General features: G+C 53.5%; 54 protein-coding genes (1 of these 54 only partly in view). 21 read left to right on the forward strand and 33 right to left on the reverse strand.

Annotated elements, in window-relative coordinates; all coding sequences use genetic code 11:
• From HNQ92_RS04640 to recG, 3 genes are all read right to left on the reverse strand, one after another.
• Positions 1-1,930 (reverse strand): tetratricopeptide repeat protein (locus HNQ92_RS04640; protein WP_184171557.1); only part of this gene is annotated, 1,930 nt, incomplete at its 3' end.
• Positions 1,927-3,090, reverse strand: coding sequence for an ATP-binding protein (locus HNQ92_RS04645; RefSeq protein WP_184171559.1), 1,164 nt, complete (start codon positions 3,088-3,090; stop codon positions 1,927-1,929). The genes HNQ92_RS04640 and HNQ92_RS04645, both read right to left, overlap by 4 nt.
• 145 nt (positions 3,091-3,235) lie before the next feature.
• Positions 3,236-5,338: an ATP-dependent DNA helicase RecG gene (gene recG, locus HNQ92_RS04650; RefSeq protein WP_184171561.1), complete on the reverse strand. Its 2,103-nt coding sequence runs from the start codon at positions 5,336-5,338 to the stop codon at positions 3,236-3,238.
• A gap of 147 nt (positions 5,339-5,485) precedes the next feature.
• Here recG and HNQ92_RS04655 point away from each other — a divergent pair, with 147 nt between their 5' ends.
• A complete protein-coding gene (locus tag HNQ92_RS04655; protein WP_184171563.1) occupies positions 5,486-5,995 on the forward strand; it encodes a DUF2911 domain-containing protein in 510 nt (169 codons plus the stop codon).
• A gap of 99 nt (positions 5,996-6,094) precedes the next feature.
• Here HNQ92_RS04655 and HNQ92_RS04660 read toward each other — a convergent pair whose 3' ends face one another.
• From HNQ92_RS04660 to HNQ92_RS04680, 5 genes are all read right to left on the reverse strand, one after another.
• Positions 6,095-6,562 (reverse strand): hypothetical protein, encoded by a 468-nt coding sequence (locus tag HNQ92_RS04660; protein WP_184171565.1) that lies wholly within the window; start codon positions 6,560-6,562, stop codon positions 6,095-6,097.
• A 48-nt stretch (positions 6,563-6,610) separates the two neighbouring features.
• The gene (locus HNQ92_RS04665; RefSeq protein ID WP_184171567.1) at positions 6,611-6,985 is read right to left on the reverse strand and encodes a diacylglycerol kinase family protein; all 375 of its coding nucleotides are present in this window, start codon (positions 6,983-6,985) and stop codon (positions 6,611-6,613) included.
• Between the two features lie 83 nt (positions 6,986-7,068).
• A complete protein-coding gene (locus HNQ92_RS04670) occupies positions 7,069-7,974 on the reverse strand; it encodes an SMP-30/gluconolactonase/LRE family protein (protein ID WP_184171569.1) in 906 nt (301 codons plus the stop codon).
• Between the two features lie 154 nt (positions 7,975-8,128).
• Positions 8,129-8,809, reverse strand: coding sequence for a thioredoxin family protein (locus tag HNQ92_RS04675; RefSeq protein ID WP_246439615.1), 681 nt, complete (start codon positions 8,807-8,809; stop codon positions 8,129-8,131).
• Positions 8,810-8,823: 14 nt separating this feature from the next.
• Positions 8,824-9,363, reverse strand: a complete 540-nt coding sequence (locus HNQ92_RS04680; RefSeq protein ID WP_184171571.1) for a TlpA disulfide reductase family protein — start codon at positions 9,361-9,363, stop codon at positions 8,824-8,826.
• 423 nt (positions 9,364-9,786) lie between these two features.
• On the opposite strand from HNQ92_RS04680, the gene rplU reads away from it, so the two are divergent.
• The 3 genes from rplU to HNQ92_RS04695 all read left to right on the forward strand — a co-directional run bounded on the left by rplU (position 9,787) and on the right by HNQ92_RS04695 (position 11,195).
• Positions 9,787-10,098 (forward strand): 50S ribosomal protein L21, encoded by a 312-nt coding sequence (rplU, locus tag HNQ92_RS04685; protein WP_184171573.1) that lies wholly within the window; start codon positions 9,787-9,789, stop codon positions 10,096-10,098.
• 60 nt (positions 10,099-10,158) lie between these two features.
• Entirely contained in the window at positions 10,159-10,440 is a 282-nt protein-coding gene (rpmA, locus tag HNQ92_RS04690) for a 50S ribosomal protein L27 (protein WP_184171574.1), read from the forward strand.
• Between the two features lie 158 nt (positions 10,441-10,598).
• On the forward strand, positions 10,599-11,195 hold the full coding sequence (locus HNQ92_RS04695; protein ID WP_184171576.1) for a NifU family protein: 597 nt from the start codon (positions 10,599-10,601) through the stop codon (positions 11,193-11,195).
• A 77-nt stretch (positions 11,196-11,272) separates the two neighbouring features.
• On the opposite strand, the gene HNQ92_RS04700 is transcribed toward HNQ92_RS04695, so the two are convergent.
• From HNQ92_RS04700 to rsfS, 3 genes are all read right to left on the reverse strand, one after another.
• Positions 11,273-13,675, reverse strand: a complete 2,403-nt coding sequence (locus HNQ92_RS04700) for a T9SS type B sorting domain-containing protein (protein ID WP_184171578.1) — start codon at positions 13,673-13,675, stop codon at positions 11,273-11,275.
• Between the two features lie 185 nt (positions 13,676-13,860).
• Entirely contained in the window at positions 13,861-15,930 is a 2,070-nt protein-coding gene (gene ftsH / locus HNQ92_RS04705; RefSeq protein WP_184171581.1) for an ATP-dependent zinc metalloprotease FtsH, read from the reverse strand.
• Between the two features lie 72 nt (positions 15,931-16,002).
• On the reverse strand, positions 16,003-16,386 hold the full coding sequence (gene rsfS / locus HNQ92_RS04710; protein WP_184171583.1) for a ribosome silencing factor: 384 nt from the start codon (positions 16,384-16,386) through the stop codon (positions 16,003-16,005).
• A gap of 105 nt (positions 16,387-16,491) precedes the next feature.
• On the opposite strand from rsfS, the gene HNQ92_RS04715 reads away from it, so the two are divergent.
• Positions 16,492-17,238, forward strand: coding sequence for a biotin--[acetyl-CoA-carboxylase] ligase (locus HNQ92_RS04715; RefSeq protein ID WP_221307368.1), 747 nt, complete (start codon positions 16,492-16,494; stop codon positions 17,236-17,238).
• Here the strand turns inward: HNQ92_RS04715 and HNQ92_RS04720 are convergent.
• The 3 genes from HNQ92_RS04720 to HNQ92_RS04730 all read right to left on the reverse strand — a co-directional run bounded on the left by HNQ92_RS04720 (position 17,235) and on the right by HNQ92_RS04730 (position 19,142).
• A complete protein-coding gene (locus tag HNQ92_RS04720) occupies positions 17,235-17,570 on the reverse strand; it encodes a transmembrane 220 family protein (protein ID WP_184171587.1) in 336 nt (111 codons plus the stop codon). The genes HNQ92_RS04715 and HNQ92_RS04720 overlap by 4 nt on opposite strands.
• A 146-nt stretch (positions 17,571-17,716) precedes the next feature.
• Positions 17,717-18,298: a T9SS type A sorting domain-containing protein gene (locus tag HNQ92_RS04725; protein WP_184171589.1), complete on the reverse strand. Its 582-nt coding sequence runs from the start codon at positions 18,296-18,298 to the stop codon at positions 17,717-17,719.
• Between the two features lie 133 nt (positions 18,299-18,431).
• The gene (locus HNQ92_RS04730) at positions 18,432-19,142 is read right to left on the reverse strand and encodes a tetratricopeptide repeat protein (protein WP_184171591.1); all 711 of its coding nucleotides are present in this window, start codon (positions 19,140-19,142) and stop codon (positions 18,432-18,434) included.
• A 284-nt stretch (positions 19,143-19,426) separates the two neighbouring features.
• Here HNQ92_RS04730 and fsa point away from each other — a divergent pair, with 284 nt between their 5' ends.
• On the forward strand, positions 19,427-20,083 hold the full coding sequence (gene fsa / locus HNQ92_RS04735) for a fructose-6-phosphate aldolase (RefSeq protein WP_184171593.1): 657 nt from the start codon (positions 19,427-19,429) through the stop codon (positions 20,081-20,083).
• 106 nt (positions 20,084-20,189) lie between these two features.
• The gene (locus HNQ92_RS04740; RefSeq protein WP_184171595.1) at positions 20,190-20,867 is read left to right on the forward strand and encodes a cell division ATP-binding protein FtsE; all 678 of its coding nucleotides are present in this window, start codon (positions 20,190-20,192) and stop codon (positions 20,865-20,867) included.
• 70 nt (positions 20,868-20,937) lie between these two features.
• On the opposite strand, the gene HNQ92_RS04745 is transcribed toward HNQ92_RS04740, so the two are convergent.
• The 5 genes from HNQ92_RS04745 to kdsB all read right to left on the reverse strand — a co-directional run bounded on the left by HNQ92_RS04745 (position 20,938) and on the right by kdsB (position 27,039).
• Complete coding sequence (locus tag HNQ92_RS04745; RefSeq protein WP_184171597.1) at positions 20,938-21,561, reverse strand: biliverdin-producing heme oxygenase; 624 nt, start codon at positions 21,559-21,561, stop codon at positions 20,938-20,940.
• 49 nt (positions 21,562-21,610) lie between these two features.
• The gene (locus HNQ92_RS04750; RefSeq protein WP_184171599.1) at positions 21,611-23,908 is read right to left on the reverse strand and encodes an ATP-binding protein; all 2,298 of its coding nucleotides are present in this window, start codon (positions 23,906-23,908) and stop codon (positions 21,611-21,613) included.
• 33 nt (positions 23,909-23,941) lie between these two features.
• The gene (locus tag HNQ92_RS04755; protein WP_184171601.1) at positions 23,942-24,406 is read right to left on the reverse strand and encodes a response regulator; all 465 of its coding nucleotides are present in this window, start codon (positions 24,404-24,406) and stop codon (positions 23,942-23,944) included.
• Between the two features lie 198 nt (positions 24,407-24,604).
• Positions 24,605-26,170, reverse strand: coding sequence for a T9SS response regulator signal transducer PorX (porX, locus tag HNQ92_RS04760; protein WP_184171603.1), 1,566 nt, complete (start codon positions 26,168-26,170; stop codon positions 24,605-24,607).
• Between the two features lie 131 nt (positions 26,171-26,301).
• Positions 26,302-27,039: a 3-deoxy-manno-octulosonate cytidylyltransferase gene (gene kdsB / locus HNQ92_RS04765; protein ID WP_184171605.1), complete on the reverse strand. Its 738-nt coding sequence runs from the start codon at positions 27,037-27,039 to the stop codon at positions 26,302-26,304.
• 83 nt (positions 27,040-27,122) lie between these two features.
• On the opposite strand from kdsB, the gene HNQ92_RS04770 reads away from it, so the two are divergent.
• The 7 genes from HNQ92_RS04770 to HNQ92_RS04800 all read left to right on the forward strand — a co-directional run bounded on the left by HNQ92_RS04770 (position 27,123) and on the right by HNQ92_RS04800 (position 33,313).
• Complete coding sequence (locus HNQ92_RS04770; RefSeq protein WP_184171607.1) at positions 27,123-27,929, forward strand: DUF4905 domain-containing protein; 807 nt, start codon at positions 27,123-27,125, stop codon at positions 27,927-27,929.
• Positions 27,929-28,885 (forward strand): LysM peptidoglycan-binding domain-containing protein, encoded by a 957-nt coding sequence (locus HNQ92_RS04775; protein WP_184171609.1) that lies wholly within the window; start codon positions 27,929-27,931, stop codon positions 28,883-28,885. The genes HNQ92_RS04770 and HNQ92_RS04775 overlap by 1 nt, the downstream gene beginning before the upstream one ends.
• A 30-nt stretch (positions 28,886-28,915) precedes the next feature.
• Positions 28,916-29,125: a hypothetical protein gene (locus HNQ92_RS04780; protein ID WP_184171611.1), complete on the forward strand. Its 210-nt coding sequence runs from the start codon at positions 28,916-28,918 to the stop codon at positions 29,123-29,125.
• On the forward strand, positions 29,112-29,903 hold the full coding sequence (locus HNQ92_RS04785) for a TIGR02757 family protein (RefSeq protein ID WP_184171613.1): 792 nt from the start codon (positions 29,112-29,114) through the stop codon (positions 29,901-29,903). Before HNQ92_RS04780 ends, HNQ92_RS04785 begins: the two co-directional genes overlap by 14 nt.
• 381 nt (positions 29,904-30,284) lie before the next feature.
• On the forward strand, positions 30,285-30,953 hold the full coding sequence (locus tag HNQ92_RS04790) for a 3-keto-disaccharide hydrolase (RefSeq protein ID WP_184171615.1): 669 nt from the start codon (positions 30,285-30,287) through the stop codon (positions 30,951-30,953).
• A gap of 203 nt (positions 30,954-31,156) precedes the next feature.
• On the forward strand, positions 31,157-32,389 hold the full coding sequence (locus HNQ92_RS04795; protein ID WP_184171617.1) for a Tm-1-like ATP-binding domain-containing protein: 1,233 nt from the start codon (positions 31,157-31,159) through the stop codon (positions 32,387-32,389).
• 54 nt (positions 32,390-32,443) lie between these two features.
• Complete coding sequence (locus HNQ92_RS04800) at positions 32,444-33,313, forward strand: phosphoenolpyruvate hydrolase family protein (RefSeq protein ID WP_184171620.1); 870 nt, start codon at positions 32,444-32,446, stop codon at positions 33,311-33,313.
• A 73-nt stretch (positions 33,314-33,386) separates the two neighbouring features.
• Here HNQ92_RS04800 and HNQ92_RS04805 read toward each other — a convergent pair whose 3' ends face one another.
• The 6 genes from HNQ92_RS04805 to HNQ92_RS04830 all read right to left on the reverse strand — a co-directional run bounded on the left by HNQ92_RS04805 (position 33,387) and on the right by HNQ92_RS04830 (position 36,968).
• A complete protein-coding gene (locus HNQ92_RS04805) occupies positions 33,387-33,662 on the reverse strand; it encodes a hypothetical protein (protein ID WP_184171622.1) in 276 nt (91 codons plus the stop codon).
• Positions 33,663-33,895: 233 nt separating this feature from the next.
• Positions 33,896-34,330, reverse strand: a complete 435-nt coding sequence (locus HNQ92_RS04810) for an EthD family reductase (protein WP_184171624.1) — start codon at positions 34,328-34,330, stop codon at positions 33,896-33,898.
• Between the two features lie 244 nt (positions 34,331-34,574).
• The gene (locus HNQ92_RS04815) at positions 34,575-35,222 is read right to left on the reverse strand and encodes a hypothetical protein (protein ID WP_184171626.1); all 648 of its coding nucleotides are present in this window, start codon (positions 35,220-35,222) and stop codon (positions 34,575-34,577) included.
• Between the two features lie 100 nt (positions 35,223-35,322).
• Positions 35,323-35,994, reverse strand: coding sequence for a hypothetical protein (locus tag HNQ92_RS04820; protein ID WP_184171628.1), 672 nt, complete (start codon positions 35,992-35,994; stop codon positions 35,323-35,325).
• A 315-nt stretch (positions 35,995-36,309) separates the two neighbouring features.
• On the reverse strand, positions 36,310-36,759 hold the full coding sequence (locus HNQ92_RS04825) for a PIN domain-containing protein (RefSeq protein ID WP_184171630.1): 450 nt from the start codon (positions 36,757-36,759) through the stop codon (positions 36,310-36,312).
• Entirely contained in the window at positions 36,759-36,968 is a 210-nt protein-coding gene (locus HNQ92_RS04830; RefSeq protein WP_184171632.1) for a UPF0175 family protein, read from the reverse strand. The genes HNQ92_RS04825 and HNQ92_RS04830 overlap by 1 nt, the downstream gene beginning before the upstream one ends.
• A gap of 346 nt (positions 36,969-37,314) precedes the next feature.
• Here HNQ92_RS04830 and HNQ92_RS04835 point away from each other — a divergent pair, with 346 nt between their 5' ends.
• On the forward strand, positions 37,315-38,685 hold the full coding sequence (locus HNQ92_RS04835) for a Gfo/Idh/MocA family protein (RefSeq protein ID WP_184171634.1): 1,371 nt from the start codon (positions 37,315-37,317) through the stop codon (positions 38,683-38,685).
• 43 nt (positions 38,686-38,728) lie between these two features.
• Here HNQ92_RS04835 and HNQ92_RS04840 read toward each other — a convergent pair whose 3' ends face one another.
• From HNQ92_RS04840 to HNQ92_RS04850, 3 genes are all read right to left on the reverse strand, one after another.
• Positions 38,729-39,598: an MORN repeat-containing protein gene (locus HNQ92_RS04840; protein WP_184171636.1), complete on the reverse strand. Its 870-nt coding sequence runs from the start codon at positions 39,596-39,598 to the stop codon at positions 38,729-38,731.
• A 17-nt stretch (positions 39,599-39,615) separates the two neighbouring features.
• A complete protein-coding gene (locus HNQ92_RS04845) occupies positions 39,616-40,470 on the reverse strand; it encodes a DUF2490 domain-containing protein (RefSeq protein WP_184171638.1) in 855 nt (284 codons plus the stop codon).
• A gap of 234 nt (positions 40,471-40,704) precedes the next feature.
• Positions 40,705-41,256, reverse strand: coding sequence for a DUF2911 domain-containing protein (locus HNQ92_RS04850; RefSeq protein WP_184171640.1), 552 nt, complete (start codon positions 41,254-41,256; stop codon positions 40,705-40,707).
• A 224-nt stretch (positions 41,257-41,480) separates the two neighbouring features.
• On the opposite strand from HNQ92_RS04850, the gene HNQ92_RS28590 reads away from it, so the two are divergent.
• From HNQ92_RS28590 to HNQ92_RS04870, 5 genes are all read left to right on the forward strand, one after another.
• Positions 41,481-41,783 carry a DUF5009 domain-containing protein gene (locus HNQ92_RS28590; RefSeq protein WP_246439617.1) on the forward strand — a complete coding sequence of 101 codons (303 nt, stop codon included), beginning with the start codon at positions 41,481-41,483 and terminating at the stop codon, positions 41,781-41,783.
• 35 nt (positions 41,784-41,818) lie between these two features.
• A complete protein-coding gene (locus HNQ92_RS04855) occupies positions 41,819-42,601 on the forward strand; it encodes an acyltransferase family protein (RefSeq protein ID WP_246439620.1) in 783 nt (260 codons plus the stop codon).
• A gap of 108 nt (positions 42,602-42,709) precedes the next feature.
• Complete coding sequence (locus tag HNQ92_RS04860) at positions 42,710-45,856, forward strand: YCF48-related protein (protein WP_184171642.1); 3,147 nt, start codon at positions 42,710-42,712, stop codon at positions 45,854-45,856.
• Positions 45,857-45,971: 115 nt separating this feature from the next.
• Positions 45,972-46,373, forward strand: a complete 402-nt coding sequence (locus HNQ92_RS04865; protein ID WP_184171644.1) for a nuclear transport factor 2 family protein — start codon at positions 45,972-45,974, stop codon at positions 46,371-46,373.
• Positions 46,374-46,406: 33 nt separating this feature from the next.
• The gene (locus HNQ92_RS04870; RefSeq protein WP_184171646.1) at positions 46,407-46,997 is read left to right on the forward strand and encodes a GNAT family N-acetyltransferase; all 591 of its coding nucleotides are present in this window, start codon (positions 46,407-46,409) and stop codon (positions 46,995-46,997) included.
• A gap of 23 nt (positions 46,998-47,020) precedes the next feature.
• On the opposite strand, the gene HNQ92_RS04875 is transcribed toward HNQ92_RS04870, so the two are convergent.
• The 5 genes from HNQ92_RS04875 to HNQ92_RS04895 all read right to left on the reverse strand — a co-directional run bounded on the left by HNQ92_RS04875 (position 47,021) and on the right by HNQ92_RS04895 (position 53,426).
• Entirely contained in the window at positions 47,021-47,758 is a 738-nt protein-coding gene (locus HNQ92_RS04875; RefSeq protein WP_184171648.1) for an acetolactate decarboxylase, read from the reverse strand.
• Between the two features lie 68 nt (positions 47,759-47,826).
• Complete coding sequence (locus HNQ92_RS04880; RefSeq protein ID WP_221307369.1) at positions 47,827-50,046, reverse strand: ATP-binding protein; 2,220 nt, start codon at positions 50,044-50,046, stop codon at positions 47,827-47,829.
• A gap of 435 nt (positions 50,047-50,481) precedes the next feature.
• Complete coding sequence (locus tag HNQ92_RS04885) at positions 50,482-51,780, reverse strand: DUF6600 domain-containing protein (RefSeq protein WP_184171650.1); 1,299 nt, start codon at positions 51,778-51,780, stop codon at positions 50,482-50,484.
• Positions 51,781-52,038: 258 nt separating this feature from the next.
• Positions 52,039-53,148 (reverse strand): zinc-binding metallopeptidase family protein, encoded by a 1,110-nt coding sequence (locus HNQ92_RS04890; RefSeq protein ID WP_184171652.1) that lies wholly within the window; start codon positions 53,146-53,148, stop codon positions 52,039-52,041.
• A gap of 71 nt (positions 53,149-53,219) precedes the next feature.
• Positions 53,220-53,426 (reverse strand): YwbE family protein, encoded by a 207-nt coding sequence (locus HNQ92_RS04895; protein WP_184171654.1) that lies wholly within the window; start codon positions 53,424-53,426, stop codon positions 53,220-53,222.
• 100 nt (positions 53,427-53,526) lie between these two features.
• Here HNQ92_RS04895 and HNQ92_RS04900 point away from each other — a divergent pair, with 100 nt between their 5' ends.
• On the forward strand, positions 53,527-55,978 hold the 5' portion of the coding sequence (locus HNQ92_RS04900) for a M1 family metallopeptidase (RefSeq protein ID WP_425504275.1). Its footprint extends 134 nt past the window's final position; the window shows 2,452 of its 2,586 coding nt (coding positions 1-2,452); the start codon lies at positions 53,527-53,529; its stop codon lies beyond the right edge, outside the window.

Genomic DNA, 55,978 nt, shown 5'->3' on the forward strand with positions numbered 1-55,978 from the left:
GGATAGCTTTGAGGTAGGCTGTTTCGGCGTCTTGATACCTTCTCAGGTGATCCTGATATAATGTACCTAGCCTATACCAGGAGTCGGGATCATTTTTGTCCAGTTGGATAGCTTTGAGGTAGGCTGTTTCGGCGTCTTGATACCTTCTCAGGTGATCCTGATATAATGTACCTAGCCTATACCAGGAGTCGGGATCATTTTCGTCTAGTTGGATAGCTTTGAGGTAGGCTGCTTCAGCCTCTTGGTATCTTGCTAGATCATCCTGATACAAAGTACCCAGCATATACCAGGGAGCTGCTCTTTCGTCCAGCTGGGTGGCTTTAAGGTAAGCTGTTTCTGATTGAGGATAGTTCTTAAAGTGGATTTGATTTAAATAGCCAATTACATACCAGGCAAAGGCATTTTCAGGGTTAATGTCGAGTATATCTTGAAAAGCAGCAAGGGCTTCCGGCCCGTTTTCATTTGTTAATAATTCCAGGGCTCTATCCGTCAATTCCTTTTCCTTTTCACTGATGTATTCTTTCGGGATCTCAAAATCCTTGAAAATGGTTTTGTCCGTTTTGGCCATCCCAAGCAGTTCCTGGTAGCTCTTGTTTCGGAGCCTAGTAGCGAGCTCTGCATCCTGTATGCCGTCGGCAAGGGCAAGCTGCACGCTCACGTGGTCCCGATGGGCGGCGCTGTTGCCAAGCGCGTGCTCCGCAATTTGCGGAAGCTCCTTGCCGTACAGTGTCACCAGGAATTTCGTCAGGCAAAGGAGTTCTTTCTTTTGGCGGCGGCTGCTGCGGCGCATCAGGTACCAGATATTGAAAAAACGCTCACTGATTTGGTAGGCCTGCCCTTTTTTCTGATAAGCTTTAAGGCGTTCTATCCAGCCTACCTCCGTGAGGCGTGTGAGTTGGGGGGCTATTTGCTGGTTTTCGAGCTGTGTGATTTGCCGCAGCTCTTCCAGGGCAATGGGGTCCCAGTGCAGGGCTACGGCGTCGAGGATTACCTGCATTTGCTCCGACAGCTCCTCAAAACGGGCTTTGTACAAAGGCGTCATGACGTCCATCAGCCCTTCCAGGTCAGTCTGTATATTGATAGAAAATCCGCTCTGGATGAGTGGGTACAGCATCACAACGGTACGGGGTGTACCGCCCGTGAGTTGGTACAAAGTACGTAAACGCCCCCGCTGGGCGTACATGGTATTAATAAAGGCAGGGTTATTAGTTAGCTCAGCAAGGTTACGCAGTACGTCTAGTGTTTCTTCATAGGTTAGCTTTTTGAGGTATTGGATCTGGAAAGCATCGTAAAAGGGCGCTGCGTAGTCTACGGTGTCGGCCAGGGTATGGGCGCTGGCTCCTACCAGGATAGGCCCTCCCTGATCCATGAGGATGGCCCGAAGCTGATGGTGTTCTTCCTTAGAAAGACGGTCGAAAATGAGGCTAAGATTGTCCACCAGCAGTACCGGGCGACGGCCTAAACGTTGGGTCCATTGTGCAAAATGCGCATACATTTGCGGCGCAGTAATATTTCTGGCTTGGGTAGCCCACTGGTTAATGTCGTTGTCTAGCTGAGAAAGCAGGTTGGTGTGGCCGCTACGTTCCAGAGCATCGGCGAGGGCATCCAGGCAATTGAGCCAGAATTTGGAAAGGCGATCTACGTTGTATTGTTCTTCGGGGAAGGTTAGCGGAATAAATGACGCCCGGTACTTCTCTTTACGAAGCTCTACGGCAATTCGGTGCAGCAGGGTAGACTTGCCCATGCCGCGCTGACCGATAATCAGATAATGCTGCGGAATGGTGTCAGGCGTTTCGGCGGTGATACTCTGGATGAGGTATTCCAAGATCTTGATCCGGGTAATAAAAGCCCGTTCTATTTCAACGTCGCTGAGTCGGCCGGGATTATAAAAGCCGATTTGGGTGGTTTTGAAGGCAGTTTCTTGGCTCATCTTGCGTATCGGTTATACCAGAAATCCCGAATCAGGGGTGAACGAAACAGGTAATGGTTATTCTCTTCGGTAAGGTATCCATCGTTCTTAAGCATGGCGAGAAGCTTCGCGAGTATACTTTCCGCCTGATCTATATCCTGGTGTTTCGAGTGAAGCACATTGACCAGGTTTTCTCTTTTCACACCTTTGGGGGCCTGGCAGGTATGCTTTAGTACTACAAGGGCATCGTCTTTATAGGTACCATATTGTTCTTCCAGGCGTTCAATCCAAGTACTTAAATAGGCTCCGTTGATAATACTTTCGTAGGCTTCATCTATCAAGTCAGCATTGATGGGCCTAGCCTCTAGCTGATGGTACCCTTTTATCTTTTCAAAAAGTACCTGGATGAAGTATGGAAGTAGGTAGCCTAGTTTATCGAGCATCTTTTCTCTGACTTCCTCGGTCAGTTCCACCTTATTTCCTTCTTCCAACGCCTGGATCATAGCCTTGCCCGTGTTTAGATCAAAGGCTTTCAACTCATAGAATTTAAAATCATTGATCGTCTTGCTTAGCTGATGACTGGTCGTAAAATTCTCTATGCCTACCGAGCTACAATAAATCCAGCGGATTTTTGAGTTTGATACCTGGCGCAAGCTTCTGAGCCAGTGCAAGAGTTCTTCTACGTGCCTTTTTTCGCCTCCCGCGTTCGTAAGCATACCATTGAGAAGTACCGCTACTTCATCAAAAAAGATCACCGTTTCCTTGTCGTGTGGAAGTACTTTTTCTAGTTCGCGATATACGTTTGCTTTTTCTCTTTGCCATTCCAGGCTTACGGAGGCACCTCCCATACTTAATTTAGGCTTTAATAAGCTAAGTGTCTCAAATAGTTTGTTTGCTGCCTCCTTCGTTTTATCCCAAGCAGATGTTTTGAGTTGATCCGTCAATAGTTCAATGAATTGAAACTCCAGGTTAGCTTTCTCCAGATTAATTTCAATAGTAAGCCACCCATTTTGCGCAGCTTTTTCAAGCATCTTTTTAGCAAAGGAGCTTTTGCCAACCCGACGTGGAGAGGGAAGTAGAATATTATTTCCATCCTTGAGCAACTCCCAGACGTACTCTATTTCCTTTTCTCTCCCAAAGAAGTCATCCCCCGCTACGGGTGCACCAATTCTGTTTCGCATATTTGGGAATGTTTTAAATACGGAAACAAATATATACATTTTTGCATATATACAAAAATGTATATTTAAATATTTGCAAAAATAGAGACTCGGACTCAGAACGTCTCTCTAGCTGGGTGTCACTAAGACGGGAATTAATAAATTCCTAACTAATCCGACTCCAGTTCGTTTCAGCCTGGCGGAGGTTGTCCAAATGCGACCGAATGGCAGTATTTTCGGGTAAAACCAGCTCCGGATCTTTTTCCAGAATGGCTTCGGCGGAGGCGCGGGCGGCCTTGAGGATTTCGCCGTCCTTGGCCAGGTCGGCGATGAGCAGGTCCATGAGGCCGCTTTGCTGGGTACCTGACAAGTCACCGGGGCCGCGGAGCTGGAGGTCTACCTCGGCAATCTCGAAGCCGTTGTTGGTGCGGCACATGGTTTCGAGGCGGCGGCGGGTATCCTGGCTCAGCTTGAAGTCCGTCATGAGAATACAAAATGACTGCTCTGCGCCGCGCCCTACGCGCCCGCGCAGCTGGTGGAGCTGCGCCAACCCAAAGCGCTCGGCGTTTTCGACCACCATCACCGAGGCGTTGGGTACATTGACGCCCACCTCAATGACCGTCGTCGCCACCATGATCTTGGTTTCGTTTTTGACAAAGCGCGCCATTTCGTACTCCTTGTCCTTGGGTTTCATTTTACCGTGCAGGATGCTCAAAGGTACCTCCGGGAAGGAGCGCGCCACGCTTTCGTAGCCGTCCATGAGGTCTTTGAGGTCCATTTTTTCGGATTCTTCGATGAGCGGGTACACCATGTACACCTGCCTGCCCTTGGCGATTTCCTCCCGCAAAAAACCAAAGACGGCGGTCCGGTGGGCATCGTAGCGGTGTACGGTCTTGATGGGCTTGCGCCCGGCGGGTAGTTCGTCGATGACGGAGATGTCCAGGTCGCCGTAGAGCGTCATGGCCAGCGTGCGCGGAATGGGCGTGGCCGTCATGACCAGGATGTGCGGGTGTATCTGGTCGTTTTTGGCCCAGAGCTTGGCGCGCTGCGCGACCCCAAAGCGGTGCTGCTCGTCGATGATGCACAGGCCCAGGTCCTTGAACTGCACCACGTCTTCGAGCAGGGCGTGGGTACCTACGATGATCTGCATGGAGCCGTCGCGGAGCTGCTCATGAATGACGTCCCGCTCTTTTTTGCGCGTGGAGCCGGTGAGCTTCCCGATATTGATGCCCAGCCGGTCGGCGTATTCTTTCAGTCCCTGGTAGTGCTGGTCGGCCAGGATCTCGGTGGGGGCCATGAAGCAGGCCTGGGTGTCGCTGTCCAGGGCCATGAGGGTCGTAATAAAGGCCACGATCGTCTTGCCCGAGCCCACGTCGCCCTGCAGTAGTCGGTTCATTTGCTTGCCGGTGCGGAGGTCGTCCCGGATCTCGTGTAGTACTTTTTTCTGGGCGTTGGTGAGGTCGAAGGGCAGGTGGTGGTCGTAAAATTCCCGCACCAGATGTACCTTGCTGAATACCTGACCGGGGTATTCGTTTTTTTGTAAAAGTTTACTTTTAATAAGACGCAGCTGATTGTAAAACAGCTCCTCAAATTTGAGCCGCCGCAGGGCCTGGGCCAAGTGCGCGTGGCTTTGCGGCATGTGGATATTCCAGAGCGCTTCTACTTTGGAGACGAGACGATACTGTAGCAGCAGGGCGTCGGGCAGGGTTTCGCGGATGTGCGGAATGGCCTGTTCCAGCAGCGTACGCGTCATGCGGGCAATGGCCTTGCTATCCACAAAGCGCTTGCGGAGCGTTTCGGTCAGCGGATACACGGGCTGCCAGGTGCCTCCTTTTTCGTTTTCGGGCGTGAGCGGGTCCAGCTCCGGGTGCGTGATGCTGTACTTACCGCCAAAAAAAGCGGGCTTGCCGTATACCAGGTACTCTGCGTCGCGCCGGAGGGATTTCTCAAACCAGGTGATGCCCTGAAACCACACCAGCTCCAGGGTACCCGTGCCGTCGGTAAATTGGGCCACCAGGCGCTTTTTAGCGCCTTCACCCACGATAGTCCATTCTTTAAGCCGACCCTTTATCTGGGCAGCCGGCAGTAGTTCGGTAAGCTCACTGATGCGGTGAAACTGGCTGCGATCCTCGTGCCGGAACGGGTAGTGTTGCAGCAGATCGCCGTAGGTAAAAATAGCCAGCTCTTTGTTGAGCAGGACCGCCCGCTGGGGGCCTACGCCTTTCAAAAATTCAATCTTGGTATCGAAGAAGTTATTGCGCTCGGTCATTCGTCATGGGTACTTCGGCTAGGTTCAAAAGTACAAAATAGTGCGCGGAAAACTTGACCGCTGGCTCGGAACTTAAACATTATTATAACTTTTTAGCGTGGTTATACGTTTGTCAAGGGAATGTCAACCAAACCAAATTCCATTCCTATGAAAACCATTATTGGCACCCTTTTCTTAACGCTCGTGGCTTTTACCTGGGCTTCGGCGCAAGCTCCCTCAAGCCCACGTGTGACGGCCGAGGGTAAAAATGTAAGCATAGCTTACGGCCAGCCTTCCAAGCGCAACCGGGTACTTTTTGGCAACGACGGCAGCGGCAGCCTGGAGCCGTATGGCAAAGTATGGCGCACCGGTGCCAACCAGGCTACCGAAATTACGTTCAAGAAAGATGGTACTTTTGGCGGGAAACCCGTCAAAGCAGGTACCTATTCGTTGTTTAGCATTCCGGGCGAAAAAGAATGGACCGTGATCCTGAACCCTGAGCTGAAGCAGCCGGGTGCTTTTGGTTATGATAAAATCAAGGATAAAAATACGTTGGAAGTAACCGTACCCGCCAAAAAGTATAAGGAGTCGTCGGAAAAGCTGATGTTTAACGTGTCTGACAAATCGCTGGATCTGCATTGGGACAAGGAAGGCTTCTCCGTACCCCTGAAGTTTTAAGGACCCAAGTACTTTTACAAGTACCTTTAGAAGCAAGAAAGAAAGCACGACGACCCAGCGGGGCGTCGTGCTTTCTTTTGGGTTATGTCAGGAAAGTACCTATTCCGGATTGTCTAAGAACAACAGCGCGTCGCGGTTGCGCAGCCACACGGCCTGGTTCAATTGGCTACTCGCTTGTAGCGAAAGGGTACTTGACACCAGCCCGGTACCCAGCGATACCCAAAAGAAGGTCCGGATGGTACTGCGGTTCCCGCTGACGAGCGCGGCGATGGATCCGGCGGCCCCGCCCAACGAAATCACCGTCGCGATGTTGCGCTTCCGGCGCGAGCGGAGGTACAGCTGCAGACCGCCCGGCGAGATAGAAAACTCGCGTTGCAACGACGCCGCACCCACGTATACCGTGTTGTTTCGGACGTAACGCGTCGGGCTAATCAGGTAAATCGTTTCTTTGTCGTACCACTGCCGGGCCTTTTCGGCCGTAGGTACTTGCGCCCTGGCTTCCAGGTACCCTAGCAACAAAAGCACCGCGCCAAGAAGGTAGTTTTTTTTTAGTAGTTGATTCATCATAAGGTCATTTTGCAATGATTTAGCAGAAGCCAGGTACTTGGAGGCTGTTCAGAAGAGCGCCAGCAGTTTTGGCAGAAAGATCAAAGTACCTACCACAGCCGCTACCAGTGCCACCAAAAGTACCCCGGCGGCCGAGACATCCTTGACGGCTTTGATGGTAGGGTGGTAGTCGGGCGAAACCAGATCGGCCAGTTTTTCCAGCGCCGTATTGAACGCTTCGGCGGCCCACACGAGCCCGACTTGCGTCAGGATCACGCACCATTCCATCCGCGATAGCTGCAACCAGAAACCCGCCCCGACTACCAGCGCTGCCGCCAGCAGGTGAATCCGGGCGTTGTTTTCGTAGCGAAACAGGCTGGCTATACCGGCTCCGGCAAAACGAAAGCTACGAAGGGCTTTGCGGAGGTCAACGGGGTGGCTCATCGGGTTTGAAGATTGGCATGAAGACAGTACGCAAAGTACAACTACGAAACGGCGGGGAGGTTTCAGGGGGAGCTCGAAACGACCTACTTTCGGTCGGTGAATTCCTTCATCATGACCCACTCCCGGCCCGAATTTTTGGCCTTAAAGGTTTCCAGGCAGCCCCGGTCTTGTAGCGTAATGTAGCAGTTCTTCCCTTTTCTGCCCCCAAAACAAATGTTGGATACGTTCTTGCCGATCGTCGGGATGGTACGAAGTACCTGCCCCTGCGGCGACACCACCGCTACTTCGCCCTTGCCCCAGCGGGTGATGTACAGGTTTCCTTTGCTGTCGCAGCGCATGCCGTCCATGCCGCCGTCTTCAAACTGCAGCAGCAGGCGCTTGTTGGTCAAAGTACCATCGGGGGCCAGGTCAAAGGCCCAGACGTTGCGCTGCACGCTTTCGTTGACGTAGAGCGTCCGCTCGTCGGGGCTTATTTCAATGCCGTTGGTGGTACCCATGCGCTCGGCTACGAGCCGCGTTTTGCCGTCGGGCGTGACGTGCCATACCTGGCCGGTGCCGTCTTTCCAGTTGGGGTCGGAGCAGAAAATGTGGCCGCTGCGCGTAATGGCCAGGTCGTTGGGTTGGTTCATGCGGGGCTCGTGGGCCAGCACCGTCACGTCACGAGTTTCCAGATCGGCCTTAAGTACCTTGTGACCCGTAAAGTCAGCGATGTAAAACGTGTTTTCGTCGCCAAAGCGGATGCCGTTGCCGGTACTTCCCTTGGGTAGCGTAATAAAAAAGCTGGTGCCTCCCCGGCGACTGATGCGGGCGATGGTGCCATCCTGCGCAAAGTTGACGGCATAAATGTTGCCATCGGCATCGACAGCCGGACCTTCGCAGTTGCTGGTAAATTCACCTTCGTTGGTGAAGGTTTTAGTAACGGGCTGGGCCACAAGGTACCCCGCCGAGGTACAGGCCAACAAAAGCAGGGCTATCCGGTAATAATGCATGGTAGTAGAGAAGGAGTGATGGCTAATACGACAACAGGCCCACAAGGTAAAGAGTATTGTGTAAATGGCAAAGTACCTGTCTGTGCTGGGGGAGTTTGCGCATAAAAAAAGCCGGACCTTGCAGCCCGGCACTTTCTAAAGGTACCTGGTAAAATCAAATATCTTTCCACTTAATAGCGCAGCCAATGGCCTTGGTGGTGGTGGTTACGACGGGCTTGTTGGCCAGCAGATTCGTCACGGCATCGTCAACGTAGCGTTTGGTGACACCCGCCGGGTCCTGCGGATTGTCGTCAATGGTACCGATGTACTGCACCACGAAGCGCCCACCGCTATTTTTGAGCACAAAAACGTGGGGAGTACGCGTAGCGCCAAAGGCCTGAGCTACCGTTTGGGCGTCGTCGGCGAGGTAGGGGTAAGGGTACCCTTTGCTACTGGCGCGCTCTTTCATTTTTTCAAAGGTATCGTCCTCGTAGTCGGTGGGGTCACTGGGATTCACCGCCAGGACCGGGTACCCTTGCGACGCAAACTTCGCGTGCAGGGCAATGATACGGTCTTCGTAGGCTTTGGCAAAGGGGCAGTGATTGCACGTAAAAACCACCATAACACCCTTTTTGGAGGAATAATCGGAGAGGGACACCATGCTACCGTTCACATTTTTGAGCCGAAAATTGGCCACTGCCTCCCCGACCTGGTACCCGGCGGGCGCTAAGCCCGCGTCTGGCCGGGTTCGAAGCTGAGCCGGAAGCGACAGCGCCACCGCGACGGCCCCCAGGCTCGTCAGGAAGGCGAGTACCATCCAGAGGGTAATTCTTCTTTTTGCGTTATCGGTATTCATGGTTCATAAGGACGTTAGTAGTCGGTGAAGTAACTTAGTTCCCGGGCCAGCGTTTCGTAATCGAGCGGTTTTTCGTAAAAAGAACGACGGCCCCGCGCCGGATTCAGGATCAGGGTAGCTGGTAAAGCGCCCGACCAGGTTGAATCTACCCGTTCGATCCAGCGATTCGCGTCGGTTTCGTTCAGGAGCCATACGGTACTTTTTATATTGTGACGTTCTATAAAAGGAACGACCCGATCTTCAATATCTTTTGCGAAGTCCATACTAACCAGCAGCACCCGTACTTTCTGATGAGCAAAATTGGCCTGTACCTCTTCAAAATGAGGGAGTTCGGCTACGCAGGGGCGGCACCAGGTGGCCCAGAAATTGATGATATAGGTAGTATCGGAATCCTGGTGATGCAGGAGCGTATCCAGGGTTTCCCATTTTACCTGCACCAAGGGTTGGGCGTTAGGTGCCGGAGCTTCTCCGGGCAGAGGGCCGTGCTGGGTTGGCTCCTGGGCAAAGGCCAGGCTACAAAAGGATAAGGCGCAGAAAAACAGTAGTTTATTCATTTCTCAAGACAACAGATAAGTACAACACGCTGAACAACTACCTGGCCCCTCGCAAACACCGTGCCCTTTTTGAATTTTAACCTAAAAGTACACATTTTTTTTAATGAGTACAAGCAATGCTTCTATTTGAAATCGCTAAGAGTCAGGTGTATAGATTGACAATAGAGGCGGCTTTAAAATAAGGTCGGGCATTGGACCAAAGCTGGGCGCGTTCGTTTAATGCGAAGTTTATGGATCTCCCCGGAAGAAGGTAGTTCTATTCCGAAAACACGCGGTGGTTTCCGCCTTCGGATGTCCCTTATAAGCAAGGTACACGCCTCCGCAAAAGTACCGGTAAATTTTTAGGTAAGGCATTGTTATTCTTAGGGTATATGGCTATCTTTGCACCTCGTTTTAAAAAATCGTTTTTAACTAATTGAAATCATGTACGCAATAGTAGAAATCGCAGGCCAGCAATTTAAAGTCGAAAAGGGCCGCGAAATCTTCACGCATAGGCTTGAAGGTGACGCGGACGCTGCACTTGTGTTTGATAAAGTCCTCCTCGTGGACAATGGAGGCGATATACTGATTGGCGCGCCTCTTTTGGAAGGAGCCTCGGTAAAAGCTACGGTGCTGGGACACCTCAAAGGTGAAAAAGTGATCGTGTTTAAGAAAAAGCGCCGCAAGGGCTATCGGGTAAAGAACGGCCACCGTCAGTCGCTGACGAAAGTGCGTATCGACGATATCGTAGCTTAGGATTTTAGTAAAGACAACCGAACTTATTTTTTTACCAAGAACTTATAAAATTCGAACCTCATGGCACACAAGAAAGGTGTAGGTAGCTCGAAAAACGGCCGCGATTCGAACAGCAAACGGCTGGGCGTAAAACTTTTCGGCGGCGAGCTCGCCAAAGCGGGCAATATCATCGTACGCCAGCGCGGTACCCGGCACAACCCCGGTCGTAACGTAGGCTTAGGCCGTGACCACACGTTGTTTGCATTGGCAGATGGCCACGTGGTTTTCCGGAAATCAAAAGGTGACAAATCGTACGTTCATATCGAGCCGATCCAAGTCGAAGCGGAGCCTGCTCAGGTTTAAGCCTGGTCCGGAAGCCTGCTTCCCCACTTCAAGCCCACCGACTATCCGGTGGGCTTTTTGTTTGCATTAACTACCCCAAACTAAAGCTACGGAACGGGTGTTGTACTAACCGGACACCGACGTCCGGTTTTATTCCCCGCATTAACCATTATATTGGTATGTTACAACGCCCCGTATTTGTATACACCGAGCTGAGCCCCAACCCTAATTCCATGAAGTTCGTGCTGAATTTCAGCCTGGTACCCGACGGACTTTCCTTTGATTATCCTTCGCACGCCGCGGCGCTGGAAGAAGGGAAGGCTTCTCCCCTGGCGGCGGACCTGTTTCAGTTTCCGCACGTGCAGCGGGTTTTTATTGCCAGCAACTTCATTACCCTCACCAAAGACGACGACACGGCCTGGGAAGAGGTACTTTACGATACCAAGCAGTTTATCAAAATTTACTTCGAAGAAAATTTGCCCGTTTTTGAGGAGCAAACCATTTCGAAGAACACCATCATTGTAGACGCCAACGACTCCGACACCGTACAGAAGATCAAAGCGGTGCTGGAGCAGTACGTTCGTCCCGCCGTGGAATCGGACGGTGGTGCCATCAACTTTCATTCGTTTGATGAAAGCACCGGGGCCGTGAAGGTACTTTTGCAGGGTTCGTGCAGCGGCTGCCCTTCGTCCACGCTGACGCTCAAAGCGGGCATTGAAAACCTACTGACGCGCATGGTACCTGACGTAAAGGAAGTGGTAGCAGAAGGCGTATAGCGTGGCTGCAATCCCATATAAATAATGTTTTTTACCGTAGCGCCCGGCTCAGCCGGGCGCTACGGCTACATAGGTACCTACCGGAAAATCGTCACGCTGCCGTTGCGGGGTGGGAGCTGTTCGTGCAGGTGGATTACGTAGTAGTAGGTAGCGGCGGGTAGTTCCTGCCCGTCCAGGCGGCCGTCCCATTCCTGCGCGTAGCCTTCGGAACGAAATACGCGGTTGCCCCAGCGGTTAAAAACCTCCACCCTGCAGTCGGGGTACTCCCAGATATTCTCCAATATCCAGACATCGTTACTGCCGTCGCCGTTGGGCGTGAAGCCATTCGGAATCCGAACGGGTGTAAGTACCTCAATAGTAATCTCGCTCTCGCTGTAGCAGCCTTCGGCACTGGTGACCCGGAGCTGATAGGTGGTGGTTTCGGTGGGAGCGGCGGTAGGTTCCGCCAGGGTGGCGTCATTGAGGCCGTCAGGTGGGCTCCAGGCGTAGGTACTTCCTTCTGAGATCGAGCTTTTGATGAGAACGTCGTCGCCGGCCAGAATCACCTTCCGTCCCGGCAAAAAGGCCCGTGGCAGTGGAAGTACCCGCGCCTCCCGCACCAGCGTGCGCGTACAGCCGTTGGAGCCCGTGTAGCGGTAGCTGATCGGATGGGTACCTACGCCTGCCTGGTGGGCGCTGAAGGTACTTCCCGTGATGCCATTGCCCGCAAAAGTACCCCCGGCGGGCAGTGCCGACAGCGTGAGCCGGGCGTCGCTTTGCCCGCAGAGAGCCGGAATAGAATCAAACTGCACAACGGGGAGGGATTTTTCCTGAATGGAGAAGGGCTCCGAGCGGCGGGAGCAACCCGTAGCGGCGTCGGTTACTTCTACGCTGTACACGCCCCCCTTTTCCGCGTCGAGCTGCGGCGCGGCGGCACTGGCCAGCGGGGTACTATTCAGGTACCAGCGATACGTAAAGTCCGGCGCTTGGTTGGCCTGGAGCCGTAGGGTACTTCCTTCGCAGAAGTCGGTAGCGGCGGCGGTCACGGTGGCCGCGGGGCGTTCCTGCACGCGTAGCTGCACGGTATCGGAGGTGGTGCAGCCCGTGGTACGGTTAGTGGCCTTCACAACGTAGGTACCTGCCTGCGTAACGCCCACCAGCACGCTGTCCTGCGCGTTGATCAACGGCTGCCCATCTTTCTCCCAGCCAAAGGTCCAGGCCGCGCCGGGTACCTGGGCGCTGAGTGTAATGGGTACGTCGCGGCAGAGGTTGGCCGTGGGGCCGGGGGTTAGGGTGAGCGGGTCCGGGGCGCGGAACTGCACCCGGAATTCTTCTCCACTGATGCTGACGTTCCCGCAGCGGTTGGCAAAGCTTTTCGTGACCGAGTAGGTACCTTCCTGCGTTAGGGTAATGGAGGCCGCCTGGCCGTTGTCGAGGTTGATGCCGTTGCGCCGCCATTGGTAAGCCCAGCGCGGATCTTCCTCGGCTTTCAGGAAGATTTCATCACCCTGGCAGATGGTGATGTCGACGTGGCCGTTCTGGTCGTTGACGGAGGTACCGGGCGGGTAGCGTACTTCGGTGAGAGAAACCGGCGGCGGGTTGTCATCCGGGCAATCAATGACCAAAAGCTGAAAATCCCGGTGTACCTCTCCGATCTTTTGGCCCGCGCGGTATTCTTCTGCTACGACTCGAAAAACAAAAAGCCCCGTTTGGTTAGGGGTGAGGGTGAGGGTACCCGTCTGGGCATCGAGCCGTAGCGCCGGACTACCGGGTATCACGGCCGCTAGGCCATAGCCATTGGCCCATTCACTTTTTGGGTACGGCCCCGCCGTAGGAGCGGCCAGCGGGTCGATGTTGAAGGGCGGACGGGTACTATTAAAGGGCGTCTCAAGGCGGTACCGCAGTTGATCTCCGTCGGCGTCGGTGGCACCTGCTTCGAGCTGGTGGGGTTGGTTTCGGCAAAGAATTTCGCCGTTGGCAGGCACAAAAACGGGAGAATGATTGGCCACCGTCAGCGGCGGAAACTCAGTGTATAACACCAGGGAAGAGGTACCGGCATTGCTGAGATTGGTGACGGCACTACTGAGGCAGCAGCGCTCCCAGGAGGCGTAGTAGCCACCGGAATCGTTGTACTGCCCCACAGGCAGTCGTAGCTCCGTACAAAACGTCACGGCCCGGATCTGCAAGTTTCGGGAAAGCGCGCAGCCCGGATTCGTAAACGTGACCGGCTGCTGACCGGTACGGGGAAGTAGGATGTCGCTTAGGCGCTGGTTGTCTCTTTTTCGAAAGATCGAAGCCGTCAATTCACGCTGGTCGGCGCTGGGGTCGTTGCTGTTGGCGTCGTAGTAAAGTACCACACAGAGGGTATATACCTCGGGCTGACCGGCTTTGGGGCTCAGGGTCATATTGCCGCCAATGATGTGCGAAGCCTGGGCGGAACTGGCCAGTACTACTAGCCCCGCCAGCAGCCTCAGGGTCCTCTTTACGGTTTGTTTGGTCATGGTCAAGCGAGCATTCTGTTGGCTAAGATCGCAATTTTGGTGCCAAGACGAAAAGCCGCTCGTGCAAAGAGGTCCTTCACCCCCGCAAAGTACCTTTACGGGGGTACCTTAACAGCAGGGAGCAGACAAAAAAAGCGGCTTGAAATCAATCAAGCCGCTTGGCATTAAAGTAATTGAGAACTACGTTAGGCTTTGGATTCTTCGGTAGAACCTTCTTCGGTTACTACATCCACGTTACCCGCTTCGGCTTCTTCCTGCACGTGCTTCTTCACAATCTCTTCGTGAAGAGCCGCCTCTTCGTTGGAACGCCGGTTGATGTAGGCCTGGTAGCTGGTTTCTTTTTCGTAAGGCCGCTTGCCAATCAGTTTTTCAAGATCACCCTGGAATAAAATTTCTTTTTGCAAAAGTTCCTGAGCAATCACTTCCAACGCTTCCCGCTTATCAATGAGCATGTTTTTGACGTGCTGATAAGCCTGATCCACCAGCTTTCTTACTTCCTGGTCGATGGCCTCGGCCGTGGCGTCTGAGTAAGGCTTGGTAAAGGCGTAGTCCGACTGCTTGGAGTCATAAAATGATATGTTTCCAATCCGTTCGTTCATGCCGTACATGGTTACCATGCTGTACGCTACTTTCGTCACGCGCTCAAGGTCACTCAACGCCCCGGTAGACACTTTTCCAAATACCACGTCTTCGGCGGCTCTTCCCCCCAGGGTCATGCACATTTCGTCAAATAGCTGCTCGGTGCGGTAAAGGTACTGCTCGCGCGGGAGGTACTGTGCGTAGCCCAGCGCGGCCACCCCACGGGGTACAATCGTAACCTTCACCAGAGGATCGGCGTGCTCCAGGTACCAACCCGCTACGGCGTGCCCTGCTTCGTGGTAAGCCACGATCTGCTTTTCATCGGGGGAAATTAGCTTGTTTTTCTTTTCTAAACCACCAATGACGCGGTCCATGGCATCCTGGAAGTCCTGCATCGTAACCTCGTTGCGATCCCGGCGGGCGGCAATCAGAGCCGCTTCGTTACAAACGTTGGCGATCTCGGCTCCGGCAAAGCCGGGCGTTTGGGCGGCCAGCTTTTGGATGTCTACATCCTGAGCTATTTTAATGGGCTTCAAATGCACTTTAAAAATAGCCTCCCGACCAATCACATCGGGCTTGTCGACCGAAATCTGGCGGTCGAAACGGCCCGGCCGCAGCAGCGCCGAGTCAAGTACATCGGGACGGTTGGTGGCGGCTACGATGATAATGCCGGAGTCGGTGGCAAAGCCATCCATTTCTACCAGCAGAGAGTTCAGGGTATTTTCACGCTCGTCGTTTGAGCCCGGCATACCACCCCGACCCCGTGAGCGTCCCACGGCGTCAATCTCATCAATGAAGATGATACATGGTGCTTTTTCTTTGGCTTGCTTGAACAAATCCCGCACCCGGGCGGCACCAACCCCTACGAACATCTCCACGAAGTCGGAGCCCGAAAGGGAGAAGAAAGGTACCCCGGCCTCACCGGCAACGGCCTTGGCCAGCAGGGTTTTTCCGGTACCGGGAGGGCCCACCAGCAAAGCGCCTTTAGGGATTTTAGCCCCGAGCTTCTTAAACTTATCGGGACTCTTAAGGTAGTCTACAATTTCCTTAATCTCCTCCTTGGCTTCGTCCAGCCCGGCTACGTCGTTGAAGGTAATCTTTACCTTATTTTCGGCGTCAAACAGCGTGGCCCGCGAGCGACCGATGTTGAAGATCTGCCCACCGGGGCCTACTCCGCCCGACATCCGTCCCAGCAGGAAGTACATCACCAGAATCATAATGATAAAAAAGCCCCAGGTACCCAGGAAGCCTGTCCAATCATTACGGGTATCGATCTTGTATTCTACCTTGTCGTTGTCCGGTACCCCTTCCTGCATTTTTTCGAGGTCTTTCTTGAAAGTCTCGGCCGAGGTGACCTGAAACTGGTAGTGCGCTACCCCTTCGCCACCAAAGTAGTTGTTTTCCTTGGAGATAACCCGGTACTTGTCCATTTTCAGGGCGTCAGGCTTGAGGGTTACCTCCACGGTTTTATCGTTCACGATGGTCACGTGCTGTACTTCGCCTTCGGTGACCATCTTTTCGAAGCGCTTTTGTGAAATCTCTCCCAGATTAGAGGAACGACTGAGGTAGGTGATTCCCAGAATCGTGGCAATCAAGGCGGCAATGATCCAGCCTTGGTAGCCGCGCTGAGGGCTTTTCGGGTTCAGTGGGTTTCGCTTGTTATCGTTTTCAGACATTATTGTATTGCATTAGTAGAAAATAGTAATGATAGAACGCATTCAACTCTCCGAATGTTCACCTAAAATTGGCTAGGCCGCTGACTCATCAATGAGGGTCAATTCAGCATCGCCCCAGAGTTCTTCCAGATCGTAGTGTTTGCGCAAATCCTTTTTAAAAACGTGGGCTACAACGTCCACATAGTCAATCAAAATCCATTCCCGATTCGTTTTTCCTTCTTTGTGCCAAGGGTCAATTTTAGATAGCTTATAGACCTCTTCCTCGATAGAATCGGCAATGGCATCTATTTGCGTGTCCGAATTTCCGGAACAAATGACGAAATAATCGGCAACGGCGTTTTTTACATTACGTAGATTCAGAATGGCTATGTTCTGCCCTTTCTTCTCCAACATTCCTTTGGCTACCAGCTGGCAGAGCTCTTGTGAAGATACTTCTTTATTTTTGCGTTGTTTCATGCGTATGAATTACCCTTGAAAGATCTAAAAGTGCACAGCACTTGTTTCTATTTGTTAAAAGTATAAAATAATCCAAAAAAAGTGTACGACGTAGGTAGCAAAACCTTGTTTCTTGGTAAAAAGATTCTTTATCTGCCAACTTGTCATTCTACCAACGACATAGCGGCTGAAATAGTGCGCGACGCCACCTATCCCGAAGGTACTTTAATCATCACCGATCAGCAAACGGCAGGCCGGGGCCAGCGGGGCCATGCCTGGGTAACATCGCAGGGACAAAATTTTACGTTATCACTACTTCTGAAGCCCACTTTTTTGCGACCTGAGGCCTCGTTTTTGCTAAGCCAGGCGGTGGCGCTGGGGGTTCGTAACTACCTGCAAAGGTACCTTAAATCGGTGTGGGTAAAATGGCCCAACGACATTTATATTCACGACTACAAAGCAGGGGGTATCCTGATCGAGAATACCTGGCAGGGTAGTCGCCTAACCCACTCGGTAGTCGGCATTGGGCTCAATATTAATCAAAGTACCTTTGAAGCCCCCCGGGCTACGTCCCTGCGGCTGGAAACCGGCCAGCTATGGAGCCTGCCCGCGGAGCTCCCGTGGCTGCTGCAATCGCTGGAGCAGTACTACCTGCGCCTGCGGAACGGGGCCGAAGCGGCTATTCGCGAGGAATACATGTCCTGCCTGCTGGGCTATCAGCAAGCACGTGCCTTTCGGGCTGGTGACGAGGTCCTTACGGGTACCATCGTGGGGGTAAGTACCGCGGGGAGGCTACGCGTCGAAGTGGTTCCGGAAGGCCGCATCCGGGAATTTGAGGTCAAGACGATTGAGTGGATTTGGCCAGCCGATTAACGGCCCGACAGCCACCCAAGTACCCCCATCACGACGGCGCAAATCGCCAGCCCCAACGATTCGCGGGCGAGCTCAATATTGACGCTTCTCATGCCTAGCTCGGCGAAAAGTACCCCTTCAAACTCTGGCGGCCACTGCAACACCGCCCCGATCAGGTAGGCGGCAGCCAGCCCATAAAATAGCCAGGGAGGCCCCTGCCGACGCAGAGCCAGAAAACAGCCCAGCGCGGCGATGGTATAAACAGGTACCCACAGCTCCGGGTCGGGGTCGTTGAATTGGAAGTAAGCAAATAGCAAAAAGACCAGGCCAAAAACAAGGGCAATGTACCTCATAACAGTTGAAAGAAAGCAATGGATGATACTACCTCTAGATAAGTACCTTGGTGCGAAAAGCTACTAGCGAGGATGAGGTAGGTACCCACAAAAAACGCGAAAAGAGACTCCTTTCGCGTTTTTTGTGAGCTATAAAAAAATATTCCTTATTTCTGCTTAACAATCTTGTGCGTTTTGCGCCCCTGCGGCGTGTTGAGCGTGCAGATGTAAACGCCTTCGGGCAAGGTCTGGGACTCAAACGTAATACGATGGGTACCTTCCGACTGGTCCTGATCCGTAACGAGGCGGGAAATCAGGATGCCCTGCACGTTGAGAATACTGACCGATACCCGCGAGCTCTGCGGAAGGGTATATTCAATGAGGGTATTGTCGGCGAACGGATTGGGGTAAGCGCCCAGCGTGAAGATGCTCTCGTCCCAGCTTAGGGGTTTAGCGGGGCTACAGGCGGCAATGGTAGCACTAAATACGGCACCCGGCTTGGCCTCAAAGCCCGGCGTAAGGCTGATGGCTTCTCCCGCCCGGTACGAAACCTCGCCGGAGTTCACCACGTTGGAGGCGGTAAGGTACTGGGAAGCGTGCTCGTCTACTTTAGCCGAAGAAAGCGGAGCCGTAAGGGTAATGGTACCAGGGCAGGTAGCCTCCGCCTGCTGCGCCTGGGCGGCAGTAGTACCCAGTATGCCGGCTATGGCTACCAGGTTAAAGAGTGTTGTTTGTAGTGCTTTTTTCATAAGATTAGGTTCCTTTTGGTGTTGATTTTGGCCATTCCGATTACAAAGTAATTAAGTTTTGCGGTACATCCAAGGCCTGTCCGTACTTCGTTGGATCTAAAGTTAGCAAACGGTGCGGGTACCTGATGGTAAATTATTCAATACCAGCGCAGTAGGTTTGTAGTGCCGCCCCGGCTTCCTGATAGCCCAAACGCTGGGCCTGGCGAAAACTACCGCAGCCATTTTCTTTCTCGCCGGTTTGCCATTGAGCCAGGCCGAGGCCATAAAAAGCCTTGCCAAACTGCGGGTCCAGCTTGGTAGCCTGGCGCAGGGCCAGCACGGCCTGGCCGTATTCCTGCTGGCGGAAGTACAGATTGCCCAGGTTGTACCAGGCTTGAGTGTTTTGGGGGGCGAGTTGCGTGGCTTTTTCAAAATCAGGAATAGCCAGGGACGCCTCGTTACGAAGTACCTGTACTTGGCCGCGGTTGAGGTAAATATCGGCCGTGTCGGGGGCGAGGCGGGCGGCCTGGTTGTAGTCGGCCAGGGCGGAGTCCAGGTTGTTCTGGGCCGTGTGCAGCAGCGCCCGGTTGAAGTAAGGGCGGTAGTAGTCGGGCTTCAGGCGGGCGGCCTGATCGTAGTCCAGCAGGGCGTTGGGGTACTCTTTGAGTTCGAAGTAGGCCACCCCCCGGGTATTGAAGGCCTCGGCGTTACGGAGGTCTTTGTCAATGGCTTTATTGAGGTATTCAATGGCTTCGCGCGTTTTACCTTCGCGCAGCAAGCTTTTTCCTTTTTCCAGAAAAACCTCGGACGATTGGGAACACGAAACGGCAAATAGGAGCAGGCAGAAAAAAAATATTCGGGACATAGGTACTCATTCAAAGTTGGTTGGCGCAAAAGTAAGTCACAAAGCCGAAGGTGTTTTCTTTTTGTTAAGAAAATGTCCTTATCTTTGCAGGGGCAAATCGGAACTACCAGCTCCTGCCGAATCCCCCAGGTCTTGACAGAAGCAAGGGTAGGTGGTCGTAGCGGTGAGATTCTCGATTTGCCTTTTTTTATTTCTTTCTTCGTTCCGAGCCCCCTTCGCTTTTCGTTTCTCCTGGCTTTCCCTAATTTTGCAGGCATTCTTTCACTAACTACCCGCTCATTCCCATGAAGTTTTTCATTGATACCGCTAATTTACAGGAAATAAAAGAAGCCCACGCGCTGGGAGTACTGGACGGCGTCACCACCAACCCCTCCCTGATGGCCAAAGAAGGTATTACGGGAAAAAACAACATCATGAGCCACTACAAGGCCATTTGTGACCTGGTAGATGGTGACGTAAGCGCCGAAGTAATCGCTACGGATTTTGAGGGGATCGTCCGCGAAGGCGAGGAACTCATCGAAATTGACGATAAGATTGTGGTGAAGGTACCTATGATTCAGGATGGCGTGAAAGCGCTGAAGTACTTCTCGGGCAAGGGCATCCGGACCAACTGTACCCTGATCTTTACGGCGGGGCAAGCCCTGCTGGCCGCGAAGGCGGGGGCTACCTACGTGTCTCCCTTTGTAGGGCGGCTCGACGATATTTCTACCGACGGCATTGCGCTCATCGAGCAGATCCTGACGATCTACCGCGTGTATGGTTACGAAACGCAGGTACTGGCGGCTTCGATTCGCCACCCGATGCACATCATACAGTGCGCCGAGCTGGGTGCCGACGTCATGACGGGCCCATTGAGCGCCATTCTGGCTCTGCTGAAGCACCCCCTTACTGACAGCGGTCTGGAGAAGTTTCTGGCCGACTATAAAAAAGGAAACAGCTAAAATTTATACCGCCGCGGCTTGTGAAGTACCCTGGCCAGGGGCGCAAAGTACCTGGCCAGGGTACTTCACAAGCCGCGGTTTCCTGCTAATTACTGATTGAGACAAGATGGAGTTTTCAACCGAGCCCGTGGTTACCCTGGAGCGCGCTGACATTTACCAGGGCCAGAAACTGGTGCTGGCGGATGTACATTTCGAGGTGAATAAAGGAGAATTTGTATTCCTGATCGGACGGACGGGGAGCGGAAAAAGTTCGCTGTTAAAGACCCTCTACGCCGACTTGTGGCTGCAAACGGGCTCGGCCAAGGTAGCTGGCTACGAGCTGCACAAGATCAAGCGCAGCGATGTACCCTACCTGCGCCGGAAAATCGGCATTGTGTTTCAGGACTTTCAGCTCCTCACCGACCGCTCCGTGGAGGACAACCTTACGTTTGTACTGCGGGCTACGGGTTGGAAAAATAGTGCGGACATCAAAAAACGCATCTCGGAGGTACTGATGCAGGTAGGGCTGGGTACTTCGCAGAAAAAACTACCCCACCAGCTCTCGGGCGGGGAGCAGCAGCGGGTGGTGATTGCGCGGGCCATGCTCAACGAACCCAACATTCTACTGGCCGATGAGCCCACCGGAAACCTCGATCCCGAAGTAGGTGACCAGATCATGCAGGTATTCCAGACCATCAACAACGCCGGCACGGCCATTCTGATGGCTACCCACAACTACGATTTCCTGAAAAACTTCCCGGCGCGTATTCTCAAATGCGAAAACGGGGAAGTCAAAGAAGCCTAAGGGTAGGTTAGAGAACAAGGTACCTGGCGACCGCTTTTTTCGACCAGCACCAAGTACCTTTCCGCCCAAACTACCCCTGCCGGAGGTAAAGCTGGTAGTAGAGGATAAAGTACGCCCGCAAGCGCCGGAAGGTGTCGTTGGCCGACTGGATGATGTCGTCGGCCGCCTCGGGCTGCTGCGCTACGTAGCTTTCCACATTTTCCTGAAAGGACTTCCAACTTTCCATTCCCTGGGTACCGGCAAAAAAGCGCCCGCCTTCGCTGGCGGTCACGCCCAGGCTTTTACTCACTTGTTTACTGATTATTTTACCGCCCAGCCGGGAGCCTTCCAGTACGTACAGCGTACCCAGGGCTGCGGGGGTAGTTGCGGGCTGGGAAGGTACTTGAGGTATTTCGTTGGGCAAAAGACCGGGTTCCCAGGTACCTGATAAATACCGGATGTCCTCCAGTGCCAGGCTGGCGCGGGGCTCCACGCGAAAGGCCGTTTTGTGCAATGAAAGTACCTCCGCCAGAAAGGATTCCAGCGGATGAAACCCGCCGTAAAATGCGTACAGGATATGAATATACTGCTCTAAGCCGAGAGTGGGGCTCAACAGGAGCTGGCTGAGCTCCGTTTGCTCCAGGGCCAAATGTTGCTCCCAGGTACTTTCTTTGAGTTGTTTTAAAAAGGTAGTTTTCTCCAATTTATGATTCATACTACTAGGTCAGGTACCTGGCTTTGCGTTGGGACAAACGATGCCAGCGCTAGGGATTTACTTCTTGCAGTACGTACGCATGAGGGAAAATCAGCTGGAAGCGACTGCCCTGATTCGGCTCGCTATCGGCCCAGATATACCCGTCATGATTTTGCATCACTTTTTTGCAAATAGCCAGGCCTACACCCGTACCCCGCTGGCCGTTGTTTTCATTATGCAGCCGCTGGAAAAGCTTGAATATGACATCTGTATAGCTATTTTCAAACCCAATGCCGTTGTCCTGGACCGAAATCGTGAGGTAGTCTTCGGGTACGATGCTGAACTTTTGCACCACTTCGGCCGAAGGTACCTCCAGCTCAATCTGGATGCGAAGGTCCTCGTCGGGCTTACCAAATTTGAGGGCATTGCTGATCAGATTCACAAATACTTGTTTCAATTGGAAAGCAATCCCTTTGAGCGTGGGGAGCTCCCCGTAGGTGATGAGCGCTTTCCGCTGGCTTATTTCATCTTCCATTTCATCCAGCACTTCGGCCAGCAGTTGGTTCAGATCCACCGCATTTACGGCATCCGTTTTTGACGAAATACGTGAATAGGCCGTTATGTCTTCCAGTAAATTCTGCATCCTTCGGGCCGAGTTCTGCATCCGGCTGATGGAGTCCAGCAGCGAATCGGTCAGGTTTTGGGCCTCGGTACTAAGTACCCTCGACGCCAGGATTTGTATCTTACGCAGCGGCTCCTTCAGGTCGTGCATACTGATCCAGGTGATGTTTTCCAGTTCGTCGTTGGCGGCTTTGAGTTTCTCGTTGAGGTTGCGCTGCTTGTCTGTCTCTTGTTGAAGGTACAACAAGCGAAGCTGCTTCTGGAAAACCGAAGCAAAGTGCTCACTGGCCTGGAGGTGGCTGGGGTGCCAATTTTCGCTGATGTTTCGTACGGTTTCTTTCCAGGCCGCAAACGAACTGCGGGGGGTTAGGCTTTCGTGCGCGTTGGTGGCTCGGGCGCTCCCTTTGGGCTGGCCTGCCCAGGTGATGGTTTGCTCCAGGCCGGGCCTGAACCACAGCACACAGTCTTCGGTTACGTAGCCGAGTGGCTGGTAAATAAGCCCCGAGGCGACGTCAGCGTAGGCTTCGGCGGGCGAATACACCTGGGTGAGGTGCTTGGTTGAAAAACTGGCATAGCCACTTTGCTCGGCCAGAAACAACGCCAGGTTTCGTAGTTCTGGCGAAGTTGGCGTTTGGCCGCTGGTATGAATTCGACCGTCCACGAGAATGGCTACCCCCGAGGCCCCGGCCAAGGAAAGTAGATCGGGCACGGCTACTAAACCAGGAAGGTCGAGGGGTTCTGCCTGCAAAAAGGGCATCAGGCGATTCAAGGACTGCTCTACCTGCTGGATGATCATCGAAGAGTCGGCGCGCTGATGAAGCTCGATCTGCGAAGCGAGCAGGAGCCCCAGAAGCTGTGCGCTGTCGCGTTGTTTGGGGCTAATGTGCCGGGGCGCACTGTGGTGGCAGGCAATCAAGCCCCAGAGCTTATCCTCTTTAATAATAGAAATAGAAAGCGAGGCGGCCACACCCATGTTCTTGAGGTACTGGATATGAATGGGCGACACACTGCGCAGGTACGCGTGGCTGAGATCAAGCTGCCGGGCGGTACCGTCCGTATCGGCCAGGGTATAAAGGGCGGTGGGGATGTAGGATACGTCGTTGATGGAGCGCAGCGGGTTGCGGATGTAGAGCTCGCGCGCCTGCGGCGGAATATCGCCAGCTGGGTACCTGAGCCCCAGATACGGTTCCAGCCCGTCGGTAAGGCTTTCGGCCAGTACTTCACCCGTATAGTCTTCCTGGTCGAAGCGGTAGATCATAATCCGGTCGTATTCCAGGATTTTCCGGACGTGCTCGGCCAGAATTTGGCAGAGCTCGGTTAGGCTGTTAGGTACCTTGATGAGGTCCAGCAGGTCGGAGATTCCCAGCAGGTAGGCATCCGCTTTTTCATCGGCCAGCGGCTCTATTTCCAGCACCACCTGGGCGTCGGACTGGTGCAGGGCCAGCTGATACGCCCTGCTCCCAAGGTGGGTAGTCATCGTTTTAGCCTGAACATCCTCTTTTAGAGTCAGATAGGGGCGCAGTAGCTGTTCCTGTAGAGGAAGTACTTCAAAGACGCTCTGGCCCAGCAGGTGGGACAAAGGTACGCCCAAGAGATCCGTGAGGTTGGCGCTTCCGTGGGTGATTCGGCCCGAGCCTGGCTCGATGGCCAGCAGGTACCCATGAGGCTGGATACTGCCAGGAATATGGATTGGCTCCTGGTCGCAATCGGTTATGGTCGCGACCGCCTTATTGGTCAGGTCAATCATTTGATCATCAGAAGAGCTAGGCCTCAATCGGACTCATTCCTCTACCAGTTGATTTAGGTAGTAGGGTACTGCTTCAACTGTATTGGGAGCATTGAGTTGCTTAAGGGCGATCTGGATTAAACGTTTTAGGTTGGCAAAGTTTTCGGATTTGCGAATATAGAAATCAGCTCCACGCTCCTTTGTTTTCTCAATCATGAAGGTAGAGGAGCTGGTAGAAATGATAAAAACCTTGGTGAGGGTAGCGCCCAGCTGCTGCCGGAGGTAGTCCAGGCACTCGATGCCGTTGCGCTTAGGGAGGTTTAAATCCAGGAATATAGCGTCCGGTGGAGCCTGAAGAGAAGATAGCGTCTTGACAAACGACTCCCCATCGACAAACTCCCGGAATTCTATTTCACTTCTCAAGTGTTTGATGGCATCCAGAAACAAGAACCGATCGTCTTCGTCATCATCTACGAGAAAGATTGTTGGTTTTGGATTTTGCCGAAGATTGGTCAGCATCAAGTGGGCGTCAGGTCTAGAAACAATAAGTACACAAAGGTAACTCAAATTGGATTACCTTTATTTCAACGCACTTCGTTAAATTCGGAGAAGGATACTAAACAGCAAAAGAAAGGAAAAAATGGATAGGAGTCAATAGTTAATAAAAATTGGATAAAGCTACTTCTCCATTTTTTCCTTTCGGTTGCGTACAGAAAACTATTTGGCTTTTAGGTCAATAAACGGAATAATGACCTCTTCTAATGACACGCCCCCGTGCTGGAAAGTATCGCGGTAGAGGTTCACGTACTGGTTGTAGTTATTGGGGTAGGCAAAAAAGTAATCTTCCTTGGTAAATACGTAGGAGGTCGACACGTGCGGCTTGGGCAGGAAAAAACGCTCGGGTTTACGGCATACCATTACGTGGTTGTCGTCGAAGCCCAGGTTTTTGCCGTGCTTGTAGCGCAGGTTGGTGTTGGTCTCACGGTAGCCAATGATTTTAACGGGCTTCTGTACCCGAATCATGCCGTGGTCGGTCGTCAGGATAAGCCGGCATTTCTTTTCGGCCACTTTTTTGATAAAATCAAGCAGCGGCGAATGCTGGAACCACGAACGGGTTATGGACCGGTAGGCGGCTTCGTCCGGAGCCAGCTCTTTGATCATTTGCACGTCGGTACGGGCGTGCGAAAGCATATCCACAAAGTTGTAAACTACCACGTTGAGTTGATTCCCCAACAGGTTGCTGAAATTATCCACCAGCGATTTACCCTGGTTGGTATTAAGGATCTTGTGGTAAGAAAACTTCAGGTTGAGCCGGTTCCAGTCGAGCTGCTTCTGTAAGAAATCCGGCTCGTAGTTGTTCAGTCCCTCCTCGCCGTCGGGTGTATTTTCGTCACTGACCCACCACTGGGGGTACTTGCGCTCCATTTCGCTGGGCATGAGGCCCGAAAAGATGGCGTTGCGGGCGTAGCCGGTCGTGGTAGGCAGGATGGAGTAGTAGGCCGTTTCTTCTTCAATATTAAAGTACTCCTGAAGTACCGGCTGGATCATTTTCCACTGGTCGTAGCGGAAGTTGTCGATCAGGAGAAAAAACAAGGGCTCACCGCTTCCTTTCAGGTGCGGGAATACCTTCTGTTTCATGAGCTGGTGCGACAGTACCGGCCGGTCGGCGCGGGGGTCGTTGAGCCAGTCTTCGTACTCTTCCTCGATAAACTTCGAAAAGTTAGCGTTGGCTTCGCTCTTTTGCATGTTGAAGACCTCCGCCATGCCCTGATCTTGCGAGGTTTCCAGCTCCAATTCCCAGTAGATGAGTTTTTTGTAAATTTCCACCCACTCTTCGTGCCCGATGCGGTCCTGGTATTGCATGGCCAGGTTTCGGAATTGCTGCTGGTAGCTGAGGGTCGTTTTTTCGGTAACTAGGCGTTTGTTGTCCAGTATTTTCTTAACCGACAGCAGGATCTGATTGGGGTTGAGGGGCTTGATGAGGTAGTCGGCAATCTTGGAGCCGATGGCGTCCTCCATGATGTGTTCCTCTTCGCTCTTCGTAATCATCACCACCGGCAGCGAAGGGTTCATCTGTTTGATTTGGGCGAGCGTTTCGAGGCCCGTCATACCGGGCATCATTTCGTCCAGAAACACAATATCAAAGCGCTCGTTTTCTACTTTATCCAGGGCGTCAGCGCCACTATTGACGGGGGTTACCTGGTACCCTTTGGTACTCAGAAACATGATATGCGGCTTGAGGAGATCTATTTCGTCGTCGGCCCAGAGTATGTTATATGGCATCGTTTCGAAGATTGGGATAGGTGATAAATATAATTGTTTAATATAGTTAACGCCCGGAGCGGGCATCTGGTATTGAGTACCCGCCGGGGCTTTTTTATAATGACTAAACCGGCGGGCGGCTGCGCCCTAGGTTATAAAAATTTCCGTGCCACGCGTTCCAGATCCTCGGGGGTATCCACGCCGTGTGAGTCTTCCTGCGTAACCACGGCCCGGATGTGGTAGCCGTTTTCGAGCCAGCGTAGCTGCTCCAGGGCTTCGGCTTTTTCCAGCGCAGACACCGGTAACTGCGTGATTTGGGCCAGAATATCGGTCCGGTAGGCATAAATACCGATGTGCTTGTAGAACGTATGGCGGGCGAGCCAGTCGGCCTCGGCCACGCCCCGGAGGTAAGGTACCGGCTGGCGGCTGAAGTAAAGTACTTGCTGCTGCCTGGTGAGCAACACTTTGGGCGAATTGGGGTTGAAAAGGGTTTCCGGGTCCTCGATCTTCTTCACCAGGGTAGCTAGCTCGGTGCTTCCGTCCAGCACCTCGGCCAGCCGGTCGATCTGCGAGGGCTGGATGAATGGCTCATCGCCTTGGATATTAATGACGTACGCAAAGGTACCTTCCGTTTTTGCCAACGCTTCAAAGCAGCGGTCGGTGCCGCTTTGGTGGTCGGGGGAGGTCATGATGGCGGTACCACCGAAGGCCTCCACGTGCGTTCGGATCCGGTCGTCGTCGGTGGCGATAAGTACCCGGCTCAATTTTTTTGCCTGCGTGGCCTGTTCATACACGCGCTGGATCATGCTTTTGCCGTCGATGGTAGCGAGGGCTTTGGCCGGAAAACGCGTGGAAGCAAAGCGGGCGGGAATTATTCCTAGTATTTGCACGAAAATGGGCGTTGAATGATGTTCTTTGGGGCGTTGTTTTGTATTCTTTTAACCCGGTTGTAAAACTACTTCTTATTCTTCCATTGGAAAATCTTTTCTCCCATGTATTTCCGGCTACGATCTGGCGCATCCTGCCGCACCCCTCAGCACGGTGCAACCAGTGGGCCGTAGAACTGCGGGATGCCAACGCCAAGGTAGCTTCCCTGGCCCTCATTGACCTGGATGCGCCAACGCTCTGCTGGGAAAGTACCCCCGAAGGTACCGACTGGTGGACTACCCTCACGGCCTTTCACGAAAGTGGCACCTTGCTGCTGCATAACTACCGCTACCCGGACCTCCCCGAGCCAACTGACCTGGTGGCGGTGTCGGCGGAGAGTGGGGGGCTGCGTTGGATGCTGCCCAACTACCTGTACGTGTGTACGCTGGACGACCAACGGATTGAAGTAGCTACGCGCCAGGGAGAGCAGGTACGGGCCACGAGCTGCCGGGTAGCCGACGGAACGCTGGAAGGTACCGGCAGTAGCCTGGAGGTACCCTGTAAACCACAACCCACTACTTTTTGGCAAATTCCGGTGCGTTACCGGCCCCGGGACATATACTTTGATACCCTTTCTGCGTTTTTGCATAAAATCGCGAAAGTAAAGCAGCCACTACTTATTGATTATCTGGAATGCAATTCGTATATAGCGTTTTCTTATTACCTTTACGAGCAGGAACAAATAGCACAATACCTTTTGATTGTGAACCAGCAAAGCGAGGTAGTGCATCATGAGCAGCTGACCAAAGACCGAAGTGGAGTGGGGCAGGATACATTACTACGAAAAGGCGATACGCTGGTCTATCTTCGCCATACCAACGAATTTGCGAGCATACAATTAACACCTCTATAATGAAGTATACAGTTCGTCTGATTGTAATTTTGGTACTTTTTGTGGGCATCAAAGAGTCGGTAAGGGCTACTTCCTTTCCCGTGGCTTCCCGTGACTCCATAGGTACCGAAAAAGTAAACGGGAAAGTGTATATTTTGCACAAAGTAGATCAGGGGCAAACCATGTACGCTGTGATGCGCCGCTACAAAACCACGATCGGTGCCATCCGGGAGGCGAATCCGGGCATCAACGATCAGCTGCGCTTCAATGACGTGATCAGGGTACCTTATGATCCTCCCCGTACCGACCGCCAGCAGGCCCGCGAAGAGCGAAAAGAGCAACGAAAAGCCGAAAAAGAAAATACCGTAGCGGCCCCGGCCGTAGCCAAAGTACCTGATAAGCCGGTGGCCCCGGGTATGCACCGCGTAGAAGCCGGGCAAACCCTCTACGGCATAGCTTCCAAATACGGGGTACTGATGGCCGACGTCCGGAAGTGGAATAACATGACCTCCGACAACGTGCCGCTGGGGCAAGATCTGATCGTGTCGGAGAAAACCTACCTGGAGCGAAACCCCGTAGCGGCGGCCAAGCCGCCGGTAAGCGTGGCCCTAGATTCGGTTTCTACAAAAGCCAAGCCCTCGGTACCCGAAAAGGTAGTAAAGCCCGTGGAGGCACCCGCCCCGCCCCGGCCCGCCGTAGGCCGTAAAGTAAACGAGTCGGGCCTGGCCGAGATGATCGAAACCAACGAAAGTACCAACAAGTACCTGGCCCTGCACCGCACCGCCCCAATAGGTACTTTGGTGGAAGTGAAGAACGAGTACAATCAGGAGAAACTTCTGGTGAAAGTGATTGGGCGCATTCCGGATACGAGCGTCAACGAAGAGATCGTCATTAAGCTCTCCGCCCGTGCCTTCGAGAAACTTTCTCCGAATACCCGTCGTTTTAGAGCAGAGATAAACTATATCGCAGCCAACTAACTAATACAGCAAGTACCTTTATTGCTTACTATGAAGCATTCACCTGAGTTCAGGTCACGTCGGGAAGAAGAGCGAGCCGCCTTGAAAAAAACAACCGGCTACAAGGTGTGGAGCGTGATGTTTACGTTGATGTACCCCTTCATTGCCCTTTTTACTTTTCTGTTTTCCGCCCTGGTCATGATTTTTTCCGGCCTTTCCCGGGGGCTGGCTTATCTGTTTAGCAAAAGTGCCAGCAAATAGTCCGCTTTCCGGTTATGTAACGGAGCTGCTGGAAGCCAAATACGAGCAGTACAACCGCCCCGATTTCATTCCCCATGACCCCATCAGCATTCCGCATCGGTTTAGCCTCAAGCAGGACATCGAGCTCATGGGCTTCTGGGCTTCGGTACTGGCCTGGGGGCAGCGCAAGACCATCATCAATAAGTGCCAGGAGCTAAGTACCCTCCTGGACCACGCTCCGTACGACTTCGTGCTAAACCACCAGGAGAGCGATCTGAAGCGTTTTCTGGCCTTCAAACACCGTACTTTCAACGCCACCGATACGCTCTACTTTCTGCATTTTTTTCAGGAATTTTACAAAAAACACGACTCGCTGGAGGAGGCCTTTCTGGTACCAGGCCAGACGCCCGAAACGACCGTTGAGCCCAACCTAAGGTACTTTCACGATCTTTTTTGCGGCCTGGACGATTTCCCGGCCCGCACCCGCAAGCACATCGCCACGCCCGCCCGCAAGTCGTCCTGCAAGCGGCTCAACATGTTTTTGCGCTGGATGGTCCGGCAGGACCAACGGGGCGTAGATTTTGGGATTTGGACGCGCCTGCGGCCCAGCCAGCTCATTTGCCCCTGTGATGTGCACGTGGATCGCGTCGCGCGGCACCTGGGACTCATCACACGCCCCCAAACCGACTGGCTCACGGCCACCGAGCTCACAAGTACCCTGCGCCAGCTCGACCCCGCCGACCCCGTCAAGTACGACTTTGCGCTCTTTGGACTAGGAGTCGAAGGATTCGTGAAGTAGGTACTTTAGCTTTTCCCGACTAGCTTCTTAAGAGCTCCGTAGCTGTGAATGATCGCCAGCCAAGCGTTATGCTTGAGGATGCTTTCCTGAAAAACTATATTTTCATAGAGGGATAAATCCAGGCCTCAAAATTCACTTTTTATCATCAACTCTTTCTAGAATTGGTACTTCATAATGAAGCATGACTTCCCACGAAAACCCAAGGTATTTTTGCCAACCCGGCAAGTACCCCCACCAAGGTACCTTTCAGCCACAGTGCTTGCCTGGGGCTTTGTTTTGAGCCTTTCTTTTTTGGGTTAAAGTAGATTTGCCTGGTTTGCTGTTTTTGATAACGCAACGAGTAGGCTCGGGTTTATTTATAATCCAATAAAAATACCAAGCATGAAAGTACCCCCAAGTACCTTTTTTCGAACCCTGAGCGCGGCCTGGCTCGGGCTTTGCTTAGGTTGCGTTGCGCCGGGCTACGGCCAGTCGCTGCCCAAAACCGTTTCTCTTTTTGACGGTAAAACCCTCAACGGCTGGAAAACCGTCGACCCGGCCCACGCGAAGCTGTGGTTCGTGGCCGACAGTACCATCAAAAGCGGCGACGGCATCAACAAGATTCCCGCCAACACCTACCTGCATACTACCAAGGAATACGAAAACTTTGAGTTTCGCTGTCTGTTTCGCCTCTCTGGCGATGCCAAAACGGGCATGATCAACAGCGGCATTCAGTACCGATCGGTGCTCGAGAAAGGTACCATCTTGGGCTACCAGGCGGATATTGGCACGGGTTACTGGGGCGATATTTACGACGAACACCGGCGCGGCAAGCTCGTGGGTGGCGACCTAAGTACCCTGCGGCATCTGCTCAAGGAAGACGGCTGGAATAGCTACATCGTGCGCTGCCAGGGAAATTTGCATGAGCTGTACATCAATGGCGTGAAAACCTGCGAGTACGTGGAGAAAGACCCGGCCACTCCCCGCCGGGGTGTCATTGCGGTGCAGATCCACAGCGGGGGCGTGGCGCAGGTCGAGTTCCGCGATCTCACCATCACCGAATTTCCCTGATTTTTCTGGACACCAGCCTTTATTCTTCCATCTCGGAAGTGAGCGAAAGTACCTTTTCGCGATCCGGGTGAGCAAGTCAGGTCATGGTTTTTAACATTGCGTTTTAATCCCTAATTTTCCCCCAGAAAAACACTACCCGAACTTTTGTGAAGGTACCTTGGACGCGGTACAGGTACCTTCAATCCCTAGTAAGCACGTTTGCCATGCAGAAGTACATTTTACTACTCGGCTGTTTCGATACCAAAGGGGAGGCTTTTGCCTACCTGCGCGCACGCCTGCTGGATCAGGGAGAGCGGGTACTGACGATCAATACCGGCGTAATGGGCACAACCACCGACTTCCCCGTAGACATAGAAGCAGAGGAAGTAGCGCGCGCGGGTGGAAGTACCCTAACCGAGCTTCGGCAGCACCACGATCGGGGGCGCGCCGTGAAGGTCATGGGCGAGGGAGCGGCCAGCATCATTGCCCGTTTGGTAGCCCAAGGCGGGCTGGCGGCGGCCATTGGCATGGGTGGCGGTGGGGGTACTTATATTGCGCTTTCGGCCATGCAGTCCATCCCGATGGGTGTTCCGAAACTGTGCCTAAGTACTTTGGCAGTCAAGGATTTGTCGCGGCAGGTAGGCCATAAAGATATTACGCTGATGCCCTCCGTCGTAGACGTGGCGGGGCTCAATAGCATCCTGAAAAATTTAATTGCGCAAGCCGCGGCGGCCATAGTCGCGATGAGCAAAGTAACGACGGCGGAGGAAACAACCACCGGGCGCATCGCGATCAGCATGTTTGGCAATACTACGGCCTGCGTAGACCAGTGTACGGCGCTTTTGAAGGCGCGTGGCTACGAGGTACTTGCGTTTCATGCCAACGGCGTGGGTGGGCGGGCCATGGAGGCGCTGATCCGGGAGGGGTGCTTCGAAGCAGTGCTGGATATTACTACCACTGAGCTGGCCGACGACCTCTGCGGGGGCATCTGCAGCGCCGGGCCCGACCGGCTCCAGGCCGCCGCCGAGCGGGGGGTACCTCAGGTGGTAGCGCCGGGGTGTCTGGATATGGTTAACTTCGCCCAGCCCGACACCGTGCCGACGCCCTACCAGCAGCGGGAGCTCTACCGCTGGGCACCGGACGTGACGCTCATGCGCACCAACGCGGAAGAAAACCAGGTACTTGGCCAGCGCCTGGCCCAAAAACTCAACCGCGCTACGGCCCCCACGGCGGTGGTGCTACCGCTAAAAGGCCTATCGCAGATCGACGCCGAGGGTGGTATTTTTTACCGTCCGGAGGTAGATCGGGTTTTATTTGAATCGATAAAAAGCCATCTTGCCGCGGGTGTAGAGGTACTTGAGGTCGATGCCCACATGAACGACCCGGCCTTTGCCGCCGTGCTGGTGCAGAAGCTGCTAGAGGTACTTGCCAAGCGAAGTCCCAAAAGCGTGGCTTAGCGCCAAAGTACCTCTTATTAAAAAATGAATTTATTCACCAAGTAGTTAATCCGTATGCCAAATCCGTGGACCGGTAAGGGAAATCCTTACACCAGACAGGAAGTCAGAGACCGTTTGCAAAGTACCCTGGACCAGCAAAAAGCCATCATTGTCGCCGGTGCCGGGACGGGCATCAGCGCCAAGTTCATCGAAAAAGGCGGTGCCGACCTGATCATCATCTACAACTCCGGGCGCTTCCGGATGGCCGGACACGGCTCCACGGCGGGCCTCATGGCCTACGGCGACGCCAACGCCGTGGCGATGGAAATCGGCGAGTTTGAGGTACTTCCGGTAGTAGAAGAAATACCGGTGATTTGTGGCGTACACGGCTCGGACCCCCGCCGCCGCATGTGGCATCACCTGCTGAAGGTGAAGGAAATGGGTTTTTCCGGAATCAATAATTTTCCTACCCACTCCATCGTCGACGGGCATTTTCGGCGCGTACTGGAAGAAACCGGCATGGGCTTTGACAAGGAGGTAGAAATGGTCCGGATTGCCAGCAAAATGGAGCTGTTCTCAATCGTATACGTAGCCACGCCCGACGACGCCCGGCAGATGGCCGACGCCGGGGCCGACGCCATCATTGCGCACGTGGGTACTACCGTGGGCGGTTCCATTGGGGTGGTGGAGGCTTCGTGCAGCATGGAGGATGCCATTGAAAGTACCCAAAAGATCATCGAAGCGGCGCGGGAAGTCAACCCGGCGCTGTTTTTCCTGACCCACGGCGGCCCCATCAACACCCCGGAAGACGTCCGGCAGGTACTTGACCAAACCGACGCCCACGGTTTCGTGGGGGCGTCGTCGCTGGAGCGCATGGGCGTGGAGCAATCCCTCACCGAGCTCACGCGGCGTTTTAAAGCTCTGACGATAAAGGGTGGCGAGTAGGGTAGGTACTTGGACTTGGAAGAATTTTATTTTTTAGGTGCCTGGCGCAAAACGCGGGGAGTAGGTCGTTATGTTACGCCATGCCGGCCATAGCACCTGACATAGAGGCAATGAAATAGTTGGAAGCGTACACACCCAGCAAAACAAATAAAATATCCTGCGGTTTTTCGTCGTAGCTGATGTCGTAATTGTACTGAAATTTTTTCCAATTAAATTGGGGATTGAATTGGATTAGCATTTCTTCGTCTTTACTTTCAATGACGAATTGGCTGTTAAAGAGGCCCTTGGCTTTTAAAACAAATTCTCGCCCGTCCTGAAAAGCAAACACGATGTGCCCGCGCCAATTCATTTTCAAGTTGGCTATTTCGTTACCGTTTTTAGTCAAGGCCAGGCTCGTTCCAAAGAAACCAACCGAATCGATTTCGTAGCGCTCGGCCGGGGATAGTTTGATTTCCGCCTTCGTGAAAAACAGTTCTCATAGATCAGCTCGCCTAAGCGTTGCCCGCCTTCCGTTAGTTGGAAAGTCTTTTGGTCGGTTGATTTCGCTTCCATGGTCTTTAGGTTTTAAGGGGGGAGCATGCTCTATTTTAAGGTAGGGTACCCCACCTGTTTAACTTCATTGATCTGCACCACCGGCTGGATGTTCGTATAATTTTTAAAGTCACCGACTACAGCCTCCCTGTTTTGCGCGATGGCTTTACTATATTCCGCAATATCCGTAACGTAGAAGTACCCAATGGCCACAAAAGGAGCTTTGTCATTGGGAGTTCTGCCGGAGATACCCTTGTCAATTTCGTAGGATTTTAAATTTTTGCCAATAAAGCCCGCTACCATCGGCATATGCTTTTTTTCGTAGTAGTCCATGTCAAAGGTTTTGTCTTCTCCGTTCGGGTACAGAATAGCTACCCTGTACATGCCAATTTCGGTGGTGGAAGCTTGCGTCGGTTGGCTGGTTTTACAGCTTGCCATACCCATCACCGCGACGATGAGCAGGAAGAAAGTAGTTTTGGTTTTCATAGGCTTGGTTTTGGGTTTTATGTTTTATGAGTAGGATTGGAGGGTGGGTGATGAATAGGGCTTTATGCAGGTAGGAAATTTGTGCTACGTCTGTTCATAACCGCTGTGCAATTTATAATTGAATGTTCATGGTTAATTCTAATGCTGAATGTTACTCTTCACGCTAAAACTGTAACCCATGCTTATACTTCGCTGAAGTTACAATGTCATGCCCCACTTGCACAAAACTAATGTAAAATGCTTTTCAATTCATCCGAAAGTTGGACTGTACAACAATGTCGTAGCCCAAAAATCCTTTCGCTATTGTCAAGTCTACACTTTTATAATTTTCAACTTGTGTGCCGCAATAATAAATCAACTGCTTCTCCTGTCCATTGTAATTAATTATTATGTAAGGCTGTTCGCAATGTCCTTTTGAGCCTCGTGCAAGATGTCCCGTTGAAAGTATTTTTTTATTGGTCACAATTGTTTCTTTTTCAGCTAAATAATAATTGAAAAGGATAAATGCTGAAACGGATATTCCACCCCAAGTCACTAAATTATAAATAATCTGAAGGGGCAAAAATGACGTAGTAAAGTAAATCGTCAACGTTCTCTTCATAAATGGCGTAAACGCAAATCCTGTTAAAATCCAAATGAGGAAAGGGGTTTTAAATATGATAAATGTTTTCTGGTAAATATTTATTTCCCATGTGATTAACAAAAGTGAACCAATGAATAGTGACGTTAAAAGGCCATTTATCAATTTGAAATGAGGGATAGTTTGTTTGAGCTTACGTTGAGTAAAAAACTGTCTTGCATTCTTTTTAATCTTCTGTGTCATATTAGGGGTGTCAATATATGCTGTCGCATAACGTTTTCGGGCTTTGCGTTCGGGCAGGTTTCGGAGCACAAAGTTTCAATTTATTACTAAAGTTCATTAGAAGCACAAAGCTCCAAGTTTGCACGTCAGCCCGCCTGACGCAAAACCCGTTTTACAGGCAGTTTTTCTATCAAAAGTCAGCTTCATAACCGTGTCCATTTTTTCCGTAAAAAATTAACCATTTCGCTAATGAATAGAGAATATGCAACTTACTTTCAATTGTGTCTTCGTCTGTGTCAGGTGGAAGTCGCTGAGATTTTAAGTATTCAACGTTATTCTGTCTAGCTATTGTGTCAGCTACTTCCATTAGTCGGTTTCCATAGTCCAAAGTTTCGTCTGCCATTTTTGTATTCCACGCTTCGCTCATCAAATCTTCTCCAATAATATTTTCGCAATCTCGGAGAAACTCGCCACGAAATACATTTTCGTCTTGTCCCATTGCAATATAAACGGGAACACCGTCTTGTTCTTTTGCTAATTCAATTACATAGTATCCGTCATAGTCTTTCAAAAATTGGTCAAGTGATGGTTTTTGTTCAAGTTCGTCATATCTGTTTCTAATCCATTCCTCAGCTTCTTTGTCTCGTCCAACTCTCGGTGCTTTAATTGTTTCGTAAGTCTGAATTTGGTTAGCAAACCACTCCTGTAATAACTCGTCTTTTGTCGGCATTTTTTTTCCTTTGAACTTGTCAAAAAATGTCGGTTGTGGGATTTTGTCTTGTGAAACCATCTCAAAAATTTCAACGAACCTTTTTTCAAATCCTGGTTTCGGTTTTCCCATTGGTCGCATATCTAATCCCATATCTTATTATGTTTTGTCTGTCTTTTAAAATTGCCTACAACTCGTAAATATACGCAAGTTTTGCGGACGCCGCGCGGTAATACTTTTTATGTTTATTTGTACTTTTGTTAAGACATTGTAGTATTTTAGATGTCGTGCTTATCCTATTTTTAAACCGTCAAAAAGAAAATATTTAGAAACATGCTCCTCCCATTTTATCCAAAAGGTACTCTCTGTCAGGCTTTACTGATCGAGCCGACTTTTATTTTTTAGGCTATACGTAACTTGCTAAAGTACCTCCGCGTTCAAGGCCTCAGGTGAAGCTAATCTTTGATTTTATTCATCCTTGAGCAGGATGTCCAGGATCTTGGGAGAAAGTCTGAATCCAGCCTCGCGCAAGGCTTCAATGAGTGGCCTAGTAGAGTCAATGATTGCTTTTTGTTTAGCCATTTGTACTACTCTCAGGGTACCTATAATGGAAATGTTCAGGTTTTGAGCTACCTTCCTCCCTTTCTTTTCATCAATAATGAGCAGACTTGACTCTGTTTCCAGAGCCAATGCAATGGCACTCGCTTCGCCTTGGTCCAAAATAGTTTCTAGTTCCTGTACTTTGCTTGTATTTTGAACTTCTTGAATCCGGATCCAATTAGGCAATTCTTTTCCAAATTCAACTTGTACAGCTCGGGTAGTTAGGATATGTTGAAATAGTTTTTGGAGAAGATCAAGCTGCCCAATCTTATCCAGAGAAATCAAACAGCTAGTATCGGAAATTATTACAATACCCATCACTCAACTTGGAAATCTTCTTCCGTTTCGCCAAAAATGGATACACCGTATTGGCCTACGGTCTCTAGAAATTCTCTTCTACTGATTCCTACAAACGTGGCTGCTTGTCCCGAGCTTACGATGCCTTTGTCGAATAAGGCAGCCGCCATGGCCATTTTTGCTTCCTTTTCATTCACCTCGTCGGGTAATTCTATGGTTAAAGTTTTCATATTTTAGAAACGATTTAAAATGTATAATCGCCTAGCCCTGCCGCAAATCATGGCCTCAACGATTTTGCCTGCTGCCTAAACCACTTCATCGCTAAGTCATAGCGGTTTTGGATGAAGTAGAACAACCTACACAAATATACGATTTAGCTCCATCAGGAATGGCGTGTCGCGGTTTTTCTTCCGGCACCCCACAAGTACCCCACAAGGTACCTAGCCCGCACCCGACCCCAAGCACAAAAACCCGGCCTCGGACGAAAATCACGCGCCCACAGAAGTAAGTACCGGCCTCGGGTGGCTTTACTATAGCAAACTACCTTAAACCGGCTTTTGACCATTCTTACAACCTATGGACACCTTTAATATCAACCGGCGCCGTTTCTTGCAGGGCGCTACGGCTACCCTGGCCCTGACGGCCCTGGGCGCGCAGGGCATGGATATCATCAATCCGGCCAACCCTTACCGCGTGGGACTCATCGGGACGGGCTGGTACGGCAAGAGCGATTTATTCCGCCTCATCCAGGTGGCCCCCGTGGAGGTAGTGGCGCTCTGCGACGTGGACAAAAACATGCTCGAAGCCGCCGGGAAGCTCGTGAGCCAGCGGCAGAAGTCGGGCAAAGTACCCCGGCTCTACGGCGACTACCAGAAAATGCTGTCGGAGAATGAAATGGATATTGTGCTCATAGGTACCCCCGACCACTGGCACGCGCTGCAAACCATCGACGCCGTGAAGGCGGGCGCGCACGTGTACGTACAGAAGCCCATCAGCGTGGACGTGATGGAGGGCGAGGCCATGGTAGCGGCGGCGCGCAAGTACAAGAAAGTGGTGCAGGTAGGTACCCAGCGTAAAAGTACCCCTCACCTGATCGACGCCAAGAAAAACATCGTGGACGCGGGCCTGCTCGGGAAAATATCGCACGTGGAGATGTGCTGCTACTTCCACATGCGCAACAACGGCAACCCGCCCCTGGAGCCCGTACCGGCCTTCCTGGACTACGAAAAGTGGACGGGCCCCGCACCCCTGCGCCCCTACGACGGCCTGCCGCACATCCGCTGGTGGCGTACCTTCACGGAGTACGGCAACGGCATCATGGGCGATATGTGCGTGCACATGTTCGACACCGTGCGCTGGATGCTGCAGCTGGGCTGGCCCAAGCGCATCAGCTCTACGGGCGGGATCTACGTCCAGAAAGAGGGCAAGTCCAATATCGCCGATACGCAGTCGGCGGTGTTTGAGTACGATGGCCTTAACTGCGTGTGGCAGCACCGCAGCTGGGGTACCCCCGCCAACCCGGACTACCCCTGGTCGTTTACGCTCTACGGCGAGAAAGGTACCTTGTGGGGAAGTACGATGGCGTATGACTTCATTCCGATGGACAAAAACACCAAGCCCATCCACAAAGACGTGGTGTACGAGAAAGAAAAGTACCCCGAAGACCTCACCGAGGAGCGCATCGAGCTGAACGCCGCCCCCGCTACGCGCCTGCACATGCTCGACTTCCTGGGGGCCATCGAAAACAGCGGCCGCCCCGTGGCCGACATCGAAGAGGGACACATCTCGACGGCCAGCTGCATCATCGCCAACCTCTCGATGCAGACGGGCCGCCCGTTGGTGTACGATCCGCAGAAGCGGGAATTTGTGAACGACCGCGAGGCCAACAAGCTACTTGAGCGCCCCTACCGCCAGCCCTACAAGCACCCAGACCCCAAGCGGGTGTAGGTACTTGCCCAGGATTTTCCGTAGAAAAGGGGTAGGTAGGTACCTACTTCTTTTCTACGAGCCGGTCGTCCTTCCAGACGCCCGTCATCACGACGCGCCCATTTTTTCGGTAAATGGTACCCTCGCCGTTTCGCTTGTCGTCTTCCCAGTAGCCTTCGTAGCGCTCGCCGTTGTTCCAGTAGTAGACGCCGTAGCCCTGGCGCATGTCGTTTTCGTAGGCTCCTTTGTAGCGGGTACCGTCTTTCCACTGAAATTCCCCCCGGCCGTGGCGCTGGTTGTTTTTCCACTTGCCGTTGTAGATACTACCGCTTTCCCAGACGCCGATCCCATAGCCGTTGGCCTGGCCGTTTTGGGTTTCGCCGGCGTAGTCGAGCATAGTACCCTTGCTGCTGGCGAAGCGAATGCTGCGCTGGCTGAACCGGATCGTATCCCGATTGCTTTGGGCTGCATTCAATTGCAGATCCAAAATACTTTTGATCTCCAGCAGCGAATCGAGCGCCTTGTTTTTAAGCGCCAGCTCCACTTCCAGCTCCGGTGGATTCGGGCCGTTGTTCTCGGGCGTGTGGGCCACCAAACGGATCGTAGACGTATTTTTGTCCGAGGTACTTTCAAGTAGCTTCAAGCGGGCCTGGGCGGTTTGGTGCAGCACGGAGGTGGTATCAGCGGCCAGTTGTTCGTACAAAGTACGGGCCTGGGCGTATTGCGCCTGCAGGGATAGCTCATCGGCCTGCGCCAGCCGTTCGAGCTCGGTGATGTAAGTGGCCTGCTGTTGGATCTGCTGGTGTTGCTGGTCAGCGAGTTGTGTGCGCATGTGGGCGTTGGCGCGGTAAAAGAAGGCCGCACTACCCGCACCAATGAGCAAGCCGACTAGGATGGTACTCCATAGAGGATATTTTTTTTGAAAGAAATGCATAGTTCATAGGTTTTTATTTAATCCGTAAAGCGTACGCTGCGGGTATGTTCTTTACCCAGGCCGCTTAGCTGGTCGATGTAAAGGCCAATCATGAGGCCTTGTCCGTGGTCAAATTCCAGGCCGGTCGCACCGCGGGTTCGGTACCGGTTGACGTAACGTACCTCCGCCCGCACCGAATTCAGAAAACGGTACCCTACGCCGGCGTAGAGGCGATTTTGGTTAAAGGTATTGTAGACTACGTTTTTGCCAATATTGAGCCCAATTTCGTTAGAAACGGCCGCATAGATCATGTTATTTTCATAAAAGTCTTCGCCTTTCAGCACGGCCCGGATGCGGTACCGAAACCGAAACCGGTTGAAGTAGCGGTAGTCACTGGCGTTGGCCTGCTCCTGCCATCGCAGCTCGTAGCGGTAGCGCCAGGTATGCATGATGCGACCCTCCCACTGTTTGATGTGGTGGAAAAACTGAAACGTAGTTCGCCACTCTTGGAAAGGTGCCCGGAGCAGATCCTCGGGCTTCCCCACGTACTCGTTGGTGTTCATGTACCCCAGCGGCGACACCGAAAAACGCGCGTATTGGCTAAACTGATAGTGAAGCCAGGGCCGGAAGCTCTCCCGCAGCGGCGCGCGAAACATACTGCCTTCGTTCAGGACGTTTTTGCGGCGGTACACAAAATCAAAGCCCACGCCCAAGTACCCTGGCCCTACTTTGCGGTCAAATATTTCGTTCACTTCGGATTTGTGCCAAAACACCCGGTGTGGATACACAATCTTCGCGTTTTGGGCCCAGGCCGGGCTGGCCGCGAGTAGTGCCAGCAGGCTTAGGTAAAGTAGTAGCTTGGGGAAGGGCACGAGTGATGCATTTTGTAGCATGGCAATGGGAAAAATAGGAGGGATGCGCTGTCTATCAGGCGCATCGGTTTTATGAGTTTGCGTTGAGTGGCGGCCCACAACTAGTCAATGGGAAGTTATCCCGCATTTTTTAAAACTGAAAAAGTACCTTCTCTGTTTCGCAAACGGACCAACACGGTCCCGATTACGCGCAGGAAAGGTACTTTTATGAATTAATTAACCTACTTTAAATCAGCGTTTTGGGTACGTTATGATTTAAAACGTCATGGGTACTTCCACCAGCGCATCCTCCCAGCCCAGGTACATGGTACCCTGGTTGCCTTCGCCCGCAAACTGGATGGAGAAATGCTCGATGGTACTTGGTGCTTTTTTAACCGGCACGGTGACGCGCAGCACGTCGTTTTTTTCCTGGTACTTGAAAGCCCCCCAGTAGTCCAGGTCGGAGTTAAAGATAAGCGTCCATTCTTTCTCGTTCGGAATGGCGAAGAGGGAGTACGTTCCGGCCTTTATTTTTTTGCCCTGAATGGTGGCGTCCTGATAAAACTTGATCTCCGTGTTTTCGTTGGCACCCAGCCGCCACACTTTTCCGTAGGGGGCGAGCTTCTCAAATACGGGCCGGTCTTTCTTAGCCGGACGGCTGTACGTAACCCGTACCTTGGCGGTTTCGCCGTCTTTGCGCACATTGGTGAAGCGGTCGGGGAAGTAGGCCATGTCCATGGGGCTGGCATCGACGCCCCGGAAGGTGATCTGGGCCTCAGCGCAGAGTGATACTACGGTAAGCGCCAGGCAAAGTACTGCTGTTTTCATGCGTTTGAGAAATGGTTAAGGTTGAAATCCGTTTCAATATACAACATTAGCCCCGAACCGCGGAACCGCCTGCCGACGAATTTTTGGGTACCTGGCCCACACAAGTACCCCGAAGCGCCGGGTGCCAGGTACTTTTATCTTGAAAAGCGGTACTAAAAATAAGTACAAAGTACCTTTCGTAGCCTTTGTATGATCAAAAGTACCCTTTCTTCCGACCCTACCTTATGATCACGGCAACGGCACCGCCTTCTACTACCGCGCGCTCCACCCGGCTCGAATCGCTCGACGCCCTGCGGGGGTTTGACATGCTTTTTATTTCCGGCGCAGGTACCTTCATCAGTCTGCTGCACGGCCGCACCGCCTACCCCTGGGTAGACGCCCTGGCCGATCAGTTTGAGCACCCCGACTGGCACGGCTTTACGTTTTACGACTTCATCTTTCCGTTGTTTCTGTTCATGGCGGGCGTGTCGCTGGCCTACAGCCTGGCGCAGGGGCGGGCCCTACAGGTACCCTGTACCGCAAAGTAGCCAAGCGGGCGCTGATCTTGTTTGGGTTGGGTATTTTGTACAAAAACGCCCCCGTTGATTTCTTCGACCCGGCGCATATCCGCTACGGCAGCGTGCTGGGGCGCATCGGGCTGGCTACGTTGTTTGCCACGTTTCTGTACCTGAACTTCTCGGCGCGGCAGCGTTTGGGCTGGGTGGCGGGGATTTTGCTGCTGTACTACGCGGCGCTGTTTTGGGTACCCGTGCCCGGCTACGGCGCGGGCGACCTTTCCCTGGAAGGAAACCTCATGGGCTGGCTCGACCGCCACCTGATGCCCGGTCGGCTCAAGCAAGGTACCTACGACGAGCTGGCCCTCAGTACCCACCTGCCCGCCTTTTGCCTTACCATCCTGGGTACTTTGGCCGGAGACCTGCTACGCGGCGAGCGTCCGGCGTTGGGCAAGGTACGTCAGCTGGTACTTTGGGGTCTGGCGGGCGTAGGGGTGGGGCTGGTCTGGAACCTGCACCTACCCATCAACAAGCACCTGTGGTCGGGCTCGTTTATTGCCCTCACGGCCGGGATGGCGTTTTTGTTCCTGGCGCTGTTCTACTGGCTCATCGACGTGCGCGGCTACACCCGCTGGGCTTTTTTCTTCAAAGTGATTGGGATGAACTCCCTGGTGATCTACCTCACCTACCGCTTCGTGGATTTTGGGTATACGTCGCGGCTGCTCTTCGAGGGCTTCTACCAGTACCTGTCCGAAACCTGGCAGCCGGTTTGCAACGCCCTGGGCGCGCTCTTGCTGGTGTGGCTGTTCTTGTATTTTTTGTATCGAAACAAGATTTTTGTAAAGGTGTAGATGAGTGTCATACAATACTTTTTTGTAGATTTACCCGCTCTTCTCGCTGCGGGTACTTCGGTCACCGTGGGGGAGGGTACTATTTATCCACCCAAACAAAAACATTCCATGCCAAAAGTTTCTCCTGTCTTGCCTGGCAAGACCGTCCAATCCCTGTTTAGCCGCCAATGGCTCTTCGTTTTCCTCTTAGCGTTTTGCTGCTTTACGTTCGTACAGGCTCAGCCGGGCCTCGTGGCTTCCTATCCGTTCGACGGTACGTTTAGCGACCAGAGCGACTACGCCAATCACGCCCTAGCTACCGGTAATCCTACGTTCACCACCGACCGCCACGGGCAGGCGGGCCGCGCCCTGAGCCTGAGTGGTTGCGGAAATGCGCAATTTCTGCGGGTGCCTCATTCCGCCAGCTTGCAACTAAGCCAGGGCGCCACGTTTGCGTTTTGGGCCAAAATTGACCTCAGCAGCGGCATGGACCCCGGCACGGGTACCTGCAACGTCAACGGGCGGCAGGTGTTTTTCTCCAAGGCCGGCGACGGCTGGGGTACTTCGCGGCCCGGCATTCAGGGGCTTACCTACCCCCAAAGCGGTCAGCAGCGCCTGGACTTTGAATCGTCTACCAATTCGGGCCAGGTAAATACGGGTACGTTGCGGCCCTTGCCCGGCGCGGCTTGGCACCACTACGCCTACGTGCTCAGTACCTCGCAGGTGCGACTGTTTGTAGATGGCCAGCTGGTACATACGCAGGCCGTTTCGCTCTCCTTTGCCGAGGCCAACGGCCAGGATCTGTACCTGGGCGTGATGGGCCCCAAAACCGCCCCCGTGCTGGGCGTTACCTACTGGTACCCGCTGGCGGGTGCCCTGGACGACTTCCGGGTATTCAATCGGGCGCTCACCGACGAAGAAATAAGTACCGTCTATACCGCCGACTGCGACCCCGTAGCGGTACTGCCCGCGGGCGACGTTACGATCTGTGACGGCCAGCAGGTACTTTTGCAAGCCAGCCTTCCGGCCAACGTACAGGCGCAGTGGCTCCGCAACGGCCAGCCCATCCCGCAGGCTACGCTGGATAGCCTCCTGGTGACGCAGTCAGGGGCTTACCAGGTGGAGGCAACACCCCGCGAGGGCCTGCCGTACTTGGCCATGCCGGGGCCGGGAAGTACCCTCAACGACCTGCAATTTGTGGGAGGTACCTCCGGCTGGATTGTGGGCGATCACGGTACGTTGCTCAAAACCACCAACGGAAGTACCTGGGACACCATCCCGACGGGCCGGACCGAGCACCTCTACGCCGTCCATTTTGTCAATACGCAGATCGGCTGGATGGGCGGGGCCAGCGGGCTGCTGCTGAAATCGACCAACGGAGGTACTTCCTGGAGCCCGCAGAGCCTGCCCGTGACGGGTAGTGTGCAGAAAATCCAGTTTTTCAGCGAGCAGGCAGGCTACGTCCTGGCCGACCGCCTTTTGTTCAAAACCACCAACGGCGGCAGTACCTGGACCACCGTCACGCTTCCCACGGCCTCCGGCCTGGAGGACATCGCTTTTGTGGATGCGGATTTTGGCTGGATAGCTTCGGATACACAGATTTATAAAACGGAAAATGGCGGAAGTACCTGGAGCTTGCAAAAGACCGTGACGGCTTGTTTGTTAAGCAAAACCGAGAAAGTATACGCCCTGGATCGAAATAGCTGCTGGGCTTTTTACACGGTCTGTCCGAATAATTTACTGACTACGGCCCTTGTAAGAACCTCAAACGGAGGAGCAACGTGGACGGAGCACAATATAGTTGTTCCGGCTAATTTTCCGTCCCCTTTTACCGTGGCCGACGTGCAGTTTACAGACGTTCAGAATGGCTATGCCATTGGAAGAGTTTTCAAGAGACAATTTGCCTCCGGTCCTGGTGTGAACGGAGGAGCAGTGTTTAGGACTAGTGACGGTGGACAGACCTGGTCCATGGATTATGATAATCCTTATGAGACATATCCACTCAGTATTTCTTTCCGCAACTCGTCGACAGGCTTGGTGGTAGGCCGAGGGGGGCTGATGGTAAATGTATATAGCGCTGGCGGGATTTATAATAACTATTTTACGCGAACCTACCAAAATCTTAACTCCGTGGCGGGCGTTGGAAACTACCTCTTGGCGGTGGGTGGAACCGCCCGGGATACCGAAAATGGTCCTCACCCCGACTCAAGGGCCGTCACGCTGACCTCAACTTCGGCGGGACAGTCCTGGACGAAGCAGGAAAATATGAATGCCTATACGCTTTATCAAGTCAAATTCAAAAACAATCAGTTTGGCTGGAGGGTAGGGTATGGGGTGCTCAGTAGAACCACCGACGGCGGCGCTACCTGGAACGACTTCTACGGAAATACAATGCCGCAGGCCAAGCGTTTTATTATTTCCAAAGCCTACTTCCAGACGGAAACTACGGGTTGGTATCTTCTCCGAAATACTAGTTTCGGTCCGGCTTCACTCTACCGTTTCTCAGGTACTTCGCAGACGTTAGAAAATGTACCCTACAAAGACGCAAACGATCCCTACGAAACCACCCTACTCGACCTGCAATTTGTCAACGACAACGTAGGCTTTGTAACGACGAGCAACGGGAAGCTCATCAAAACTACCAACGGCGGCACTACCTGGACGGTACACCTGGTGAAAGCCAACCACCGCCTGAGCAGCTGCTTCTTCGTTTCGGAGCAGGTAGGTTGGGTACTTGGGGAAAACGGGCTGGTGCTCAAAACCACCAACGGCGGCCAAAGCTGGACCGAGCAGCCCACGGGCTTTGCGGTGAGCCTGAACGGCCTTAATTTCCTCTCGGAGCAGGTGGGGTACGTCGTCGGGGGCGGAGGTACTTTGCTCAAAACTACCAACGGAGGTACTTCCTGGAGCCGCATCACGACGGGTACTTTCAATACCCTCAACGACATCAACTTCAGCACGCCGGGCCAGGCCTGGATCGTGGGTGAGTGGGGAACGGTCCTGAAATTCGACGCCGCGCAGTCCAGCTGCACATCTACCTCCCTGGCCGTGAACGTCACCGTGACGCCAGGAGGCGTGTGTGAATCGGTGGCCAGTGGCGCCTGGGGCAACGCCGCCACCTGGGGCTGCGGACGGGTACCTTTAGTCTGTGACCAGGTCATCATCAGTCCCAACCACGTGGTTTCGCTCAGCGACGTGGCGCAGGTACGCGGGGTGGAGATCCGGCAAAACGGGCAACTCTCGCTTCAGGGCGGCAACCTGCTGGTTGACAATTAGTAAACAACAAAGTACCCACAAAAAAGTACCTTTGGGCGGCCCGGCGGCGGCTCAAAGGTACTTTCTTTTTATCTTGCGGGCTGAAAAGTAACTTTATCAACTAACCTACTTCGACATGACTCCCCTAGACATCGTGAAGCAATACTACGCGTACTTTAACCAACAAAACTGGCAGGGTATGCTAAGCCTGGTACATCCCGAAGTACGGCACGAGCCCAACCAGGGCGAGGCGCGCATCGGCCTGGATAAGTTCCGGGAGTTTCTGCAACTCATGGACGAGAGCTACGAAGAAACCCTCACCGAGCAGGTCTTTTTTACGGCTTCCGACGAGAGCCCGCGCATCGCGACGGAGTTTGTGGTCAATGGTATTTACAAAAAAGGCGAAGAAGGTTTCCCCGAGGCGTGCAACCAGCCGTACGTACTACCGGCTGCGGCCTTTCTGGAGGTACGTGACGGCAAGATCAGCCGCGTAACGACCTACTACAACCTGCCGCTCTGGATCAAGCTGGTGTCCTAAAAACGACCTTAAAGGGTACTTGAATGGCTATTTATGGAGCTTTCTTTTGTGACCAAAAAAGGCCCGGAGATCGAGGCGGTATTTGACGATCTGGCCCGGCTCCGGATCGCCGTCTTTCGCGATTTCCCCTACCTGTACGAGGGCTCGCTCGACTACGAGCGCGAGTACCTACGTACCTACCCACGGGCGGAGCGCTCGTTTCTGTTGGCGGTGTACCAGCAGCAGCAGATGGTGGGGGCTACCACCTGCCTACCTTTGCTCGACGAAACCGACGAAATCCGCCAGCCGTTTGAAGCGGCCGGTTTCGACCTCGGTTCCATTTTTTATTTTGGAGAAAGTATCCTGCTGCCCGCCTTTCGCGGGCAGGGGCTGGGGCATCGGTTTTTTGATGAGCGCGAAGCGCACGCGGCCCGCTTCGGTACCTACCAGGCGACCTGCTTCTGCTCCGTGGAGCGCCCGGCGAATCATCCCGCCCGCCCCGCCGACTACCGCTCCAACGACGCCTTCTGGACCAAGCGGGGCTACCGGCCGGTCCCTTCGCTGCAAAGTACCCTCTCCTGGCCCGACTTGGGCGAGACCCGCGCTACGCCCAAAACCATGCAGTACTGGATGCGCCCGCTGTGAGGTACCTTGCCGTGGAAGTACCTTTATTTGATGGGTTTGTTGAGGTCGATGTTTTGCTGGAGGCGGGGCTCGGGTAGGTGTACGCGCAGCTCCTCGGCGTAGTCAATCTCGATCCGTACCCGGCCAATCCGGCAGTCGTCGACGTGGCCGCCGCCGTCACGGTTTTGGGTGGTGAAGTGAAAGTGGTAGTTGGGGCTGTTAAGTACCTCCGCCGACCGCGGCGTAAAAAAGCCCACGATGGTACCTTCCACGCCGGAGCGCTCAAAGTTTTTCTTTCCAATCTTGCGGGTCGGCTTGTACGGCTTTTGCTGCTCTTCGTAGCAGAAGTACTTTATTTGGTCAAAAGTACCCGTGATTTTAATCGCCGCAAACGCATTGTGGTCCAGCAGCGTATCCAGTACCGCCTGGAGCTTTTTGAGGCTGAGCTTCTCGCTGAGCTCGATGGTTTTTTGGGCTTTGAAATGCTTTGTAACGCCAAAGACCACCCGGGCGTCGTCGGGTAGGGTAATGGCTTCGCCGTCGGCCGAGAAGCCGTAGGGCGTACCGTCGAGGTAGATAAGCTCGTACTTGAGCTTATCGATACTACCCAGGCCAAAATCCCCGTTTTTTTTAAAGTCACGAACGGTCATGACGCCGTCGTACTGCCCCAGGTGCACGGCGCGGTTCAGGGTAGTGTAGAAGAGTACGTCGGGTTGGGCCTGGGCCGGGGCAGCAAACAGTAGCGCGGCTCCGCCGAGCGCAGCCAGTAGGTATAATTTCATAAGTTCCTGGTTTGTTGATTCAGGAATTTAACCCCGTTCCGCCCCGTTTTGTTGGCACGAGAGGTACCTTAGTCCGGCTTCACGTAGTGGCTGATCACCTGCAGGAGGTGGTTGGGGTTGAAGGGTTTCACCACCACGTCGTTGATGCCAATGGCCAGTACTTTCTCGGTCACATCCAGGGCCATGCTGGCCGTGAGCGCAATGATGGGAAGCGTTTCGCCCCGCTCGCGGAGTCGCCGGGTCGCTTCGTAGCCATCCATAACCGGCATGTGCAGGTCCATGAGTACCAGCTGGTGGCGGCTTGGGTCGAGTAGGTCCAGGGCTTCCTGGCCGTTTTTGGCTACTTCCGACTCCGCCCCCCAGCGTTTCAGGAAGTTTTGTACCACCAGGATATTCATGCTATTATCTTCTACAACCAGAATGCTCACGCCTTCCAGGGGCTTTTCGGACGCAGTAACGGGCGGCGGCGACGGCTTCTCGGTCGGAAGTTCGTGAGCGAGGGGAAAGGTTTGGGTAAAATAAAAAGTGGAGCCCACGCCTACTTCGCTGGCTACCCGCAGCGTGACGCCCTGTAGCTCCAGAATCCGCTTGCTGATGGCCAGTCCGAGGCCGGTTCCGCTGAAGCCCCGGGTAGCGGAAGAATCTATCTGGGTGAAGCGTTCAAAGATCAGTTTTTGCTTTTCTGCAGGTATACCAATTCCCGTATCTTCTACCGAAAAGTGGAGCGTACTATTTTCCTGATCCTGCTTTTCTACCTTGATCCGAAGCTCTACGCCGCCTTCGTGGGTAAATTTAATAGCATTTTGCACCAGGTTACTAAGTACCTGCGAAATTCGGGTTTTGTCGGCAAGTACCTGCTGCGTCAGGCTGGGGTCCAGGTTTAATGTGAGCGTAATACCCGCTTCGTGCGCGGCGGCCTCCAAGCTAGAGATAAGGTGACGCGCTATATCAGGAATGGACACGGGCTCCTGCACGAACATGATTTTACCGGCCTCGATCTTGTTGAAATCAAGGATGTCGTTGACGATACTCAGCAAATTATTCCCCGAAAACAGCAACGCATCCAAGTGCTTTTTTTGGTCGGGCCGCGGATCGTCCTTCATGAGCAGGTGCGTCATGCCGATGACGGAGTTGAGCGGCGTCCGGATCTCGTGGCTCATCGTGCTTAGAAATTCACTTTTGGTCCTCAGGCCCAGCTCTGCTTCCTCCTTGGCTTTTTTGAGCGTCGTGGAAAAGCGGAAGGATAAAATGAGGGATTGCAGGAAGAAAAAGCTAAGGTACCCCAGGAAGATCACCAGTTTGGAGGGCGTAAACAAACCGAAATACTCCAGCATGATCACTAATATGATGATGAGCAGGCAGCCCGAGCTTAACAAGGCGTACTGCGCCCCCGACCGCCTATGCCGCACCGCCTGCACGTGCACGTAAAAAGCACTGCCAATGTAAAAGAAGAGAAGCCCCAGAAAAGGATTAATGAGGTAGGTAAAAATGGTGGGAGGAGTGAGCAGGGTAATGAAGGTAAAAAGCAGACCAATGCCCGCCATGCTATAATACAGCGTTCGGTTGGCGTCTTCGGGGTACAGCGCCCGGGTGTAAAGTACAAACATGGTCACGGCCAGAAACAGCGACAGGTACTCGGCATGAAGGGTCAGCGCCCAGGGCAGATCCGGGAAGAGGGAATGGAGCGCATAATTTCGGGTTCCGAAGGGACGGTAGCTGTAAAAAAGGCAAAAGAAAGAAAAATAGAGGATGTAGTAGTTGCTACGGCCAAAAAGGAACAAACCCAAAAAGAAAAGCCCACCCATAAACAGACACCCGCCCAGGAAGTAGTCGAAGGCGTCATCAATGTCTTTATGCAAGCGTAGCGAAGCCAGCGAGCCAACCGTAATACTTTTATATGGCCCACCTTTGCTATGGTGAAAATTGGCGACTTGGAGCCTGAGTCGGATCGTATCGGTGGCGGGCAGCGGACTGAGCTGTGTAGACCAGTAGGGCTTGGTAGTAGCGCGGCTAGTACCGGGTACGCCGTTCTGGGCAATCACCTCCCCGTTGGCGTAGAGCCGGTACGCGCAGTACACGTCCGGTACCCGCAAGGCCAGCGTCTCCGTGCTTTTGGGCATCAGTACCGTCAGCTCATAGGTAGCAAAACCTTGCGAGGGCAAGGGCTGTCCTTTCCAGGTGGTATTGCTCCAAAGGGTCGGGAAAGGAACATTTTCGTGGTAGTCGGGAGGGGAAGTAGGGGTGCGCAGGCTATTCCAGTATAGTTGCCAACTTCCGTTCAACACCACTTGGCTATCGGAAAGGTTTTTGGCTCTCAGGTCCAGGATAAGATGGTCGTTGCCTTGCGGAACAGCAATACAACATAGTGGCAAACCGAAGCTCACCAGCAACAAAAGGTACAGTAGGACTTTATTCGTGTAAAACAACGTGTATAGGGACGGACAAGTCGTAAGTTAGGTGGATAAATATACAGAACGATTACTTAAGGTTACGTATTAATGGGTTGCTAATTTAGCCAGCGGATACTTAAAAAGATTTTATAAGTAATTATCAGGTACTTATTTTACTGCTTCTCGCAGAATAATACTCCGTAATGCAATAAATGGGCCAAAAATTATGCAGTGAGTTAAAAACCGGCTCATGAAAAAGCCGCCTCCTGACGAAGACGGCTTTCCAATTCGATTTAGTTTGTAGTAGGTTAATGAGGCAAGTGATAAGACCCTCTACCTGGGCCCGCGGCTGGAGCGCGAAGACTCCGACGAGGATGAACTACGCTCGGCGGGAGCTTGCCGCGTCGAACGCGAAGCGGGAGCGGCCTGGCTGTTGCTTCGGCTCGAAGGGGCGGTACTTTCTACCCGGCTCCGGGAGCTGTTCTCGCGAGGAGACGACTGCGGCATGGATGACTGCCGCGGGGCCGTCTGCCGTGACGAAGGTTGCTCCATGCTCCGGCTAGGTTGAGGAGCACTCCGGGGGCTGCGCTCAGCCGGGCTGCGTTCAGCCGGGCTGCGCTCAGTACGGCTGGGCGACGACGACCGCGCCGGTGCTTCGTAGGCGGGCTGTGGCCGGGTCGATCGATCCGGTGTTGAATACACCCGCTCGGGAGCTGGGGTACCTACCGAGCTGTTGGAGCGGCTGCGGCCGGGCTCATTATAGGTTTCGCGGCCACGGGCCGGCTCTTGATAAGTACCCCGGTCGGCCTCTGTCGAGTAGCGGCCCTGGTTGCTGTTGGAAGACCGACCGCTGGTAGCAGGCGTTCTGTCCTGACGAGACAGGGCCCGATCCCGACCGCTGTCATCGGCGCGGTATACGCGGCTGTTGTTTTGCTCGGCGGCGTAGGTGCGGTTGGAGCGGCTCGTTACCTCGCTGGCCTGGTACACGGGTACTTTAGAGCGGGTGTGGCGTTCTACTTCGTAGCGCGACGGCCCCGAGGCGTACACCCGGTTGTCGTTCCGGTAGTAGTTATTGATAATGGTGGTCCGGTTGTAAATATTCACCACTCGGGCACGGGGTACGCAGTAGCTAAAAATCCGCGGGCGGTAGATGTAGTTTCGAGGCACGAACACCCAGTAGTTGTAGGGAATATTAACCGCAATATTGACGTGAAAACCCGGTAGGAGCGGAGCCCAGCCGTAGTAGTCGCCTCCCGAGCGCCAGTTGACCCAGGCCGGTCCCCACTCGTAGTCAGGTACCCAGGTCCAGCCGTTATAGTCGTCGAAAAACCAGCGACCGTAGTGGAAAGGAGCCCAGCCCCAGGGGTAGTACGACTCCCAGGTGTTGCCGTATTCGGTGGCGATCCAGCGGCCGTTGGTGGCGTAGGGCTGGAAATCTTCTTCTACGTAGGGCGACCAAACCGAGCCGTACTGGGGGTGTGAACTCCACCGTCCGTAAGGGGCCAGATCATTGTAAAAAGTCTGGAAAGAAACCGAAAGGCCCGGCTGAGCCGAGGCGTTAGGGCTAAGCCCGCCGGCCACCACCAGGAAGGCCAGTAAGCTAAAAATTCGTAGTCGACGGGTCGTTTTCATGGCTATATGTATTAATATGAGGATAAACACGGAGTCCTTTTTGTCAAGCGTTTTTTGGACAAACCGGAGGGGCGGAAGGTTTAATGGAGCTATCTCTTTTTTTTGTTGGATTAGGGCCACTAAGTACCTTGTTTTTAAACGCTTCGGACCGGACTTAGCGTATGCCCTATAGCCAAGAGTTTTCAGGAATCGAAATGGTTGGAAAGTACCCTGTAGTTTTGCGGGGTAACGGAGAATTCAGGTAGCTAAATGTTAGGGTCAAACCGCCATACCCGTAGCCGATGACAGAGGGTCCGGCAAGGGCGTACGAACGGCATGGGTCAGGCATAGCTCGTGGATGAAGCGAAGTTTTTGGATGATGGCGGGGGTAATAATAAACGGATAGAAATCCGGGTGCCCCATGCTCCGGTTGAGGCTGTTGACGGCAAAGGTGAGCGGCAGCCACATCCGCACAATCCGCTCGAAATCCAGCACGGTGTAGGGGTCTTTTTTTATGGCCGCTTTCATCTCGGCTGACGCCTCTATTTCCTGCGGCCCCACGTGAATACCAAACGTAAAGGCGGTCTCCAGGGTATCCATCAGGTGCAGGTAGTGCGCCCAGGTTTCGGCCCAGTCTTCCCAGGAGTGCGCCGTGGCGTAGGGGCTAATGAAGCGCTCGGCCCAGTTGGGCGGAGCGCCGTCTTGATAATATTTTTGCAGCGCTTCGCCGTAGTCGGCGCGTTCGTCGCCGAAGAGCTGGCGGTAAGCCTCCAGGGCCGGGCCCTCTTTTAACAGGACATCCCAGTAGTAGTGCCCCACCTCGTGTCTAAAGTGCCCCAGCAGGGTTCGGTACTTTTCGCCCAGGTTGAGCTTGTTGCGCACGCGCTTGTACTCGTTGGCTTCCTCGATGTTGAGCGTAATGAGGCCGTTGGCGTGGCCCGTCATGACGCGCTGGTTGGGGTCTACGTCGGCCAGGAAATCAAACGCCAGCCCGTGGTCCGGGTCGTGGTGCTTACTCACCAGCGGGAGCTTAAGCCGCAGCAGCGAGTACACGAGCCGCCGCTTGGCCACCTCGATGCGCCGCCAGTTTTTGAGGTTTTTTTTCTTGGAAAGCTGCGGGATGGTACGATTAAGCTCACAGGCCCGGCAAAAAACCGTAGGGTGATGGCTGGGTACCAGCCAGTTGCAGGCTCCGTAGTCGGCGTTGTGGCAGTAGCGGTAGGTTTCCTGCGGGTTGAGGATGTTGGCCCAGGTACCCTTGGGCTGTTTGGTGAGGGTCACGAAGGCCAGCGAATCAGGATTAAAACCAATGCTGTTCTGGCAATTCAGGCAGACGCTATTTTCAAAATAGAGCGGGTTCTGGCAGTAGCTGCACGTATGAAGTTTCATGGGGATGGTTCGAAAAAAGCGAGCTACTTTATTTTCAATAAAAGACGTGCCAGAACGGGTACTTGGGCGGGCTAAGCGTCGTGAATCTTCTTGACGCGCCCTACTTCGCCCGTCTCCAGCCGTACCTTGATGCCGTGCGTATGGTGGGGCGCTTTGGTCAGGATGTCTTTCACCACGCCTTCGGTGAGGGTACCTGCGCGCTGGTCTTTTTTGAGTACGATAGAGACCGCCAGGCCGGGGGCGATGTTTCGGCGTTCGGTGCCGGATAGTTCGGTCATGGTTTGTTGAGAAATTTGGGAATTTTTCTTGTAAATATAGCCAATTGGTCGTATTTACGTAGCTTACATCTTTAGGGTACTTAATTGACAACCTACCTTGATGCTCCCTTTTATGAAGCCTATGCTGCTGATGTCTCTGCTGCTGCTGGTTGCCATGACGCTGTCGTGCAGTCGGCGTTACCTACCTACCCACGACTCGACCTTGGAGGAAGGCGTAGCGGAGTCGTTGGCGCGGTACCGTCGGCAGGTGCTTAGCGACCTTACGTACACCATGCAACTGACCATTCCCGCCGGTAAAGTACCCCCCATCGAAGCTTCGGAACGCATTTCGTTTCAGTGGAAGAAAAACCGCCGCGTACTACCCCTCGACTTCAAGGAAACACGCGACCACCTGCACCGGCTGGTCGTGAACGGGCGGGAGGTACCTATCGTGTTTGAAAAAGAGCATATCCTGATCGAGCCTAAGTACCTGCGGCCGGGTGCCAATGCGATTGAGATCGACTTTACGGCGGGCAATCTCTCGCTCAACCGCAACGAAGACTACCTCTATACGCTGCTGGTACCCGACCGCGCCCGGACGGTCTTTCCCTGTTTTGACCAGCCGGATTTAAAGGCGCGCTTCCGCCTGTCGCTCACGGTACCTGATTCGTGGCAGGCTGTGGCCAACGCACCACTGCTGGACAGTACCCGCCAGCAAGGTACCACCACCTACCGCTTCGCGGAATCAGATCGCCTAAGTACCTACCTGTTTTCGTTTGTGGCGGGGCGCTTCGAGCGCGTGGCGCGGGAGGTGAACGGCCGCCCGATGTACCTCTACCACCGCGAAACCGACCCGGCCAAAATCCGGCTGAGCCTGGACCCCCTCTTTGAGCTGCACGCGGGCGCACTGGCCTTTCTGGAAGAGTACACGCAGGTACCTTACCCGTTTCAGAAGTTTGATTTTGCGGCCATCCCGGACTTTCAGTACAACGGCATGGAGCACGTGGGGGCCATCCAGTACAAAGCGTCGTCGCTGTTTCTGGACGAAGGTGCCACCCGCGACCAGCGCAACACCCGCGCGCACCTGCTGGCCCACGAGACGGCCCACATGTGGTTTGGTGATCTGGTGACGATGCGCTGGTTTGAGGATGTTTGGCTGAAGGAGGTTTTTGCCAATTTTATGGCCGACAAAATCACCGAAGCCATGGTGCCGGAGTCGAACTACGACCTGGAGTTTCTGCTCGATCACTTTCCGGCCGCCTACGCCGTAGACCGTACCGAAGGCGCAAACCCCATTGGGCAGCCGCTGGAAAACCTCAACCAGGCGGGTACTTTGTACGGCAATATCATCTACCACAAGGCTCCCATCATGATGCGGCAGCTGGAGCGGCTCATGGGCAAAGAGGCCCTGCGCGACGGCCTGCGGGAGTACCTCCAAACCTACGCGTACGGCAACGCCACCTGGGCTGAGCTGATCGCGATCCTGGACCGCCACACGCCCGCCGACCTCCACGCCTGGAACCGCGTGTGGGTAACCGAAACGGGCCGCCCGCAAATTGACTATGTGTTAAAAACGGAGCAGGGAAAAATAACGGATTTTAGCATTACCCAAAAAGGCGAAGACGGCTCCGCCCGCGTGTGGCCGCAGTTTTTTGAGGTACTCTTGGGCTACCCCGACCGCACCGAAACACTAACCGTGCACTTGGACCAGGCCCAGGTACCGCTCACCGAGGCGCTGGGGAAAGAAGTACCAGCCTACGTTGTTTTTAATTCGTCCGGCCAGGGCTACGGGCTGTTCCCGGTCGATACGGCCATGATGTCCCGGCTAGGTACCTTTACGGACCCGGTGGTGCGGGCGGCGGCCTACATCAATCTGTACGAAAACATGCTGAGTGGAAGGTACTTTACCCCCGCCCAATTAACCGCAAATTACCTCAGCCTGCTTCCCGCCGAGCCGGATGAATTGAACCTGAAACTACTGACGGGGCAGCTGGGTACCTTGTTCTGGCAGTACACACCGCCCGCGCAGCGAGAGGCCCTGGCCGTAGTCCTCGAAGGGGTACTTTGGGGTACTTTGCAAGCCCAAACCAACGCCAACAAGAAGAAGGTACTTTTCCGGGGGTACCAGTCGGTGGCCCTCAGTGCGGCGGCGCAGGAGCGGCTGTACACCATCTGGAAAGAGCAGCGCGCGCCGCAAGGCATTACCCTCACCGAAGACGACTACACCACCCTGGCGCTGGCCCTGGCCGTGCGCAACTACCCCGCGCCGGGGGTACTTGCGGAGCAGCTAAGCCGAATCCAAAATGCGGACCGCCGCAAACGGCTGCAATTCATGATGCCCGCGCTGTCGGCCGAAGTCGCGCAGCGCGATGCGTTTTTTGCTTCGTTGAAAAAAATCGAAAACCGGGAGCGGGAAGCGTACGTGACGGCGGCGCTGGGGTACCTGCACCACCCGTTGCGGGCGGCTAGCTCGGCCAGGTACCTGCCCGAAAGCCTGGAGCTGCTGGAGGAGATCCAGCGCACGGGCGACATCTTTTTCCCCACGACCTGGCTCACGGCTACGCTGGGCTACT

Source organism: Rhabdobacter roseus (genome assembly GCF_014202275.1).
GTDB classification, from domain to species: Bacteria; Bacteroidota; Bacteroidia; order Cytophagales; family Spirosomataceae; genus Rhabdobacter; species Rhabdobacter roseus.

What these genes read in the sequence shown, in the direction of transcription:
- HNQ92_RS04825 (WP_184171630.1), bottom strand. Translation starts at nt 36,759, where the DNA reads ATGGGTATTGTAATAATTTCCGATACTAGCTGTTTGATTTCTCTGGAT.
- HNQ92_RS04645 (WP_184171559.1), bottom strand. Translation starts at nt 3,090, where the DNA reads ATGCGAAACAGAATTGGTGCACCCGTAGCGGGGGATGACTTCTTTGGG.
- HNQ92_RS04845 (WP_184171638.1), bottom strand. Translation starts at nt 40,470, where the DNA reads ATGCTACAAAATGCATCACTCGTGCCCTTCCCCAAGCTACTACTTTAC.
- rplU (WP_184171573.1), top strand. Translation starts at nt 9,787, where the DNA reads ATGTACGCAATAGTAGAAATCGCAGGCCAGCAATTTAAAGTCGAAAAG.
- rsfS (WP_184171583.1), bottom strand. Translation starts at nt 16,386, where the DNA reads ATGAAACAACGCAAAAATAAAGAAGTATCTTCACAAGAGCTCTGCCAG.
- HNQ92_RS04730 (WP_184171591.1), bottom strand. Translation starts at nt 19,142, where the DNA reads ATGTCCCGAATATTTTTTTTCTGCCTGCTCCTATTTGCCGTTTCGTGT.
- HNQ92_RS04820 (WP_184171628.1), bottom strand. Translation starts at nt 35,994, where the DNA reads ATGGGATTAGATATGCGACCAATGGGAAAACCGAAACCAGGATTTGAA.
- HNQ92_RS04725 (WP_184171589.1), bottom strand. Translation starts at nt 18,298, where the DNA reads ATGAAAAAAGCACTACAAACAACACTCTTTAACCTGGTAGCCATAGCC.
- HNQ92_RS04720 (WP_184171587.1), bottom strand. Translation starts at nt 17,570, where the DNA reads ATGAGGTACATTGCCCTTGTTTTTGGCCTGGTCTTTTTGCTATTTGCT.
- HNQ92_RS28590 (WP_246439617.1), top strand. Translation starts at nt 41,481, where the DNA reads ATGATCACGGCAACGGCACCGCCTTCTACTACCGCGCGCTCCACCCGG.
- HNQ92_RS04830 (WP_184171632.1), bottom strand. Translation starts at nt 36,968, where the DNA reads ATGAAAACTTTAACCATAGAATTACCCGACGAGGTGAATGAAAAGGAA.
- HNQ92_RS04875 (WP_184171648.1), bottom strand. Translation starts at nt 47,758, where the DNA reads ATGAAATTATACCTACTGGCTGCGCTCGGCGGAGCCGCGCTACTGTTT.
- HNQ92_RS04670 (WP_184171569.1), bottom strand. Translation starts at nt 7,974, where the DNA reads ATGCATTATTACCGGATAGCCCTGCTTTTGTTGGCCTGTACCTCGGCG.
- HNQ92_RS04865 (WP_184171644.1), top strand. Translation starts at nt 45,972, where the DNA reads ATGACTCCCCTAGACATCGTGAAGCAATACTACGCGTACTTTAACCAA.
- HNQ92_RS04680 (WP_184171571.1), bottom strand. Translation starts at nt 9,363, where the DNA reads ATGAATAAACTACTGTTTTTCTGCGCCTTATCCTTTTGTAGCCTGGCC.
- HNQ92_RS04775 (WP_184171609.1), top strand. Translation starts at nt 27,929, where the DNA reads ATGAAGTATACAGTTCGTCTGATTGTAATTTTGGTACTTTTTGTGGGC.
- HNQ92_RS04700 (WP_184171578.1), bottom strand. Translation starts at nt 13,675, where the DNA reads ATGACCAAACAAACCGTAAAGAGGACCCTGAGGCTGCTGGCGGGGCTA.
- fsa (WP_184171593.1), top strand. Translation starts at nt 19,427, where the DNA reads ATGAAGTTTTTCATTGATACCGCTAATTTACAGGAAATAAAAGAAGCC.
- HNQ92_RS04665 (WP_184171567.1), bottom strand. Translation starts at nt 6,985, where the DNA reads ATGAGCCACCCCGTTGACCTCCGCAAAGCCCTTCGTAGCTTTCGTTTT.
- HNQ92_RS04750 (WP_184171599.1), bottom strand. Translation starts at nt 23,908, where the DNA reads ATGATTGACCTGACCAATAAGGCGGTCGCGACCATAACCGATTGCGAC.
- HNQ92_RS04660 (WP_184171565.1), bottom strand. Translation starts at nt 6,562, where the DNA reads ATGATGAATCAACTACTAAAAAAAAACTACCTTCTTGGCGCGGTGCTT.
- HNQ92_RS04850 (WP_184171640.1), bottom strand. Translation starts at nt 41,256, where the DNA reads ATGAAAACAGCAGTACTTTGCCTGGCGCTTACCGTAGTATCACTCTGC.
- HNQ92_RS04890 (WP_184171652.1), bottom strand. Translation starts at nt 53,148, where the DNA reads ATGAAACTTCATACGTGCAGCTACTGCCAGAACCCGCTCTATTTTGAA.
- HNQ92_RS04755 (WP_184171601.1), bottom strand. Translation starts at nt 24,406, where the DNA reads ATGCTGACCAATCTTCGGCAAAATCCAAAACCAACAATCTTTCTCGTA.
- HNQ92_RS04800 (WP_184171620.1), top strand. Translation starts at nt 32,444, where the DNA reads ATGCCAAATCCGTGGACCGGTAAGGGAAATCCTTACACCAGACAGGAA.
- HNQ92_RS04790 (WP_184171615.1), top strand. Translation starts at nt 30,285, where the DNA reads ATGAAAGTACCCCCAAGTACCTTTTTTCGAACCCTGAGCGCGGCCTGG.
- recG (WP_184171561.1), bottom strand. Translation starts at nt 5,338, where the DNA reads ATGACCGAGCGCAATAACTTCTTCGATACCAAGATTGAATTTTTGAAA.
- HNQ92_RS04860 (WP_184171642.1), top strand. Translation starts at nt 42,710, where the DNA reads ATGCCAAAAGTTTCTCCTGTCTTGCCTGGCAAGACCGTCCAATCCCTG.
- porX (WP_184171603.1), bottom strand. Translation starts at nt 26,170, where the DNA reads ATGCCATATAACATACTCTGGGCCGACGACGAAATAGATCTCCTCAAG.
- HNQ92_RS04740 (WP_184171595.1), top strand. Translation starts at nt 20,190, where the DNA reads ATGGAGTTTTCAACCGAGCCCGTGGTTACCCTGGAGCGCGCTGACATT.
- rpmA (WP_184171574.1), top strand. Translation starts at nt 10,159, where the DNA reads ATGGCACACAAGAAAGGTGTAGGTAGCTCGAAAAACGGCCGCGATTCG.
- HNQ92_RS04780 (WP_184171611.1), top strand. Translation starts at nt 28,916, where the DNA reads ATGAAGCATTCACCTGAGTTCAGGTCACGTCGGGAAGAAGAGCGAGCC.
- HNQ92_RS04695 (WP_184171576.1), top strand. Translation starts at nt 10,599, where the DNA reads ATGTTACAACGCCCCGTATTTGTATACACCGAGCTGAGCCCCAACCCT.
- HNQ92_RS04795 (WP_184171617.1), top strand. Translation starts at nt 31,157, where the DNA reads ATGCAGAAGTACATTTTACTACTCGGCTGTTTCGATACCAAAGGGGAG.
- HNQ92_RS04870 (WP_184171646.1), top strand. Translation starts at nt 46,407, where the DNA reads ATGGAGCTTTCTTTTGTGACCAAAAAAGGCCCGGAGATCGAGGCGGTA.
- HNQ92_RS04840 (WP_184171636.1), bottom strand. Translation starts at nt 39,598, where the DNA reads ATGCATTTCTTTCAAAAAAAATATCCTCTATGGAGTACCATCCTAGTC.
- HNQ92_RS04805 (WP_184171622.1), bottom strand. Translation starts at nt 33,662, where the DNA reads ATGAATTGGCGCGGGCACATCGTGTTTGCTTTTCAGGACGGGCGAGAA.
- ftsH (WP_184171581.1), bottom strand. Translation starts at nt 15,930, where the DNA reads ATGTCTGAAAACGATAACAAGCGAAACCCACTGAACCCGAAAAGCCCT.
- HNQ92_RS04745 (WP_184171597.1), bottom strand. Translation starts at nt 21,561, where the DNA reads ATGAATCATAAATTGGAGAAAACTACCTTTTTAAAACAACTCAAAGAA.
- HNQ92_RS04885 (WP_184171650.1), bottom strand. Translation starts at nt 51,780, where the DNA reads ATGAAAACGACCCGTCGACTACGAATTTTTAGCTTACTGGCCTTCCTG.
- HNQ92_RS04835 (WP_184171634.1), top strand. Translation starts at nt 37,315, where the DNA reads ATGGACACCTTTAATATCAACCGGCGCCGTTTCTTGCAGGGCGCTACG.
- HNQ92_RS04675 (WP_246439615.1), bottom strand. Translation starts at nt 8,809, where the DNA reads ATGAATACCGATAACGCAAAAAGAAGAATTACCCTCTGGATGGTACTC.
- HNQ92_RS04655 (WP_184171563.1), top strand. Translation starts at nt 5,486, where the DNA reads ATGAAAACCATTATTGGCACCCTTTTCTTAACGCTCGTGGCTTTTACC.
- HNQ92_RS04895 (WP_184171654.1), bottom strand. Translation starts at nt 53,426, where the DNA reads ATGACCGAACTATCCGGCACCGAACGCCGAAACATCGCCCCCGGCCTG.
- HNQ92_RS04810 (WP_184171624.1), bottom strand. Translation starts at nt 34,330, where the DNA reads ATGAAAACCAAAACTACTTTCTTCCTGCTCATCGTCGCGGTGATGGGT.